The sequence below is a fragment of the Lederbergia sp. NSJ-179 genome (assembly GCF_022867885.1).
Lineage (GTDB): Bacteria > Bacillota > Bacilli > Bacillales > Bacillaceae_C > Lederbergia.
The window spans coordinates 115,343-159,660 of sequence record NZ_JALIFP010000008.1 but is presented as its reverse complement, the minus strand read 5'-3'; the positions used below and the strand labels follow the sequence as shown (position 1 = coordinate 159,660).

The window sequence follows — 44,318 nt, the reverse complement described above, 5'->3', positions numbered from 1 at the left end:
TCCCTAGGCTTTTAAAGCCTTAAGACCCCTGAAAGATGATCAGGTTGATAGGTCCGAGGTAGAAGTGTGGTGACACATGTAGCTGACGGATACTAATCGGTCAAGGACTTAATCAATTAAAAAGCGGAAGTGCCCGTTTAGCGACGTACAGGTATAAAGGATGAACAGCTAAATTCGCGCCGTCCTGGCGCAACGCTGTTCTGACCCACATCCTGTGGGCCTGAGATAAAGGAAACACAGTGAGTCCAATAGGACGAACTGATGTTGACTTATCGTAGGAAGAAACGTAGAAGTTTTCTAGTCGCTGGGCACTGGAGCTGGATTAAAAATTGTTGTTTCTCGTTTGTCTTTTCCTTTATCTGGTTTTGAGAGAACAAAGTTCTCTAAAGAATCTACATCCAGTGCAAATCAATCGTCTGGTGACAATAGCGAAGAGGTCACACCCGTTCCCATCCCGAACACGGTAGTTAAGCTCTTCAGCGCCGATGGTAATAAGGGGCTTCCCCTTGTGAGAGTAGGACGTTGCCAGGCAATCAAGGCATCCTCTATGGAGGGTGTCTTTTTTATATATCTGTGGATGCTCAATTTTTCACTTGAATGGTCAGATGATTTACCGAAAAAACTTGCAGTATTTTCAGAATATGGTATAGTGTAGTAGAAAATAAGATACCGTTTTTATACCACTAGGGGAGTCTTTGAGAGACTGAGACACATACGATTATATGTGGACCCTTGGAACCTGATCTGGTTGATACCAGCGTAGGGAAGTGGGGGCTGCTTTTTTCTGTATCCTTTTATAAAGCAATCCGCTTCCTTATTTAGATTAGGGGGCGGATTTTTCTATTTTTCTACAAGACTTTTAAGAGGAGTGAGAAGGGATGGAAAATTATCAAATCCTTCATCAGGTAAGAGCGGAAACACCATTAGTGCATTGCATCACCAATATTGTTGTCGCCAATTTTCAGGCAAATGGGTTATTAGCTATCGGGGCATCTCCTGTGATGGCCGATGCTGTGGAAGAGGCTGCTGAAATTGCTGCAGTTGCCGATTGTACGGTTTTAAATATTGGTACGTTAAGGAAGGACACGGTCGAAGCGATGATTTTGGCAGGAAGAAGTGCCAATACACATGGTACTCCTATTGTGTTGGATCCGGTTGGGGCAGGTGCGACTCCATTTCGAAGGGGAATTGTTTTTCGCATTTTGAATGAGGTGGATGTCTCGCTTATTCGGTGCAATGCTGGGGAATTGGCGGCGATTGCTGGAGTGGAATGGAGGGCACGGGGAGTGGATGCTGGTGAAGGAGATGTTGACTTGTGTTCGCTAGCTAAGGAAACCGCACAGCGCTTGAATTGTCTCGTAGCTGTGACAGGTGCTGTCGATATTTTGAGCGATGGGGAACAAGTGAGTGAAGTTGTTGGAGGCCATTCCCTTATGTCAAAAATAACGGGTTCTGGTTGCCTATTAAGTGCAGTAGTAGGCGCTTTTTTGGCTGTTCGTCCTAATCAAAGCTTTGATGCGGCCGCTGAAGCCTTAACGTTTTATAAAAGAGCTGGAGAGAAGGCCGCCCAAAATTCTCAAGCACCCGGTCACTTTGCTATGCACTTTTTGGACGAATTGTACTTATTAGGCGAAAAGGAGAAAACACAAATATGACTTATGTAGCGTTGACGATCGCTGGGTCTGATAGTGGTGGTGGGGCTGGGATTCAAGCAGATCTAAAGACTTTTCAAGAATTGGGGGTATTTGGGACCTCTGCCTTGACGGCGGTTACCGCACAAAATACACTCGGTGTTCATGGGGTGTATCCGCTGAGAGCAACCGAGGTGACAGAGCAAGTCCGTGCCGTGATGGATGATTTTCAAGTAGGAGCCGTTAAAACAGGAATGCTCTTCTCGGCAGAAATCATTGGTGAAGTAGCCCAAACATTAAAAGGATACCCATCTATTTCTCTTATTATTGATCCGGTTATGATTGCAAAAGGAGGAGCGCCCCTTTTACAAAGAGAAGCGATCCGTGCATTAAAAGACGAGCTTTTGCCAATGGCTTCGATCATCACCCCAAATCTTCCTGAAGCCGAAATACTTGCTGAAAGGAAAATAGACTCAGAGGCAGACATTGAAAAAGCGGGAGAAGCCATATTAAACATGGGTGTCGATGCTGTCGTGATGAAAGGTGGACATCTTGACAATAAAGATTATGCAGAAGATTTATTTATGTCCGCCAATGGAAAGAAATGTATCCTTCGGTCAAAGCGGATTGATACGAAGGATACACATGGAACAGGTTGCACCTTTTCAGCTGCAATGACAGCTTCTGTTGCAAAAGGGAAGGGAATCGAGGAGGCGGTTATGGATGCGAAGTATTATATTTATGCTGCGATTAAGGATGGTCTGAAACTTGGCAAAGGCCATGGTCCGACCAATCATTGGGCACACCGGCTCCAAGGAGAGGAATCCCGAAAGGAAGTGGTTTTGCTTGATTAGAGATATGTTGCGATTGTACTTCATAATGGGTAGTACCAATACACAAGAAAGAGATCCGTTGGAGGTATTAGAAAAAGCGTTACAAGGTGGTGTGACCTGTTTTCAGTTAAGAGAAAAAGGAACAAAATCACTAAAAAAACATGAAAAATATTTGTTTGCTGAAAAATGTCAAAGGCTTTGTAACAGCTATGATGTCCCCTTTATTGTGAATGATGATGTGGCGCTGGCACTTGCTCTTGACGCAGATGGAGTTCATATCGGACAAGAAGATGAATCTGCAACGATTGTTCGAAAACAAATCGGTCCGCAAAAAATTCTGGGAGTATCGGTACATAATTTGGAAGAAGCCTTTTTGGCAAAGGAGGCAGGCGCAAATTACATCGGGATGGGGCCTGTCTATGCGACATCTTCTAAAAAAGATGCAAAGGCTCCTGCTGGAACAAGGATGATTAAACAAGTCGCTGCCACTTGTCCTGATCTCCCTATTGTGGGGATTGGCGGCATCACCGAAGAAAATGTAGGGCCTGTATTGGAAAGTGGAGCAGCAGGGGTGGCTCTTATATCGGCGATCGCCTCCTCTCAAAATCCCTTTGAACATGCAAAACGTTTGCGAAAAACAATAGAAGAAGCCTTTGAAAAAGAAGAGGACCAATCATGAATATCCGTAAAATGATCGTGATGACGATGTTTGTTGCGATCGCAGTAGTTGGTTCAATCTTTGTCTCGTTTCCCGCAGGAATCGCACGGGCTTATCCGATTCAACATGCGGTCAATGTAATTGCTGCCGTTACACTTGGACCTATACCTGCCGTTGTGATTGCATTTTTGACAGCCCTCATTCGCATTTTGACAGGGACCGGTTCCTTATTGGCATTTCCGGGTGGTATGATTGGGGCCTGTCTAGCCGGACTTTTGTTTAAACAGTTTGGAAAAATATGGCTTGCTGGGATGGGCGAATTAATTGGTACCGGATTGTTCGCTTCCCTTTTCGCCGTTCCATATGCCAAAATATTAATGGGAACCTCGACAACGGCCCTATTTTTCCTACCCTCTTTCTTTGTTTCCAGTGCAAGTGGTATGCTCATTGGAATCATTTTAGCGACCCGTTTGCAAAAAACAGGTGTGTTGAAAAAAATGAATCATTTGTCCTTATAATAACGGAAACCTATTCTATAATTGGGTAAAAGCAGTGAAGAAAGGTAGATTACATCGATGAAAAAGGAATTTGAAGTGATGGAGAATGAAAGTATTGAGGAATGCTTAGAAAGAATGAAACAGGAAGGATATACACCGATTAAAAGGAGTGAGCAACCGATTTTCAGAGAAGAACATCATAACGGAAGTACAAAATACATTCCAATTTCACAAAAAATCGTTTTCCAAGGAATAAAGTACGGTTAGAACACGAACGTTTGGATTTTACTTAATAAAATTGTTCGATTTTTAATTGACTTTCTCTTCTTATATTTGTTAAGATAAAAGTATCAAGAGATAGCCTCATATATAATGGGGATAGGGCCCATAAGTTTCTACCTGATCACCGTAAATGATCGGACTATGAGGAAGTAGGACTTGGGAGCAAGTACATATTTTTTTAACAAAACTCCCGGATAGTCTGCTTTCCTTTAGAGAATGCAGACTATCCGTTTTTTATTTTAAAGAATGGAGGGGTGGATATGGAAGCAAAAGTTGGCATTATTATGGGCAGCACATCAGATTGGGAGACGATGAAGCATACTTGTGATGTGCTGGATGAATTAGAGATTTCTTATGAGAAAAAAGTGGTTTCCGCCCATCGAACACCTGATTATATGTTTGAATATGCAGAAACGGCCGTGAAAAGAGGATTAAAGGTGATCATTGCAGGTGCAGGAGGTGCAGCCCATTTACCGGGAATGGTTGCCGCGAAAACAGTGTTGCCAGTGATTGGGGTCCCTGTTGAATCAAAAGCATTAAAAGGAATGGATTCCCTCCTATCGATTGTGCAAATGCCGGGTGGGGTTCCGGTGGCCACCGTAGCAATCGGGAAAGCAGGAGCCATCAATGCGGGGCTATTGGCGGCGCAAATACTAGGGGCAGAAAATAAAGATATCCAAGAACGCCTGCTTCAAAGGAGAGAGTTTTTAAAAGAAAAAGTATTGGAAAGCAGTGATCAGCTTGTCTAATCATCCATTTATTACACCAGGTCAAACCATTGGCATTATTGGCGGCGGTCAGTTAGGGAAAATGATGGCATTCTCGGCGAAAGAAGCTGGATTTCAGGTGATCGTATTAGAACCAACCCCTCATTCACCTGCTGGGCAGGTTGCGGATGAACAAATTGTAGCTGCCTATGATGACCGAGTTGCTTTAAGCACCCTTGCCAAAAACAGCGATGTGATCACCTATGAGTTTGAAAATATCGATTATCAGGCTTTAGATTGGTTAGCAGAAAAAGCTTATCTTCCACAGGGCTCCCAATTAATTAAGATGACACAGGATCGAATATTAGAAAAGCAAGCCTTAACGGAGGCTGGTGTGCAGGTTGCCCCTTACGCAGTCATTCACGAGAAGGCAGATTTAGCAAAGGGACTACAAATGATTGGATATCCTGCTGTATTAAAAACAGCCTGTGGTGGCTATGATGGCAAAGGGCAGTTCATCATTCGGAAGCAAGAAGATGTAGAGGAAGCGGCACAGTTGCTAGAAAATGGAGCTTGTGTCCTTGAAGCCTGGATTTCGTATGAAAAAGAAATATCGATTGTAATGACCAGGAGCACAAATGGTGATTTTGCTTGCTTCCCAATTGGAGAAAATATTCATATTGATCATATTTTGCATGAAACGATTGCTCCTGCAAGAATTTCTACAGATGTGGAATATGAGGTTCATCAACTCGCAGAAAAGATAGCCCAGCATCTTCAATTGGTCGGAACGCTGGCGGTGGAAATGTTCTTGACGAAGGATAAGCAAATTTTTGTCAATGAACTGGCACCAAGGCCTCATAACTCAGGACATTATACGATTGAAGCCTGCAATATTTCTCAATTTGCTCAGCATATAAGGGCGATTTGTGGCTGGCCATTACGGAAAATTCAATTGTTAAGCCCGGCGATTATGGTCAATATATTAGGACAGCATGTTCACCCAGTCATGGAAGAAATACCTAAAAGACCAAACTGGTCGATCCATCTATATGGAAAAGAAGAAGCGAAACACAATCGGAAAATGGGGCATTTGACCATTTTAACGGAAAATTTGGAGAGAACAATGAATGAACTGGATGGATGCGGTATTTGGTCATAATCAAACATTATCATGTGCAAAGTGAGGAAAAAAGATGATTGAACGATATACAAGGCCAGAAATGGGTGCTATTTGGTCGGAGGAAAATCGCTTTAAAGCCTGGTTGGAAGTGGAAATTCTCGCCTGTGAAGCATGGGCAGAACTGGGGGCCATTCCGCGGGAAGATGTCCAGAAAATTCGCCAAAAAGCAGCTTTTAATGTGAAGCGAATCAAAGAAATTGAGGAAGAAACCCGCCATGATGTCGTGGCTTTTACAAGAGCGGTTTCGGAGACACTTGGTCAGGAGAGAAAATGGATTCACTACGGATTAACCTCAACAGATGTAGTAGATACAGCATTGTCTTATTTGCTAAAACAGGCGAATGAAATCCTGCTTGCGGATTTGCAAAGATTTATCGAGATTTTATGTGTAAAGGCAAGGGAGCATAAACATACCGTGATGATGGGACGGACTCATGGTGTTCACGCCGAGCCGACGACCTTCGGTTTAAAAATTGCTTTATGGTATGAGGAGATGAAACGCAATCTTGAGCGATTCAAACAAGCAGCGGCTGGGGTGGAATTCGGGAAAATTTCTGGTGCAGTCGGAACCTATGCCAATATTGATCCTTTTGTAGAGCAATATGTATGCGAAAAGCTTGGACTATCTCCAGCGCCTGTATCCACACAAACGCTACAGCGTGATCGCCATGCAGCCTATATTTCGACACTGGCCTTGATCGCAACGTCAATAGAAAAGTTTGCCACCGAAATCCGCGGTTTGCAGAAAACGGAAGTACGTGAAGTGGAAGAGTATTTTGCGAAAGGGCAGAAAGGTTCTTCCGCGATGCCGCATAAACGTAATCCCATTGGATCCGAAAACATGACAGGAATGGCACGTGTCATACGAGGACATATGGTGACGGCTTATGAAAATGTTAGCCTCTGGCATGAACGGGATATATCCCATTCTTCGGCGGAACGGATTATTTTACCGGATGCCACGATTGCTTTGGATTATATGTTGAATCGTTTTGCCAATATCGTGAAGAATTTAACGGTATTCCCTGAAAATATGAAAAAAAATATAGATAAAACATATGGTGTTATTTTTTCGCAACGCGTCTTGCTTGCATTAATTGATAAAGGAATGACACGTGAAGAGGCTTATGATCTCGTTCAGCCAAAAGCCATGGAGGCTTGGGAAACGGGCGTCCACTTTCGCCAACTGATTGAAAAAGATGTTCAGATTAAAAACAAATTAACAAGCGATGAACTCGACAATTGTTTTGACTATACCTACCATTTGAAAAATATCGATGCCATCTTTACAAGAATTGGACTGGGGGCTTCCGAATGAAAGCAAACCTATTGTATGAAGGGAAAGGCAAAAAAGTCTTTATGACAGAAAACCGACGAGGTACATTGGTCCTGTCCTATAAAGATGAGGCTACCGCATTCAATGGTAAGAAGAAAGCGAACTTCACGGGAAAAGGAAGATTGAACAATGAAATTTCAGCCCATATCTTTTCTAGGCTGCAAAAGCAGGAAATTGAGACCCATTTTATTAAAAAACTAAATGAAACAGAGCAACTTGTTCACCAAACTGAAATCATTCCTTTGGAAGTCGTGATCCGGAATATGGCGGCTGGAAGTATTACAAAACGCTTGGGGATGCGGGAACAGACTGTTTTTCAGCCACCACTTGTGGAATTCTACTATAAAAACGATCAGCTGGGTGATCCGCTTATAAATGACGATCATGCAAGGTTATTATGTCATATCAGTGATTCCGAAATAGCTGAAATAAAAGAAAAGGCATTGCAAATCAATCAACAACTGATTCACATTTTTGCTGGAATAGATGTCAAGCTAGTGGATTTTAAGCTGGAATTTGGCCGTTTACCAGACGGTTCGATCATTTTAGCGGATGAAATTTCACCGGATACATGCAGACTATGGGATAGGCATACAAATAAAAACTTGGATAAAGATGTATTTCGACAAGGAACAGGAGATTTATTGGAAGTATATCAGGAAATATACCAAAGGCTGGAGGCAAGGTCATGAAAAAGGTTACTGTTTATGTCACGTTAAGGGAAGCTGTATTGGATCCCCAAGGGAAAGCGATCCAAGAGTCGCTTCATTCACTAGGTTATGAGGAGATCCGGGACGTCCGTGTTGGAAAACGGTTGGATATTTTGGTAGAGGATAAAGAGGATCTTGAACAGCGTATCATCGAAATGTGCGAAAAGCTGCTCGCAAATCCAGTTATTGAGGATTATCGCTATGAGGTGGAGGAGGTCGTCCACTCGTGAAATTTGCCGTAATCGTTTTTCCAGGATCCAATTGTGACCATGATATGTATCATGCTGTGAAACATGTTCTCAAGGAAGAAGCAGATCTTGTATGGTATGAAAATAGTAGTCTAGAAAACTATGATGGAATTTTGCTTCCAGGTGGTTTTTCTTATGGCGACTATTTACGCACAGGGGCCATCGCGTCCACCTCTAACATTATGAAACAAATCAAAATGTTGGCGGAAAGAGGAAGGCCGATTCTTGGTGTTTGCAATGGATTTCAAATTTTGTTGGAGGCTGGACTGCTACCAGGAGCCATGCTGCGCAATAAAAACCTGGCATTTAAATGTCAACAAGAACGATTGATTGTTCAGAATAATCAAACGATCTTTAGCTCATCGTTTGAAAAGGGAGAAATTGTCCATTTCCCGATCGCGCATGGGGAAGGAAATTACTTTTGTGATGAAAAGGCATTGGCAGAATTACAGGCTAATCAGCAAATTGTCTTTACCTACCAAGATAACCCAAATGGTTCCGTCGCCAATATTGCAGGCATCATCAATAAAGAGGGGAATGTGCTTGGCATGATGCCTCATCCTGAACGTGCTGTTGAAAAAATCCTTGGCAGTATGGATGGATTGAAATTATTCCAGTCCATCGTCAAAAATTGGAGGGACTCCTATGTTGCAAACGCATGAGATCAGTCCAGAGAAAATCGAACAAGATAAATTGTATCAAGGGATGGGACTGAGCGATCAGGAATATAAGAAAATAAAAGCCATTTTGAATCGTCGACCAAATTTTACAGAAACGGGTATTTTTTCTGTTATGTGGTCAGAACATTGTAGCTATAAATCATCCAAACCATTGCTTAAAAAATTCCCGGTAAAGGGGCCGCAAGTCCTTCAAGGTCCTGGTGAAGGTGCTGGGATCATTGATATTGGCGATGGCCAGGCGGTTGTGTTTAAAATTGAAAGCCATAATCATCCCTCTGCCGTTGAGCCGTATCAAGGTGCGGCAACGGGAGTCGGAGGCATCATTCGTGATGTGTTCTCCATGGGAGCACGCCCAATTGCATTAATGAACTCGCTCCGGTTCGGTGACTTGAATCATGAACGTGTCAAATACCTTTTTCAAGGGATTGTGGATGGAATTGCCGGATACGGTAACTGTGTCGGGGTGCCAACAGTCGGAGGCGAGGTGCAGTTTGATGATTGCTATGAAGATAATCCACTTGTCAATGCGATGTGTGTTGGACTTATTCACCATGATGACATCCAGAAAGGGATTGCGGCTGGTATCGGAAATACCGTTCTATATGCAGGGGCACCTACCGGACGGGATGGGATTCATGGAGCGACATTTGCTTCCGATGATTTAGCAGAGGATGCTTATAAGGACCGTCCAAGTGTGCAGGTTGGTGATCCTTTCATGGAAAAATTATTGATAGAAGCCTGTTTGGAGGCGATCCACTGTGAGGCACTCGTTGGTATGCAGGATATGGGGGCAGCCGGACTCACCTCATCTGCCAGTGAAATGGCAAGTAAGGCAGGAACCGGTATGGAGATGAATCTGGACCTCGTCCCACAACGGGAACAGCATATGAATGCGTACGAGATGATGCTTTCCGAATCCCAGGAACGGATGCTTATGGTGGTGAAAAAGGGGCAGGAACAGGAAATTATTAATATCTTTGAAAAATATGGTCTAGAGGCCGTGGCGGTTGGAACGGTCATCGAGGAAAAGACGTTCCGGATTAAACAACATGGGGCAATCGTTGCAGATATTCCGGTAGATGCTTTAGCAGAACAAGCGCCTGTTTATGAGCTCCCTTCAAAAGAAGCTCAGTATTTCAAGGAATTTCAGAAGATGGCGAATACCATTCCTACGATCGATGATCATGCCGATATGCTCAAAAGACTATTGCGCCAACCGACAATCGCTAGTAAGGAATGGGTCTATAATCAATATGATTCAATGGTTCAGACCAATACAGTGATAGCACCGGGTTCAGATGCAGCCGTTCTTAGAATTAAAGGAACCGATAAGGCATTAGCGATTACAACGGATTGTAATTCTCGCTATCTGTACTTAGATCCTGAAACAGGTGGAAAGATAGCCGTTGCTGAAGCCGCAAGGAATATCATCTGCTCAGGAGCAAAACCGATTGGTCTAACAGATGGTTTGAATTTTGGGAACCCGACAAATCCAGAAGTATTTTGGCAAATGGAAAAAAGTGTGGAAGGGATGAGTGAGGCTTGTCGCATTTTGGAAACGCCAGTGATTAGCGGGAATGTATCACTCTATAACCAGTCTAGAGGAAATTCCATTTTTCCGACGCCGATTGTCGGTATGGTTGGTTTAATCAATTCGTTGGAACATATAACATCAAGCTTCTTTCAAAAGTCAGGCGATCGGATTTATCTGATAGGTGAAACGAAACCAGAGTTCGGTGGAAGTGAGGTCCAAAATATTCTCTTTGGAAAATATGAAGGGCGGGCACCTGCAATTGATTTGGAGATAGAAGCGAAACGTCAACAGCAATTGCTCTCCGCTATTCGTCTTGGGTTCGTGCAATCTGCCCATGATCTAGCTGAAGGAGGATTGGCTGTGGCATTGGCTGAAAGTGCCTTTACTGATAGACAGCTTGGTCTAGAGGTATTTCTGGAAGGAAATCCTACGGTAGAATTATTTAGTGAAACACAATCACGTTTTTTAGTAACGGTAAAAGAACAGCATCAGGAGCAGTTTGAACAACTTTTTGATGATTGCAGGTTTATAGGTACAGTGACAGATACGGGCAAAATGAAGATTGACTTGAATGGTGAGGTTCTAATCGAAGAAAAGATCAGCCAGCTCAGTGAAATCTGGAAGGGAGCTCTTCCATGCTTGCTGAAATCAAAGGCATAAATGAGGAATGTGGAGTGTTTGGTATATGGGGACATCCTAAGGCGGCAGAACTTGCTTATTATGGTCTTCATGCCCTTCAGCACCGGGGGCAAGAAGGAGCGGGAGTGGTCGTAAATGACGGATCAACATTAAAAGTTCATAAAGATTTAGGACTTGTCAACGATGTGTTCAAACAAGCTGAGTTTTCGGAGTTGTCAGGACGGGCTGCGATTGGTCATGTCCGTTACTCAACACAAGGGGATAAAAGTAAGAATAATGTGCAACCTCTATTGTTTCACTCGCAATCAGGAAGTATGGCGCTTGCTCATAATGGAAACATCATGAATGCTTATCAACTTCGCGGTGAGTTGGAGGCACAGGGAAGTATTTTGCAAACATCCTCAGATACCGAAGTACTTGCCCACTTAATCAAACGAAGCGGTAAAATAAAAATGGAAGAATGTATGATTGACTCTCTTCAGAAAGTGATCGGGGCTTATGCCTACTTGGTTCTCACAGAAGAAAAGCTATATGCAGCCCTTGACCCAAGAGGCATCAGACCGTTGTCGATCGGCCGGCTTGGTGAAGCCTATGTTATTGCATCAGAAACATGTGCATTTGATATGATTGGGGCAAGCTTTGAAAGGGAAGTATTACCGGGAGAACTTATTACCATTAGTGACAACGGGATAGCATCAACCCGCTTTAGCGAACAGAAACAACGTAAGTTATGTGCCATGGAATATGTTTATCTTTCAAGGCCTGATAGTGACTTAAATCATACCAATGTCCATGCATCGCGCAAAAAGATGGGGATTGAGCTCGCGAAGGAGGCGCCAGTTGAAGCAGATGTCGTGACGGGAGTACCAGATTCAAGTATCTCTGCAGCGATTGGCTATGCTGAACAGAGCGGATTACCTTATGAAATGGGCGTGATCAAAAATCGGTATGTAGGAAGGACCTTTATCCAACCCTCTCAGGAATTGAGGGAACAAGGGGTGAAAATGAAGCTATCACCCGTCCGAAAAATTCTTGAGGGAAAACGGGTCGTGATGATTGATGATTCCATTGTCCGCGGAACAACAAGCAAAAGAATTGTTAGAATGTTGAAAGAGGCAGGGGCTAAGGAAGTACATGTACGGATTGCTTCTCCAGCTATTACAAACGCATGTTATTACGGGATTGATATGTCCACAAAAGAGGAATTGATTGCGGCTAACTATTCAGTTGAAGAGATATGTGAAGTCATCGGTGCAGATAGTATTGCTTTTCTGTCAGAGGAAGGTTTGGAAAAGGCAATTGTCCAAGCGAAATCGATTCATCAAGGCATTTGTACTGCATGTATGAACGGAAACTACCCTGTTACACAGGAGAACGAAAAGGTCATTTCGTATACGAGATGTTAAGAAAAGGGGATTGTGATATGACGGGGAGTTATCAACAAGCAGGTGTAGATGTAGAAAAAGGGTATGAAGCGGTTAAGCGAATGAAAAAGCATATCGCCAAAACAAACAGGCCGGAAGCGATTGGGGAAATAGGTGGCTTTGGCGGACTCTTTGATTTGACCGCTTTTAAATATGAGGAACCAGTCCTTGTTTCAGGTACAGATGGAGTCGGGACAAAGCTAAAGCTTGCCTTCCAAATGAATATCCATCATTCCGTTGGGATTGATCTAGTCGCCATGTGTGTCAATGATATTGTTGCTCAAGGAGCGAGTCCTTTGTTTTTCCTCGACTATATCGCATGTGGGAAAAACAATCCAGACGTCATTGAGCAAATCGTGAAAGGGGTAGCTGAAGGGTGTGTGCAAGCTGGTGCTGCCCTAATTGGCGGCGAGACGGCTGAAATGCCTGGGATGTATGAAGATCATGAATATGATTTAGCAGGCTTCGCGGTAGGAATTGCCGAAAAGTCAAAGTTAATTACGGGGAAAGCCATCGATGCCAATCATGTTCTGATTGGATTCCCATCTAGCGGCATTCATTCCAATGGGTATTCCCTTGTTCGGAAAATAGTAGATGGTCTTGATCTTCATAAAACATACGATGGATTAACGGAAACTCTTGGCGAAGCACTGCTCGTCCCAACGAAGATCTATACAAAACAAATCCAGTCAATACAACAAAAATACGAGATTAGCGGGATAGCCCATATTACAGGGGGCGGTTTTTATGAAAATTTTCCAAGAATGCTTCCGGCTGGACTGGGGGTCGAACTGGAGCCCTCAAGTTGGCAAGTTCCGGCTATCTTCTCATTTTTACAAAAAGAAGGAAACATTCCTACTGATGAAATGTATGGTGTCTTTAATATGGGAATTGGCATGGCGATCGCCGTTTCGAGAGAAGATGCCAATGGGATTCTCGACATTTTGCATCAACAAGGGGAGTATGCCTCGATTATCGGTAGAGTCGTAGAAGGGGAAGGTGTGCATTTTAAACGATGAAGAAAGTAAAGGCTGCCGTATTTGCTTCAGGTACAGGTACCAATTTTCAAGCAATAATGGAAAAAGACAATCTTTTCTGCGAAATTGTTTTACTAGTCTGTGACAAACCTGGTGCGACGGTCATCGAAAAAGCTAAGGGATATGGCGTTCAAGAGTTTGTTTTTCTGCCAAACTCTTATTCCTCAAAGGTAGAATACGAACGAGAGCTGCTTGAAAAACTACGGGAAAAGGATGTGGAATGGATTTTTCTCGCGGGTTATATGCGAATTGTCGGACAAACTCTGTTAGATGCATTTGAACACCGGATTGTCAATATTCATCCTTCCATGCTTCCAAAATTTCCCGGGAAAGATGCGTTTCTTCAGGCATTTCAGGCTGGGGTGAATAAGACGGGAGTAACGGTTCATTTCGTTGATACGGGGATTGATACTGGACCGATCATTGCCCAACAGGAAATCAATATTTACCCTGATGATACGCTTGAAACATTGGAAGAGCGCATCCACAGGGTAGAGCATCAACTTTATCCACAGGTCATTAATCAGTTGATCGCAAACGAAAAAGAATAATTCTTTTTGAAGATAAAGGAGCTTTTATATGAAAAAAAGAGTACTTATCAGTGTATCCAATAAGGAAAAGATCGGAGAATTTGCCCGCGGTTTGGTTGAACTTGGTTATGAAATTATTTCGACCGGTGGAACTTTGCAGGCCCTACGTCATGAAAATATACCGGCTATGAGTGTGGAAGATGTGACCGGTTTTCCAGAAATCCTTGATGGAAGGGTGAAAACATTGCATCCTTTCATCCATGGTGGACTTTTGGCGAAGCGAAATGATCCGGACCATCAAAAACAATTGGCAGACAATGGGATTGAGCCGATTGATTTGGTTGTCGTGAACTTGTATCCATTTAAGCAAACACTTGAACGAGGAGACGCAACGGAATCAGACAAGATAGAAAACATTGATATCGGTGGACCGACGATGCTGAGAGCGGCAGCGAAAAACTTTGCTGATGTGGCTGTCGTAGTCGATCCGGAAGATTATGCGGATGTCCTACAGGCATTGAAGAAAAACGAGTTAGATGAACAAAAACGTAAGGCGTTGGCGGCGAAGGTTTTCCGCCATACGGCTACTTATGATGCACTGATTGCTGAATACATGACCGAACTTGTGGGGGAGGAACAACCTGAGAGTGTCACATTTACATTTGAATTAAAACAAAGCTTACGATATGGGGAAAATCCGCATCAAAAAGCGGCCTTTTATAAGCAGCCTTTAGGATCAAAATTTTCGATTGCGAATGCCGCTCAATTGCACGGTAAGGAACTATCTTACAATAATATTCGGGATGCCGATGCAGCTTTGCAAATGGTGAAGGAGTTTACGGAGCCCGCCGCCGTTGCTGTGAAGCATATGAATCCTTGTGGAATTGGGATTGGTGCATCGATTTCGGAAGCATTTAAAAAAGCGTATGAAGCAGATACGACTTCGATTTTTGGTGGGATTGTGGCGGTAAACCGGGAAGTGGATCAGGAGACAGCTCGTCAATTGCATGAAATTTTCTTGGAAATTGTGATTGCGCCTTCCTTTTCACAAGCAGCCTTGGACATTTTACAAGCGAAAAAGAATATTCGACTGTTAACGATTCCGTTTGAGGACGCCAATAAGCGTGAAAAATTATTGACCTCTGTAGAAGGTGGACTGCTTGTACAAGATCAGGATACCTTTACCTTTGAAGATGGCAACATCTCGATTCCGACCAAACGAGAGCCTACGGCAGAAGAGCTTGCATCTTTGAAACTCGCTTGGAAAGTAGTCAAACATGTCAAATCGAATGCGATTGTTGTGGTGGGAGATAGGATGACCCTTGGGATTGGCGCGGGCCAAATGAACCGTGTCGGTGCAGCGAAAATTGCGCTCGAACAAGCAGGAGAACGGGCGAAAGGAGCCGTTATCGCCTCAGATGCCTTCTTCCCAATGAGTGATACGGTAGAAGAAGCGGCTAAAGCTGGAATAACGGCTATTATTCAACCAGGTGGATCGATTCGTGATGAAGACTCCATTAAAGAAGCCGACAAACATGGTATTGCGATGGTATTTACCGGAGTTCGCCACTTTAAACACTAAAAGAAAGCGGAAGGCGGCCGCTTAGGGGCGACAAGCAAATGTTCTGAAGCCGCAGAAGGGCGCCATTCCCTTCGAAGGATTCAGGTTATTTGACCTCGAGCCCCTGCCGCCTGGAACTAGACAAGGATAAGGAGTAAGGTCAATATGAACGTATTAGTCGTTGGTGGGGGCGGTAGGGAACATGCCCTTTGTAAAAAGGTGAAAGAAAGCAAACTCGTTTCTCAAGTTTATTGTGCTCCTGGAAATGGGGGGATTAGTGAAGATGCTATACTAGTGCCCATAAAGGAAACTGACTTCTCTAATCTTATTCAATTTGCCAAAGAGAAAAAAATTGATCTTACGATTGTGGGACCGGAAGTCCCGTTGACTGCTGGAATTGTCGATAAATTTGAGGCAGCCGGCTTGAAAATCTTTGGTCCACGGAAAAATGCGGCGATCCTTGAAGGCAGTAAATCTTTTGCCAAAGATCTCATGAAAAAATATAAGATTCCAACGGCTAGCTATGAAACATTTACTTCTTATGAAGAGGCGAAAGCGTATATTCGTGAAAAAGGTGCCCCAATCGTGATCAAGGCAGATGGTCTCGCGGCTGGTAAAGGGGTCGTAGTGGCAATGACGCTGGAGGAAGCAGAGCAAGCTTTAAAAGAAATGTTAGTAGAATCCAAGTTTGGTGAATCCTCTGCTCATGTCGTGATTGAAGAATTTTTAGAGGGAGAAGAATATTCCTTAATGGCCTTTGTCAACGGTGAAGCTGTGTATCCGATGGTCATCGCTCAAGATCATAAGCGTGCTTTTGATGGAGATCAGGGACCGAATACTGGCGGAATGGGCGCTTATACACCTGTTCCACACATCTCTGCAGATGAAGTTGAAAAAGCTGTAGAGGAAATTCTTCTTCCCACTGCCAAAGCGATGGTTCAAGAAAACCGTTCCTTTACCGGAATTTTATATGCTGGATTAATTCAAACGCATGCGGGCGCCAAAGTCATCGAATTCAATGCTCGCTTTGGAGACCCTGAAACACAAGTCGTTTTAGAGCGATTGGAAACAGATCTTGTTCAGCTGTTGCTTGACCTGTTAGATGAGAAAACACCTCATATAGAATGGTCAGATACAGCCGTTGTCGGTGTCGTATTGGCGGCAAATGGTTATCCAGGAAGTTATCAGAAAAGAATTCCTTTACCAGAAATGATCGTAGAAAACCCCAATGTATCCATCTACCATGCGGGAACGATCCGAGAGGAAAGCCCTGGTTCTTATCGATCCAATGGAGGCAGAGTATTACTAATGTCAGCGAAAGCGGAGACCATTGCAGAAGCGAAGGAGCAAGTCTACGCAGAAATGTCTAAAATAAATGAGGATGAATTTTTTTACAGAAAAGATATTGCGGATAAAGCATTAAGAAAAGTGGACGGGTGATTTCACCCGTCCCTTTTTTACGCAGAGTAAAAAGGATCATAAAGGTCTAATCATACCCATAATCATGAAGAATGTTAAAACTGATCATGATTAAGGTAGTCTCGTTACAAGATCATTACCGTTTGATTACAATTCACAAAATGTACGAATGAGGGATAGACCGGAACAGCTTTACAGGGTATAGTATGTTAGAATCAAAATATCAAGACAATAGGCTAATGGGAGGATGAGAGATGGTAGAACAGAGATTCAGGTGGAAAAACAAACAAATTCGAGAACAAATATCTGTTTTAGACGGCAAGAGATCTCCTACAATTTTACTGAAAAACGCCCGCTTTTTGCATTCCGTGTTAAAAAAATGGGTTGTTGCAAATATATGGATTTTACAGGATCGTATTGTTTATGTGGGGAAGGAACTGCCCCGGAAACGAGAAAATTGTGAAGTGGTGGATTGTGCTGGAATGACACTTGTCCCCGGCTATATGGAACCCCATGTTCATCCATTCCAATTGTATAACCCACAGACATTATCTCGTTATGCTGCACAAACGGGAACTACCACTTTGATTAATGACAATATCCTTTTCTTTTTACATTTAAATAAAAAGAAAGCGTTTTCCTTAATGAATCAATTGAATCAATCCCCCCTTACGATGTATTGGTGGAGTCGGTATGATGCCCAAACAGCTATGGATGGTGAAGAACGCATTTTTACCAATCGAGATGTGAAAGAATGGCTTGAACATAAAGATGTTGTGCAAGGAGGAGAATTAACCGGTTGGCCGAAATTACTTGATGGTGATGATTTAATGCTGTATTGGATTCAGGAAACAAAGCGACTGGGAAAAAAGGTGGAAGGTCATTTTCCGGGAGCTTCGGAGAAAACTTTGGCTAAAATGAAGCTTTTTGGTGTGGATAGTGATCATGAAGCCATAACCGGGAAAGAGGTATATAAGCGTCTTTTTCATGGATATACCGTTTCACTTCGGCATTCTTCGATCAGGCCTGATTTGCCTGTTTTACTAAAGGATTTGAAAAGAATCGGGCTAACAGATTATGATTCCATGATGATGACAACAGATGGGGCGACACCCGCTTTTTATAGGCAAGGGATGGCTGATTATCTTATTCGAATCGCATTAGAAAATGATGTTCCGGTCATAGATGCCTATCATATGGCTTCCTATAATATTGCATGCCACTTTAATCTTCTTTCTCATCATGGTCAAATTGCAACAGGCAGGATTGCGAATATCAACTTTCTTTTAAATGAACATGAACCTACACCTGTATCGGTTTTAGCTAAAGGACAATGGATGCGAAAGGAAGGAAAAGAAGAAATCATCGATTGTACAATAGATTGGGAACAATATGGATTAGAACCCCTCCAGTTAGAATGGAATCTTCATGCAGATGATTTACAATTTTCCATGCCGTTTGGGATAGAAATGGTCAATGATGTGATTACCAAACCTTATACGATCAATGTTGATTTAGCCATAGACCCACTACCTGAAAATCAGGATGAAAGTTATCTGATGCTTGTTGATCGCAAAGGGAAATGGCGAATTAATACAATATTGAAGGGCTTTGCGAAATCTGTAGATGGATTTGCATCATCCTTTTCTTCCACAGGGGATATCCTATTACTTGGAAAAAGAAAAAAAGATTTGCTGCTAGCTTTTCAAAGAATGAAAGAAATGGGTGGAGGAATCGTCTTAACTGAAAAGGGGCAAAGCATTTTTGAAATAAAACTTCCCCTTGCCGGATTGATGTCAGATTTACGAATTGAGGATCTAGCGAAGGAAACAGAAAAATTAAAGGCACTTTTAGTTGAAAGAGGGTACCCTTTTACAGATCCGATATACTCTTTGCTCTTCTTTTCAGCGACACATCTACCTTATATTCGGGTGACACAAAAGGGATTATATGATGTAATGAACAAAAGAGTACTCTTTCCGGCATTAATGCGTTAAAATAGTAAGTATCAATTTTCAACAAATTTAGGAGTTGTCGTTTTTGTTTTATAAAAGAACAGTATGTATACTTTTGCTCATGAGTATTTTGACACTGGTTGCCTGCAATAAGAAGGAAGAACAGCCAAAACCTGAAGAGGGTGATTCTCCTTCTAAAACGGAGGAAAAGGAATCTCCATCATCATTTGTTTACCCTCTAACTGGAATGCCTACAGAAAAGGCTTCTAACCAAAGGGCGATAGCAGTTACAGTGAATAATCATATGGCGGCAAGACCTCAAAGCGGACTATCAAAAGCAGATATTGTATATGAATTACTTGCGGAAGGATCGATCACAAGATTTTTAGCCATTTTTCAAAGTGAGGTTCCCGAAAGAATGGGACCCGTTCGCAGTGCCCGTGATTACTATATTGATATTGCGGAAGGATATCATAGCTTATACATTGCTCATGGCTATAGTCCAAGTGCCAAAAAAAGGTTGAACGCTGGTGAAATCGACCAGTTGAATGGGATTAAGTATGACGGCACATTATTCAAACGGTCTTCAGATCGCAAAGCTCCTCATAATTCATATATTTCAAATGAAAATATTGAGAAAGGAGCGAAACAAGAAGGTTATCATTTGGATGAACTTCCATCCTCATTAGATTTTCTAACAGAGGAGGAAGTGGAAAGGCTTCAGGGGGAACAGGCAAGGCAATTACAGGTTGCTTACAGCAAAAATGACCAATTTGTTGCAAACTATCAATATGATCAAGAATCAGAAACATATACGCGTGAATCAAATGGGGAACAAACAATAGACTTAGAAACAGACGCCCCCATTTTATTAGATAATCTTGTTGTCATTGAAGCAGAACATCAAGTGATTGATGAGAAAGGAAGACGTTCGATCGACTTAACCTCTGGAGGAAAGGCTTTATTATTTCAAAAAGGCCTGGTGAAAGAAATAGAGTGGGAGGATAGCGACGGCCGCCCTTTACCGTATGAAGATGGTCTTCCTGCTAAGCTAGTACCTGGCAGAACATGGATCAGTATCGTACCAAGTATGGAAATTGTTTCTTATAAAGAATGATGAAATGTAAAAATGCGTGTTCAAAAAGGAGGATAAAAAGGACCAAGAAGTTCGAGACGGCGCAGCTTTGAGCAGCGGAACGTATGCAGTTAATACGTGAGCAGCGGAAAAGCAAGCCAACGAAGAAATTCGAAGTGTCATTTTTACCGGACTTTTTGAACATCCTCTAAAAGGAGAATATGGGTGTATGCAAATTGAAAAATTAAGAGGAAAAGAATTAGACCAGCTTTTTGATGCGATCCTTACGTTGAAAGATCGAGAGGAGTGCTATCGCTTTTTCGATGATTTATGTACAATCAATGAAATACAATCATTATCACAACGGCTAGAAGTGGCAAGAATGCTAAGGGAAGGCAATACGTATCACAAAATTGAAACAGAGACAGGAGCTAGTACCGCGACCATTTCAAGGGTGAAGCGCTGTTTGAACTTTGGAAACGATACGTATGAAATGGTGCTTGACCGTGTTCAAGAAGAAAAATAAAGGGAGACATTAACCGGTGGGGGGATCTCACCTCCCACTGAAAGCAACGGCTGTGCTCCCTTTTCAAGTTATTGCCAAATTCGGGACCAGCCGGTTCACTGGCTGTGCCCCAATTTCAAGTATTTGTTAAATTTAGTAACAGCGAACTTACTGACGTGCCCCTTTTTCATGTTTTTGTCAAATCCGGGAACAGCGAGATCAATGGCTGTGCCCCTTTTTTGTGTTATCTCATACTGATTATATAAAATTTCCTCAACTACTTTAGTGTCACCATCCCAAAATGCTATAATGATAGAGGCCAAATAGAAATGGAGGACCCTACTGACATGTACGATGTAAGAAAGTGGCGCCATGCCTTTAAACTTGATCCTTATAAAGAGATTTCAGATCAGGATCTTGAAAAAATATGTGAATCAGGGACAGACGCCATTATTGTTGGTGGTACAGATCATGTGACATTGGAAAATGTTCTACATCTTCTGTCCAGAATAAGAAGATACACGGTTCCTTGTGTGTTAGAGGTAAGTAATCTTGAATCGCTTACTCCGGGGTTTGATTTATATTTTATCCCTTCTGTCTTGAATACAAAGGACATCCAATGGTTTACAGGTCTTCATCATAGAGCCATAAAAGAATATGGAGACCTAATGGATTGGGATGAAGTTTTTGTGGAAGGTTACTGTATTTTAAATCCTAACTGCAAAGCAGCAAAGCTGACAAATGCGCTTGCGCTACTTGAAGATGAGGATGTTGTGGCCTATGCCAGAATGGCGGAAAAAATGTTTCACATGCCCATCTTCTATATGGAATACAGTGGTGAATACGGCGATCCGAAACTAGTAGAAAAAGTAGGTAATCATTTATCAAACACAACCCTATTCTATGGCGGTGGCATTAAAACGGCTACTCAAGCAAAGGAAATGAACCAGTTTGCTGACTGTATTATCGTTGGAAATGTGGTGTATGAAGATATAAAAGAAGCGCTGAAAACAGTGAAGGTTCTTCAGTGACTTTTCATTAGAATGAAGGTATAATAGAAACAAATGTTCTTTATTAAGGAGGTATACATTTGCAACTTTCAACTACACGTCTCTTGGGGGGGTTAAATCCTGAACAAAAAGAGGCGGTTAAAACGACAGAAGGGCCTTTACTTATTATGGCGGGAGCAGGTAGTGGAAAGACAAGAGTCCTGACCCATAGGGTGGCCTATTTAATGGTTGAAAAAGAAGTGAGTCCTTACAATATTCTAGCGATTACTTTCACAAATAAGGCTGCTCGCGAAATGAAAGAGCGGATTGGGAACATTATGGGAGGCACGGCAGAAGAAGTATGGATTTCCACATTTCACTCTATGTGTGTAAGAATTTTAAGACGTAATATCGATCGCCTCGGATATAATCGAAATTTTACGATTCTGGATTCCACCGATCAATTATCGGTCGTGAAAAATGTAACCAAAGATTTAAACATCGATTCAAAGAAATTTGATCCAAGAGCTGTTCTTGGTGCGATTAGTAGTTCGAAAAATGAGCTAGTCACAACAAAAGAATACGAAAAAACCGCAGCAGGTTTTTATGCGCAGACAGTCAGCAAAATCTATACCGAGTATCAGCGCAGATTACGTCGTAACAATGCGCTTGACTTTGATGATTTAATCATGGTCACGATTCAACTATTTGAGCGCGTGCCAGAAGTATTGGAATATTACCAACGGAAATTTCAATATATTCATGTTGATGAATATCAAGACACCAATCGCGCCCAATATATGCTTGTCAAAATGCTGGCAGACCGACTTAAAAATATTTGTGTGGTGGGAGATTCAGACCAATCGATTTATCGCTGGCGTGGAGCAGATATTGCGAATATTTTATCATTCGAAAAAGATTATCCGAATGCCAAAGTCATTATGCTGGAACAAAACTATCGTTCTACAAAGTTTATCTTAAAAGCAGCGAATGAAGTAATTCAACATAATTTTAATCGAAAACCGAAAAATTTATGGACCGAAAATAAGGATGGGCAAAAAATTGTCTACTATCGTGCCGATAGTGAACAAATAGAAGCTCAATTTGTTGCAGGCAAAATTAAGGAATTAAGTGCCAATGGGAAAAGAAAGCTATCCGACTTTGTCATTCTTTACCGCACGAATGCACAATCACGTGTGATGGAGGAAATTTTATTAAAATCCAATATCGAATATAAGATTGTGGGCGGTACAAAATTCTATGATCGCAAGGAGATCAAAGATTTACTCGCTTATTTACGCTTAATTGCTAATCCGGATGATGATATTAGTTTACAGCGAATTATTAATGTCCCGAAACGGGGAATTGGTGCCACTTCCATTGACCGAATGGCTGCCTATGCGAGAGAACGGGATCTCTCCCTTTACCAGGCTCTTGCTGAAGTAGATTTTATCGGACTAACGGGAAAAGCCGCTAATGCCGCTGCTGAGTTTTACGTTTTGATTAAAAATTTTACACAAATGCAGGAATATCTTTCCGTCACTGAACTAGTGGAAGAAGTGATTGAAAAAACAGGTTACCGCGATATGTTAAAAGCCGAAAAATCATTGGAAGCGGAAAGTAGACTTGAAAACATTGAAGAGTTTTTATCTGTGACGAAAAGTTTTGAAGAGGGCAGTGATGATAAAAGCCTTATTGCTTTTTTAACCGATTTAGCGCTTGTTGCTGATATTGACCGCTTGGATGAAGAGGGGACACCTGACGAAGGTGTAACATTGATGACCTTACATTCTGCAAAAGGGTTAGAATTTCCAGTTGTCTTTTTAATTGGTATGGAAGAAGGCGTCTTCCCGCATAGTCGTTCCTTGATGGAAGAGGAGGAGATGGAGGAAGAACGGAGAATCGCGTATGTAGGGATCACACGGGCTGAGGAAGAATTATACTTAACCAATGCGCAGATGAGGACTTTGTTTGGACGAACGAATATGAACCCTGTTTCTAGGTTTATTGCAGAAATTCCTGAAGAGCTGCTAGAAAATGCGAATGAGCAAGAAAAGCAAAGAAGGATCTCCTTTGAGAGCAAATCCGCTAGGCAAGAACGGAGAAAGCCTGTTACAAGATCCATGCCGACTTCAAATTCTACCACTGCGGAATGGAAAGTTGGCGACAAGGCGGAGCACAAGAAATGGGGCATAGGAACAGTTGTCAGTGTGAAAGGTGACAGCGATAGTATGGAACTGGATATTGCCTTTCCAAGTCCAATCGGGATTAAGCGTCTGCTCGCTCAATTTGCCCCCATCCAAAAAGTCTAGAGCACATCACGTTGTGGCATAATAGTGTGTAATAGACAATGTAAAGTATCGGATTTTGCTGGAAAGGTTGATGGATGGATGGATCGAGAAAGTATTGAGAAGCAAGTAAAAGAACTGCATCAATTATTAAATCAATATGGGTATGAATACCATGTTTTAGATAATCCCTCTGTTCCTGACTCTGAATATGATCGGCTTTTACGAGAACTGCAGGATTTAGAAGAACAATATCCAGAGTTTATAACCCCTGACTCACCTACACAGCGGGTTGGGGGAGTCGCTTTATCTGAATTTAAAAAGGTACGGCATCAAACACAGATGTTGAGTTTAGCCAATGCCTTCTCTGAGGCAGATCTTCGTGATTTTGATCGAAGAGTTCGCCAAGCAATCGGGGATGATTTTTCCTATGTATGTGAATTGAAAATTGATGGACTTGCCGTTTCATTACGCTATGAAAATGGAATTTTCGTTCAAGGATCAACAAGAGGAGATGGAACGGTCGGGGAGGACATTACGGCCAATTTAAAAACAATCCGCTCGATCCCATTAAGATTAAAGGAACCATACTCGCTTGAAGTCCGTGGTGAGGCCTATATGCCAAAAAAATCATTTTTAGAGCTCAATAAAATAAGAGAAGAGCAAGGAAAGCAATTGTTTGCAAATCCACGGAATGCGGCTGCTGGATCCCTCAGACAGCTTGATCCTCGGATTGCGGCTTCCCGAAATTTAGATATCTTTCTTTACGGAATTGGCGATTTTGGGACAACAGGTGTGACTTCCCATCACAAAGGTCTGGATTTGCTTGAAAAGCTTGGATTGAAAGTGAATAAGGAAAGAAAACAGTGTCACTCAATGGAAGAAGTTCTTGAATATATTGAGAAGTGGACAAATGAACGTTCCCAGTTAAATTATGATATTGACGGGATTGTCGTAAAAGTCGATTCCCTGGAACAACAAAATCAATTAGGCCAAACAGCGAAAACACCTCGCTGGGCGATCGCTTATAAGTTTCCGGCAGAAGAGGTTGTGACAAAACTGACGTCTATTGAACTTAGTGTCGGAAGGACTGGCGTAATTACGCCTACAGCCATTTTAGAGCCTGTACAAGTGGCCGGAACAACGGTACAGCGTGCATCCCTTCATAATGAAGATTTAATTAAAGAAAAAGATATTAGAATTGGCGATTGGGTTGTGATTAAAAAAGCTGGCGATATCATTCCTGAGGTCGTTTATGTTTTAGAAGAGAGAAGGAGCGGGACGGAAATACCGTATCAAATGCCTGAGCACTGCCCAGCGTGTGAAAGTGAGTTAGTTCGTCTAGAAGGGGAAGTCGCGCTGCGCTGTCTAAACCCGAAATGTCCGGCGCAAAGAAGAGAAGGTCTGATTCATTTTGTTTCACGAAATGCGATGAATATTGATGGATTAGGTGAAAAAGTCATTGGGCAGCTTGTTGCCCTTGAGTTGATTAAGGATCCTGCTGATATTTATTATTTGACAAAAGATCAGCTTTTAACAATGGAGCGTATGGGTGATAAATCAAGCACCAACTTGATTGAGGCAATTGAAAAATCAAAATCAAACTCATTAGAAAAGCTATTATTCGGCTTGGGCATTCGCCATGTAGGGGCCAAAGCGGCGGCTACCCTTGCCGAACATTTTGAGACGATGGATAGACTAGCCTCAGCCACAATAGAGGAATTGTTGCAAATAGACGAAGTCGGAGAAAAAATGGCAGATGCGATTGTGACGTACTTTGAGAACCAAGAAGTCGAACAACTATTGACAAAATTAAAACAAGCTCATGTGAATATGACATTTCTTGGTCAAAAAAGAAGTCAAACAGCAGATGAAGATTCCTATTTTTATGATAAAATAGTGGTGCTGACAGGTAAGTTACAGCAGCTATCCAGAAACGAAGCAAAAGAGAAAATCGAATCTTTGGGAGGAAAGGTAACCGGAAGTGTCAGTAAAAACACGGATCTAGTGATTGCCGGTGAGGATGCAGGGTCTAAATTAACGAAAGCGAATGAGCTTGGAATTGAGACCTGGGATGAAGTGCGATTTCTGGAAGAGTTGCCATAATAGTTTTTTCAATGATAGTGAAATAAAAGAGGATGTTCAAAAAGTCCGGTAAAAAGACATAAGCGAATTTCTTCGTTGGCTTGCTTTTCCGCTGCTCACGTATTAGGATAAGGATCTTCCGCTAAAACCGCCCACGTCCTGTGGGCAACACGGAAGTCAGTACATCCTGTACAAGTCCGCTGCTCAAAGCTACGCCGCCTCGAACTTCTTGGTCCTTTTTATCCTCCTTTTTGAACACGCATTAAAAGGTGGAAAAATCCATGAAAAAATGGTTTGCTAGTATATTAATCGTGATGCTGATAAGTGGCTGTGCCCCGCAACTGAATAAGGAAAATGAAAATGAAGTGGTTCAAGGAAAAGATGAGAAGAAAGAAACATCGATTATTCCCAACTACCAAATATCTGATTCATTGTATCGATCGATCTTGCCATTTAAAGCAAGTAAAACAAGAGGGATGGTTGTGGATAATTTGAATTCCTCTTATGATATTAAAGAATTCGAGACAGGCCTTATGCGCGTAGCGAAAGAGAATTTTTCAACCGATACGTATTTGTTTCAAGAAGGCCAAAAATTGGATCAAGATACGGTTCGAAAATGGCTGAATCGTAAATATACTAAGGCTCAATTAAAGGAGTTAAAACTGGATGAAGAAGATAATGTTGGGCTCAACCCGGTAAATGACGAAAAAGGTTCTATAGAGAAACAAAATGAAAAAAGCCCTATTTATCTCGCTCATATCCTAGAACATGATTATTTGGTTAAAGATGGTAAGAAGGCAAGGCTTAGCGGCGTTGTGATTGGTCTTGCCTTAAATTCCATCCATTATTATCAAAAGGAAGAATACGGTGCAACGTTTGAACAACCGATTAAGCATGAAAAATTGGAAGCAGAAGGAAAGAAGATGGCGGAGGAGGTTCTGAAACGATTGCGTGCGATGGAGGGGTTAGGAAATATTCCGATTACGATTGCCTTGTTTGAGCAAAATAGTCGGAGTGCTGTAGTGCCTGGCAACTTTTTTGCGTATGCGCATGCTGCCCAAGGAAGTTCCTCGCTCGGTGATTGGAAAGACATCAATGAAAAGCATTATTTATTCCCCTCAGCAAAAGCAGAGGATGACCATCGTGAAGATGTTGATCGTTTTATGAGATTTAAAGATGAAATAGAAAAGTATTTTCCAAATTATACCGGAATCATTGGCAGGGCCTTTTATAAGGATGATCAAATTGTCAATTTAAAAATTGATATTCCGATTCAAGTGTTTGGAGAAGCTGAGATTATCGGTTTCACCCAATTGGCAGCCTCGTCAGTGATGGATAGTTTAGATTATTTTAATGTGGATGTCAATATTTCTTCTATCAATGGGGCAGAAGCATTAATTTCCAAAAAGTCGGGGGATAAAGAGCCTTTTGTTCATTTCTATAAATAGAGGTTGTTAAAAGGGATCAAGATCACTGATTTAAAAATCAAAAGAATAAGCATCAGGCTTGAATCCCTCTCTTGCTTGTTAGCAAGTGAATTTGATATGATCAATAGTATTGTAAGCCACGATTTTAATCTGGAGGTGTTAAGAATGTCAAAAATTTCCAAAGAACAAGTTCTCCATGTCGCCCATTTAGCTAGATTAGAAATGAGTGAAGAAGAAGCGGAAAACTTTTCAGAGCAGCTAGCCGATATTATTACGATGGCAGAGAAATTAAATGAACTGAATACAGAAAATATTGAGCCGACTTCCCATGTTTTTGCGCAGAAAAATATCATGCGTGATGATAAAAAGGAAGAAGGTTTGCCACTGAAAGATGTCATGAAAAATGTACCAGAACAAGAGGATGGTCAAATCAAAGTACCATCCATTATAGAATAAGGAAGGGGGCAAGAAGATGACATTATTCGACCATTCTATCAAAGAATTACATCAACTTTTACATAAAAAAGAATTAGCTGTTTCTGACCTTGTCGATCATTCTTTTAAAAGAATTCGGGAGGTAGATGATCAGGTAAAGGCATTTTTAACACTAGATGAAGAGAATGCTCGAAAGAAAGCAAAAGAGCTTGATGGACAAACAGGAGAATCAACTCTTTATGGGATTCCGACGGGAATAAAAGATAATATTGTGACGAAGAATTTGAGAACAACCTGTGCGAGTAAAATGCTTGAAAACTTTGATCCTATCTATGATGCCACTGTTATGGAGAAATTGAATCAAGCAAAGGCAATGACCATCGGAAAAGTAAACTTAGACGAATTCGCGATGGGGGCCACGACAGAAACATCCGCCTTTCAAGTAACCAGAAACCCCTGGAATCTTGATTTTGTTCCAGGAGGATCTTCTGGCGGTTCTGCTGCAGCCGTTGCCGCTGGACAAGTTCCTTTTTCACTAGGATCAGATACCGGTGGATCGATTCGCCAGCCAGCAGCCTTCTGCGGGGTTGTTGGAATGAAACCTACATATGGTCGAGTTTCCCGTTATGGGTTGGTTGCTTTTGCCTCTTCCCTTGATCAAATCGGCCCGATTACAAAAAACGTGGAAGATAATGCCTATGTGCTACAAGCTATTGCAGGCTTAGATGCTCATGATTCGACTACAGTTGATCAACCGGTCCCAACATTTACAGAGGGTTTAACAGGGGATATAAAAGGATTAAAAATTGCCGTTCCGAAAGAATATTTAGGTGAGGGAATTGGGGAAGCCTCGCGTGAAGCTGTTTTATCAGCCTTGAAAGTATTGGAAGGCCTTGGTGCCACTTGGGAAGAAGTATCCCTTCCTCATTCCCAATATGGTGTAGCTTCTTATTTCTTGCTCGCCTCTTCAGAAGCATCCGCAAACCTTGCTCGGTTCGATGGAGTACGCTATGGGTATAGAACAGCTAATCCTCAAAATTTGATGGATTTATATAAAAGAAGTCGTTCTGAAGGATTTGGTGATGAGGTAAAACGCCGGATTATGCTTGGAACCTATGCGCTTAGCTCTGGTTTTTATGATGCTTATTATAAAAAGGCCCAACAAGCAAGAACATTGATTAAACAAGATTTCGACAATATTTTTGAAACATATGATGTTGTGATTGGACCGACGACACCAACACCAGCCTATAAAATTGGTGAGATGTTGGATGATTTGGTGACGATGTATGCAAGAGATTTGTTGACGATTCCAGTAAATCTCGCTGGGCTACCAGGAATTTCCGTTCCATGTGGATTTACAGAAGGTTTACCACTCGGTTTACAAATTATTGGGAAGCATTTTGATGAACAAACCGTTTATCGTGTGGCTCATGCCTTTGAACAAGCAACAGACTATCATCAACAAAAACCACAATTGTAAGGGGGGAAAACCATGAATTTCGAAACAGTGATTGGACTTGAGGTCCACGTTGAATTAAAAACAGAATCAAAAATCTTTTCACCTGCTCCAAACCAATTCGGATCGAAACCAAATACGAATACATCCGTAATCGATTTAGGATATCCAGGAGTATTACCAGTATTGAATAAACGAGCCGTTGAGTATGGCATGAAAGCAGCAATGGCCTTGAATTGTGAAATTGCAACAGAAACCAAATTTGATCGAAAAAATTATTTCTATCCAGATAATCCGAAAGCCTATCAGATTTCGCAATTTGATAAACCGATTGGAGAACATGGCTGGATTGAGATTGAAGTCGATGGTGTCAAAAAGAAAATCGGGATTACCCGTGTTCACCTTGAGGAAGATGCAGGGAAATTGACACACGTAGCAGATGGATCACTGGTTGATTTAAACCGTGCAGGTACACCTTTGATTGAAATTGTCTCTGAGCCAGATATTCGTTCTCCACAGGAGGCCTATGCCTATTTAGAGAAACTGCGATCGATTGTACAATTTACCGGAGTATCCGATTGCCGGATGGAAGAAGGATCCCTTCGCTGTGATGCGAACATCTCATTACGCCCAATCGGCCAAGAAGAATTCGGCACAAAAACAGAATTGAAAAACTTGAACTCGTTTAACTTTGTTCGGAAAGGGCTCGAATTTGAAGAAAAACGTCAAGAGAAAATCCTCCTTTCCGGAGGTGAAATTTTACAAGAAACACGCCGTTTCGATGAAGCAACAGGTGAAACAATTCTGATGCGGGTTAAAGAGGGAGCTGACGATTATCGCTATTTCCCTGAACCAGATCTTGTGCAACTTTATGTGGATGAGGAATGGAAAGAACGAGTTCGGGCGGAAATCCCAGAGTTACCAGATGCACGGAAAAAACGCTATGTAGAAGAGCTTGGTTTGCCAGCTTATGATGCGATGGTTTTAACTTTGACAAAGGAAATGTCCGATTTCTTTGAAGAGGTTTTAAAGGCTGGTGCAGATGCGAAGCCCGCATCCAACTGGTTAATGGGGGAGGTCTCTGCTTATCTGAATGCGGAACAAAAGGAATTGCATGATACCGCCTTGACTCCAGAAGGATTAGCAGGGATGATTAAACTGATTGAAGATGGAACCATCTCTTCGAAGATCGCCAAGAAAGTATTCCGTGAACTGATTGAAAAAGGCGGAGACGCTGAAAAGATCGTCAAAGAGAAAGGGCTAGTGCAAATTTCTGATGAAAGTGCACTGCTTCCAATCATTACGGAAATCCTTGATGCAAATGAACAATCAATCGAGGATTTTAAAAATGGAAAAGGCCGGGCACTTGGTTTCTTAGTTGGACAAGTCATGAAAGCGACAAAAGGGCAAGCAAACCCGCCAATGGTCAATAAATTATTGAAACAAGAAATTGAAAAACGATAAACAAGCTAAGGTGTAGGCTATCATTAGATGGCTTACACCTTTATTAATAGGAAAATCATTGCCCAACACTGAAATGGCCTTTACTATCGGATAAATCAGGTTTACTATCGGATAGATTGAATTTACTATCGGATAGACTGGGTTTATTATCGAATACATCGAGTTTACTATCAGATAGACCAAGTTTATTATCGAATACATTAAATCTACTAACGGATAAGTACGATTTACTTTTAAATAGAACTTTTCCAGCGGAATTCCAGACTATGACTAATTAATTGGCTTGTTTTTCCAAAGTCGATATAATATGAATGAATAACTTGAATGAAAGGGGAAAGGATAATTGAATCTTTCACAATGGTTTCAAAAAGGAATTCCTGCAAATGAGTATATTCAATCGATGAAGCACCATCAGGAAAATACAAACTATATTCGAGAGCATTTTACCGTCCCTACAGAAGATACTGAATTTTTCCCTACACTAAAACAAGAAAAATTACGAGTTATTGCCATAACAGAAGACTGGTGCGGGGATGCGATGTTGAATATTCCGATTCTACTTAACTTAGCCGAAAAGGCAGATATGGAAGTAAGAATGCTTCTTCGTGATCAAAACTTAGAGTTAATGGATCAATACTTAACAAATGGGACATCAAGGGCCATTCCAATTTTTATTTTTATTGATCAAGCTGGAAACGAACGGGCCGTCTGGGGACCAAGAGCCGCTTCTATTCAACAATTTGTAGAGGAAGAACGGTCGAAACTTCCGGAAAAAGAGGATCCAAAATTTGAAGAACAACAAAAGGACATGTATGAAAAGATGACGAACAGGTATGTAAATGATCCTTCTGTTTGGGATGCTGTTTATGAAAGTATAAAATTAACATTACAATGATCTGGAAGTAGAAAATGAGGTGTTGAAGCTTGCAACAGGCTGTGGACCAATATTTACGTTATTTGCGATTGGAAAGGGAACGACCAACAATTAACTATTTGCAACGTCTCATTCAACACCAGTTGACTTTAGTACCATATGAAACGTTTAGCAAGTTCTATTATTTTTCACTGGCTCCTGACTATATTCCTCCGCTCCCACTATTTGTTCAAAACTTAAGGGAAAAGGGGTGGGGAGGGACTTGCTTTACATTAAATATGAATTTTGCTCGTTTATTAACCGAGTTAGGGTTCGCTTGTTCGTTTGTCAGAGTAGAGCCAGGCCATTTAGCGATTATGGTCGAAATTGGCCATAAAAAGCTATATGTTGACGTGGGCTACGGTTCTCCGATCATGAAACCTGTGGAATTAGAAGCAAGATTCCAGCATAAAATGCATGGATTTGGTGAGGAAATCATCATCTCTCAAACAGGCGCAGACCTATATGAAATCGACCGTAGATCAAATGGGAAAACATTTGTCAAAAAGCGAATCATTTGGGAGCCGCTTTCAGAACAGGAGATCCTTGAAGACATCCGGTTATCCTATTTAGATCAAGATGAAAATATTACGATGAGAAGAATTACGGCGGTACGTTTTAATGGGCATCAATGTTTTTATTTGCGGAACGAGACCATGAAGGTGATGACCTTCCGAAATATTCAAGAAATTAAACTGAATTCCTTGCAAAAGTGGTTAAAGGTCGTCCATGATGTTTATCAAGTAGAGGAAATCTCCCTAAGAGAATCCATTGATTTTCTAGGGGAAAGGAATATTTTTCTTTTTTTAAATTAAGTCTAGACAGGAGATTCATAGTTAACTATTTTTAAGGGTATAAAAGCCGGGAAGGTGAGGAGAACAAATGGGGAAAAATGGAAGTTTACGTGTGATGACTTATAATCTACGAAATAACAGTGATGTCCCACCAAATTCGTGGGAGGAAAGAAGAGGGCTTATTCAAGCCTTAATTCGGCGGGAAAAGCCGGATATCATTGGAACACAAGAGGGACTTCATCCACAAGTAAAGGATATGGAAGAACTGCTTCCAGAATATGGTTGGATTGGTCTAGGAAGAGATGGCGGAAGTCATGGCGAATATATGACCATTTATTATAAAAAAGAACGCCTTGAAATAATGGAATATGATCATTTTTGGTTATCCGATACACCTGAAAAAATTGGCTCCACTACTTGGGGGAATGCTTGTACTCGGATGGCGACGTGGGTTCGTTTTTTTGATAAAGAAACAAGAAAGGCTTTTTATCACTTAAACACACATTTGGACCATGAATCGGAACTGGCTAGGGTGAATGGGGCAAAAATAATTAATCAAAAAACGGAACAGTTCAAACCTAATGTGCCTATTATCATCACAGGCGATTTTAATACACTAGCAGATTCAGAGACCCATCGTACCTTTCTTGAAGAAGGTCAATACGTCGATACTTGGCTGGATGCAAAGGAACGAGTCAATGAAAATTTAGGAACATTCAATGGTTTTAAAAATCCGTCTGGTGGAAACGGGCGAATTGATTGGATTTTGTATAAGGGAAAAATGAACACATCTAGAGTTCATATCGTGAACGACCAAGTTGATGGGCGCTTTCCAAGTGACCATTTCCCTCTAGTAGCGGATCTTCAATTTAATGAAAATGAGTAGAAAGAAAAACCTGTAGCTAACAAGGCTGCAGGTTTTTTAAAAAGATAGGGAACTTAGGCTGAGTATACAGCTCACTAGTGCGTATTTATTCCGATAATTTTGTCGACAAAAAGAAAAAGTGAAGGGGATAAGGAGAAGGGATGCGTTCGATACTCGCTCACCATTTATCCCTGTATAATAGATAAAGCTAAAACAGGTAACAGCGAACCTAGTTGGCCGTGCCTGAAACTGCGGAAAAGCGTGAAAAAGGTAACAGCGAACCGGATGGCCCGTGCCCGAAACCGGCGGAATGTTAGAAAAGTCGTTTGAAAAATATTATTCCGTAAAGTGTAGGGGAATGCTCGCAGTTTACGTTTTTATACATAGAGGCAGGCCGATAAGGAAGGGGGGAGAGAAGGCTTGGATGAAGTGCTCATTGAAAAAATAAAAAATGGAAATGATCATGCTTTTCGTGTACTTGTCGAGAAGTACCGAAATCGGATTTTCCATACGGTATATGGTGTGCTTCGCAATGAAAAAGATGCGGAAGATGCGACACAGGAAGTGTTTTTAAAAATCTATACTTCTCTCCCCCGATATGAGAAGCAAGGTTTTAAATCATGGATCACAAGAATTGCGGTCAATCATGCGATTGATATAAAACGTAAGAAAGTAAGAAGAAAAGAAGATCAACAGGTTGAGTTTGAAGAAGCAGACCATGCCCCCCAATCGCAAAACATTGAACTATTAGTGATTCAAAATGAAAGAAAACAATACCTAAGGGAGCGGCTGCAAGAGCTGCCTGATAATTATCGTGAGGTTGTCGAAGACTTTTATATTCGAGAAAAAACTTATCAGGAAATGGCTGAAAAGGCGAATGTAAAGACCAAAACAATTGAAGTCAGGTTATATCGGGCAAGACAATGGATGAAAAAACACTGGAAGGAGGATGAATTTTCATGAATCACTATCGCATTGATCATTGGCTGCAATATGTGCGAGATGAATTGGATGATGAGACTCGGATTCAATATGAAAACCATCTGTATGACTGTGACCATTGTTTAGAATTATACCTACAAGCAGTGGACGCGAACGAATTCCAAATGCCTGAGCTGGCTGAACCCAATCATTTTACGGATTCGATCATGAAGCAAGTACAGGAAATAAATACAAAAGAGGATCAGCCAAAGATACGAGCCAAACATTCGTATAAACAAACATTTATTCACTATTCTATTGCGGTTGCTATGACATTTATCCTTATGTCCACTGGTGTTTTTTCTCAGCTATTAAAAATGCCCCATACAATCGAAAACAGCGAATCAAAACAATCAGAGTCTTTTATCCAAAGTTTTCTTAATAAACAAGGATCGATTATCAATAAATTTGAAATGGATGTTCACTTTAAGGAGGGAAAACACAATGAATAAAAATCCGTTTATCGCCTTTTTGCTCGCCTTTTTCCCGGGTGGGGGTTTAATGTATCTTGGAAAGGTGCTAAGAGGCCTTTTTTATATGGCAACGGTGATTGGGATTCCACTTTTCTCGTTCATGATTGCATTTGCGACCTTGAATGATGTTTTTACCATTTTATCACTTGGTGGGGTTCTTCTTTATCTCGTTAACTTCATCGATACGGCTGTCACAGCTTCCAAACTCTATCAACAAGGAAATCAGGTGTCGGAAGGGACCGTTGCAGAAGAGAAGCCACAAGAGTCTGAGCGTTTTTTCACGATTATTCTTTCTTTTGTCCCTGGACTCGGACATTTTCAACTCGGCTTGGTGTATAGAGGCACGACATTATTGGTTGCTTTCTTTGGAGCAGCGATGATGATCTTTTTTGTAACCTTGATGACCGAAAGAAGCGAGTTTCTCATCTTCCTAGCCTCCCTTCCGATCATCTGGTTCTTTGGCTTCTTTGATGCTTTAAAACAACTGGACAAAAAGCAAAAGGGAGAAGAACTGGAGGATAAATCGATTTTAGAAGACCTTGAAAATCGCAATACCGAAGGGAAAAAAAGCAAAGCGATCGCCACTTTATTAGCCATTTTTCCTGGAGCTGGGCATCTTTATCTAGGACTACAAAAACGCGGCATCCAGTTGATGGCAGCCTTTCTATTCTCCATCTATATTTTAGACGTACTTAGACTAGGGATCTTCTTATTTATTGTTCCCATCATCTGGTTCTTCAGCTTTTTTGACGGTTTGCAAAAAGCATCGAGAGCGGGCGAGGAATTAGAAAATGAAGACGTACCGATTGTCTCCGTCTTTGTCAATCATCAAAAATGGGTAGGCATTGGTTTCATTGTTTTAGGGATTTATTATATTGGATTGAATGTAGCCCTACCGATTGCGGAGCCTTTTATCCAAAAATGGTTTTCAATCGATCTTTATTATTGGGTCCGCGAATATGTACAAACAGCGCTTATCTGCCTCTTGCTGATTGGCGGGGGAATCAAATTATTAACAGGAAAAAAAATTAAATCTGATCAAAAAAGAGGTGAAGCAAAATGAGAACATGGCGTGTCGGCTCCTTTTCAATGGGAGGAGCCCTTGTTTTCCTCGGTGTCTTTTTGCTATTGCAGCAGTTTTTTGGCTGGGATCCAGCTCTTGTCTTAATGTCTTGGTGGCCCGTTCTGTTCATCGTCTTAGGAGTTGAGATTCTCCTATACCTTTTTATGGCAAGAACGGAAAATAGCCGGGTCAAATACGATTTTATTAGTATCATTTTCATCGCATTCATTGGTACAACGGGAATCGGAATGGCGGTCCTGCATTCCATTGGATTATTTGATTTTGCACAAAAGGTAGTCTCAGCAGAAGTTCGTGAGATGGATTTACCCAAATATGAGGAAAGTAATTTAACAGGGATTAAACGGCTGCAGGTAGAGACAGGCCCATTCGACCTTTCGATTGAAACAACCGATCAAAAGGAAATTTCAATTTTTGGTACTTATGAGGGAGATGGGTTCGCCAATGAGACAAGGATCAAAGAGGTTTCTGATTATGCGATGGTGGAGAAAAAAGGGGATACCATTTATATTAAAATGAAGGAGATCCCCTATAATCATTTTTATCGGTCAATGGATACAGGGGAAGCCACTCTCTTGATACCACAAAACATTGCCTTAGAGTTGAAAGGCAATTGGCAACCTATCAAAGCTGCTCCTAGAAATCTTCTTAGTGATTGGAATATCGAGGGTGCAGAAACTGTCCATGTGAACGTAGAAAAAACATCTAACCTAACAGTAGCAGTAGATAATGTTGATTATGTAGATGATCAGGATTGGGATGAAATAAAAAAGACAGATGCGGATTCGGTTGAATCTGCATTGCGGAAATATGGAAAAGGGGAACATCGGCTAACGATAAAGGGTGCGAATACTGTTCATGTAAATGAAAAATAATTTGAGAGGGATGACTTTGTCATTTCTCTTTTTTTACAGGTACTCTCGGACGATCATTTGTGATTGGATTTTATTCTATAAAAAAGGTATGATAAATTAGATAGACTTGCAATAATTGCATTGAAAAACAATGCCTATTTTGTATGAATGGGTGATGAGATTTGAAAAGGGTACGAATTATTTATAATCCGACTTCTGGAAGAGAGATTTTTAAACGAAGTCTTGCAGAGGTCCTATTTAAGTTGGAAAATGCAGGCTTTGAGACATCTTGTCATGCAACGACTGGCGAAGGTGATGCGATTCAGGCAGCAAAGATTGCGGTAGAAAGGGAATACGATGTCGTGATCGCGGCCGGTGGAGACGGGACAATTAATGAAGTCGTGAATGGATTGGCTGAACAGAAATACCGTCCTAAATTAGGGGTAATTCCAACAGGAACAACGAATGATTTTGCGAGAGCCCTACATATTCCAAGGGATATTGATGCAGCCATCAATGTGATTATTCAAAATGAGACGATTCCCGTTGATATCGGACGTATGAATGATCATTATTTTATCAATATTGCTGGAGGTGGACGGTTAACAGAGTTGACCTACGAAGTTCCAAGTAAGCTAAAAACTGTGTTGGGCCAGCTTGCCTACTACTTAAAAGGAATAGAAATGCTTCCCTCTATTCGTGCTGCGGAGGCATCGATCGAATACGATGGAAAGCTATTTGAGGGAGAAATTATGCTGTTTTTAGTAGGGTTAACCAATTCCATAGGAGGGTTTGAAAAATTAGCTCCTGATTCATCCATCAACGACGGTTTATTTACACTGATGATTTTAAAAAAGACGAATTTAGCCGAATTTATCAGAATTGCGAGCTTGGCCTTACGTGGCGAACATATTCATGATCCCAATCTTATTTATACAAAAGCAAACCACATTAAAGTGAAATCCCCAGTTAAAATGCAATTAAATATTGATGGGGAATTTGGAGGCTTGCTGCCAGCAGAGTTCTACAATTTATATCGCCATCTTGATGTGTTTGTCCCAATTGATAAAATCAGGCAGCAAGATAAACTACTGTAAAGAATGGATCACATGATTAGACAGAGTAGGGAAATCGCTTTAAAATAGAACTAGCTAGCGGTTACAGAATAGAGATGGATAAAAAGGAGAGAAATGCATGAATATTACCATTTGGAATGAAAATAAGCATGAAAAGTCCAATCCAAAAGTTGCAGAAGTCTATCCAGAGGGCATTCATGGGGCTCTGGCCAAAATTTTTGCAGGAACAGAGCATCAGGTTCAAACAGCTACATTGGAACAACCTGAACATGGCTTGACAGAAGATGTTTTAAATAATACGGATGTGCTTTTTTGGTGGGGACATATGGCTCACCATGAGGTATCGGATGAAATTATCGATCGTGTACATAAAAGGGTACTTGAAGGAATGGGCTTGATTGTCTTACATTCGGGACATTTTTCAAAAATCTTTAAAAAGTTAATGGGGACCTCCTGTGATCTTAAATGGAGAGAAGCGGATGATCGGGAACGCCTTTGGGTTGTAGATCCGACACATCCAATCGCGGAAGGAATCGGGGAATATTTTGAGTTAGAAAAAGAAGAAATGTATGGCGAACATTTTGATATCCCGGCTCCTGATGAGCTTGTCTTCGTTAGCTGGTTTGAAGGTGGAGAAGTGTTCCGCTCAGGTTGCACGTATAAAAGAGGGAATGGAAAGGTCTTCTATTTCCGTCCAGGACATGAAACTTATCCGACATACTATAATAAAGATGTGCAAAAAGTTTTAATCAATGCAGCAAATTGGGTGAAACCAGTTGATCATGCCTATCCAAAGTATGGGAATGCCAAGCCAATAGAGGAAATCTCTCCTAAAAATTAATGAGAAACCCATGGGGAAGCAGCATTCTCCATGGGTTTTTCATTGTTATTTTTTTGACAAAGAAGTGAAATAGCGAAAAAACTGTTGTAAAAAAGTATAAATATGGTATATTACTAATTGAGAATGAATATCATTATCCAGGAGGCTCAGGAAGGTAGTTTTTTTATTGCATGATCTTACATATAACATATACTATAGATGAGGTGTGGAAAATGAAAAAGTTAGGTTTTATGTTTACTGTTTTGCTTTTAGCGATTGGATTAGCTGCTTGTGGTTCAGGCTCTGAGGCAAAAAATGATAATAAGCAAGCGAGTGAAGGAAATGGAAATGATCATGAGCAACAAGAAGAAACATTGACCATTAAACATGAGTTAGGAGAAACATCTGTTCAAAAAAATCCAAAAAAGGTTGTTGTATTTGATTTCGGTGCACTAGATACTTTAGATGCTTTAGGTGTTGAAGAGGTTGTTGGACTTCCACAAATGAATGTTCCTAATTATTTGTCCAAATATGAGGGAGACGAATATGAGAATGTTGGAAGCTTAAAGGAACCTGATTTTGAAAAGATTCATGCTTTGAAACCTGATTTGATTTTGATCTCAGGAAGACAGTCAGATATGTATGATGAATTTACAGAAATTGCTCCAACGATTTTTGTTGGCTTAGATACATCGAGATATATGGAATCTTTTAAAGAAAATGTGAACACATTAGCTAAGATTTTCGGCAAAGAAGATGTAGCGAAAACAGAAGTAGAAAAAATTGATGATAAAATTGCCGCTCTACATGAAAAAGCAAGCAAGGATGATGGAAAATCCCTTGTGGTTTTAGCGAATGAGGGAAAAATGAGTGCATACGGACCAAGCTCTCGTTTCGGGATTATTCATGATGTGTTTGGATTTGCTCCAGCAGATGAAAATATTGAAGTTTCTACTCATGGTCAAAACGTATCGTTCGAATATGTTCTTGAACAAAATCCTGACTACCTCTTTGTCATTGACAGAGGAACGGCCATTGGTGGCGAGTCAAGCTCCAAACAATTAGTTGAAAATGAGCTGATTCAGAAAACGAATGCTTATAAAAATGATAAAATCGTTTATTTAGACCCAGAAAATTGGTACCTATCTGGGGGAGGACTAGAATCCGTTTCTGCCATGGCAGATGAAGTAGAAGTTGTGCTAGACTAAACGGAGTGCTTGGCACGTCTCGAATTTTGTTGAATTGGGATAAAGCTGATTGAAAGGATATTCTTTCAATCAGCTTTATTGTGTTTTAGCGTGGTTTCAATGGTACAATGATGGCATCGATTTAGTTAAATAAAAAGGGAGGTGAGAAGGTTGTTATCCCAATGGTTGAAGGAATCGAATTATACGGTCGTATTAACAGGGGCGGGGATGTCAACGGAAAGTGGGCTTCCTGATTTCCGTTCTTCTGGAAAAGGATTATGGACGAAGAAGGATCCGAGTCAAATTGCTAGTACGGAAGCACTGAATCAAAATGTGGAGGAATTTTTCCAATTTTATCGTCAGCGTGTTTTGGGCTTGAATGAAGCAAAGTATCATCAAGGCCATGCCATTCTAGCCAAATGGGAAAAAGAAGGGTTGGTTCGGAGTATTATTACGCAAAATATTGATGGCTTTCATACAGATGCAGGGAGCGAGAATGTGATCGAATTGCACGGAACGATGAAAAAGGTGCATTGCCAATCATGTGACCGCGAGTATGGAAATGAAAAATATGCCAATGAGCAATTTATCTGTGAATGCGGAGGCAAGCTGCGTCCTTCTGTTGTGTTATTTGGTGAAATGTTACCTGAAGAAGCGCTTGTACAAGCAGCAGAGGAAAGTGAAAAGGCCGATTTATTCCTCGTTCTTGGTTCCTCATTAAGTGTGACACCAGCGAATCAATTTCCATTGATCGCCAAGCAAAATGGGGCTAAATTGGTGATTATTAATATGGAACCTACTGAGCTTGATCTTTACGCTGATCTTGTGATTCATGATCGGAAAATTGGGGAGGTTCTAAAAGAAATCGATAGGTGAAAACATTCATGGCCTCTCGTTTGAAGGATTCCACGTTTCTTCATGCTTCATGAGCTTTTATACAAATGGTGAGGATCCTCTTCTATCCTCTTGTCTAACATTCGTATCACAGAGATAGCAAGTCATTTGAAACATATTTCAAAAGATAAATAAAATCCCTCCGCCTAAGTTGTAAGGCAGAGGGATTTTATTTATCTTTAGCGACATAAGCAGGTTACTAGAAAGAAGCCTATTTTACGCCTTTTGTCCACTCATCCACAAGATCTGGATGGTCCTTCATAAATTGTTGGGCAACGTCTGCAGGATCTTTGTCCTCATCGAAGACTGGTGGCATTAGTTCCTCTACCATATCATAGTCTTCTGTATATTGTTCTAGGACTTTATAAGCTGCTGGAGCATCTTCTTCTAATCCTTTGCGGGCTACGATGTAAATTTGATCACCGTCTCCTCCGTAAATTCCCTTAGGATCTTCCAACATTTTCATATCCATCACACCAAATACCCAGTGTGGTTTCCAAAGTGGAACAACGATTGGCTTTTCTTTCTCATAGGCGGACTTCAATTCAGCAATCATCGCCGCTTCTGAACTCGATACCAGTTTCCAATTGTCCAATCCATATTCTTCTAGGGCCGTCTCTGTATTTGCCATAATACCTGCACCAGCATCAATACCAGTAATCGTCCAATCGACAGACTTACCTAGTTCTTCATTGTCTTTTAAGTCTTCAATCGAATTGACATCTTTCATATAGCTTGGTACAGCAAGTGCCAATGGTGCCTTATCAAGTACTTCATTTACTTTTACCACATCATCTTGATATTGTTCCCAATAACTCGCATGTGTTGTAGGTAACCAAGCAGATGCCATGAAATCAGCAGAACCATCAGCTACACTAGACCACATCGGACCAGCTTCTACTTGTTTAACATCAACATTATACCCTACATCTTCGAGAACAGCGGCTAGCAAATAACTAACAGGGGTTTCCCGTGCCCATGCTACGTAAGGAAGGGTTAAATCTTTTTGCCCTAACTCAACTCCACTACCTTTGTCCGTGTCTGTTCCTGCCGAATCTTTCCCATTAGATCCATCATCCGCATTATTTCCGCACGCTGCCAATAGCATGGACAGCGTAAGAGCAAAAATCAAACCTGAAAGATAAAACTTCTTCTTCATAATGTAAAGGTCCTCCTAAATGATCATTATTTGTAACCCCCAAAAGGGGATACTTACTTTTTGTTTACTCCTTGTGTAATACGATCCAGCACCATGGCAATAATAACAAGTGCCAAACCACCTTCAAATCCTAGCCCAATTTTAATTTGAGTGACTGAACGATAGACAATTTCTCCAAGACCAGGTGCTCCTACAAGCGAGGCGGTGACAACCATTGATAGTGATAACATGATCGTCTGGTTCACGCCTGCCATCATCGTAGGCATGGCAAGTGGAATTTGTACTTTTCCAAGTCTTTGCCCTGTTGTTGAACCAAAGGCATTCGCTGCCTCTATTAATTCTCCGTCTACCTGACGGATACCAAGATTGGTCATTCTAACTGTCGGCGGCATGGAAAAGATGATCGTTGCGATGACTCCTGGGACCATACCAATTCCAAAGAAAACAACAGATGGAATCAAGTAAACGAATGCGGGCATTGTTTGCATGAAGTCAAGAATCGGTGTGATTGTGGACTGGACGGAATCTTTTTGAGACATCCAAATGCCAATCGGTACCCCAATGATAATGGAAAAGATAACCGATATAATGATGAGCGATAATGTATCAAGCGTCTCTGACCAATAACCGAGATTATTAATTAAAGCGAGGCCAATAAGTGAAAACAGTCCTGTTTTCCAACCTGCTACTCGCCAAGCAATAAGTGAGATGATCGCGATAAGGATGTAAGGTGAACCAGGAATATGACCAATGGACAATAGCCATACGAATGCATCCGTCATACTTTTAATCCCGGTAGAGATCCCATCAAAGATGACTCCTAGATGATCCGTTAAAAATTTTACGAAAGCTTCAACCCACTCTTTTAATGGGAGTTTAGGAAAAAGTTGATCTTCCATTATGAGATCACCCCATTTCCATTAATGACCTCATCATTCCCAGCCATTGCGCCCATAATCGCACCTTTCACAACGATGCCTTGCAATCGGCCTTGATCATCGACAACAGCTAAAGGTACATCCGCTGAAGCCATCGATTCAAACAAATCGGTTAAAAATGTGTCCGGACTAACGGTCGGGACATCTTTGGTCATGACATCTTCAATCGACTTCTTTTCTTTAATGGCATCTGATGCTTGACTTGCCGTCACATAACCTAATAGCTTTCTTTTTTTGTCCATCACATACACAGTGGAAATACCTTGGTCACGCATCATTTGTAGGGCCACACGCGGTCCCTTATCAGGGGTTACATTTTCAGCTCTTTTCATTACATGACTAGCTGTCAATACTTTAGAAAGATCGACATCTTCAACAAATCGCTCTACATAATCGTTAGCTGGATTCATTAATATTTCTTCAGCTGTACCTATTTGGACAATGACACCGTCTTTCATTAAAGCGATCCGGTCACCAATACGTAACGCTTCATTTAAGTCATGAGTAATGAAAATAATGGTTTTCCCAACAGATTCATGTAAATCTAGTAACTCATCTTGCATGTCTTTACGAATCAGGGGATCAAGCGCACTGAACGCTTCATCCATCAATAAAATATCAGGATCATTCGCGAGTGCCCGTGCTAATCCCACACGTTGCTGCATTCCACCCGAAAGTTCATTTGGATATTTATCCGTATAGCCACCAAGACCAACTAAATTTAATGCTTCACTGGCCTTTTTGGCCCGTTCTTCTTTGTCAATTCCTTGTATTTCCAAACCATATTCAGCATTTTGTTGGATTGTTTTGTGAGGGAGCAAAGCGAATTTTTGAAACACCATACTCATTTTTTTTCGACGGATTTCACGTAATTGCTCTTTGTTCATCTTCGTAATATCTTCCCCATCAATCCAAACATTACCTGACGTTGGTTCAATCAAACGGTTCAACAATCTAATAAGCGTGGATTTTCCGCTCCCAGAAAGCCCCATGATCACAAACACTTCACCCGAAGCAACCTCGAATGAGGCTTGGTTGACACCAACGGTCATTCCAGTTTCCTTCAGGATCTCATCTTTTGTTTTATTTTCTTTCAACAATTGAACGGCTCGCTTAGGATGTTTACCAAACACTTTTGTCAACTTTTCTACTTTAATCTCAATTGTTTCCTTCCCCATACTGTTCCTCCTTCAGTTACCTATATAATGTTACGGAATGATGACGGGAATGACAAAGAGCATATATCGCTTCATTCAGTTGATTTTGTATGTACAGAATAAACTGTACAAAGCAAACGGAGGGTTTTCTTAAACATCCTCCCATTTCCTGCTGATTTCTCCCACATCTAAATCTTTACTTTCAGTCAGTTCTTATAATAAAGTATACAATAGAGAATAGCTGTTTAAATCAATTGCAGAAACGAAAGAGAACTTTTTCCGTTATTTTATATAGGGAGAGAGAATACGTACAACTCCCATTCGGCACTATTTATCATGATTGAGGATGTGAATTAGGTGGAAGATATCGAGCAACTTGATAAAGCACGTGAGAGAATTATTGAGACCATCGCCCAGAACATCCATTTATACGGTCTGACACCCTCAGCCGGCAGACTATACGGGATGATGTTTTTTCATCGAGAGCCCTTAACATTAGATGAGATGAAGGAAGAATTAGGGATGAGCAAGACGA

42 protein-coding genes, 2 rRNA genes and 2 riboswitches (1 of these 46 cut by a window edge) are annotated in these 44,318 nt (G+C 41.2%); of the genes, 41 read left to right on the top strand and 3 right to left on the bottom strand.

Features of this window, described 5'->3' with window-relative positions; genetic code table 11:
* The 40 genes from MUB24_RS08860 to MUB24_RS08665 all read left to right on the top strand — a co-directional run.
* A 23S ribosomal RNA gene (locus MUB24_RS08860) occupies window positions 1-116 on the top strand; the annotation flags it as partial.
* A 299-nt stretch (window positions 117-415) separates the two neighbouring features.
* A 5S ribosomal RNA gene (gene rrf, locus MUB24_RS08855) occupies window positions 416-531 on the top strand.
* Between the two features lie 144 nt (window positions 532-675).
* A riboswitch (TPP riboswitch) is annotated at window positions 676-783 on the top strand.
* 95 nt (window positions 784-878) lie between these two features.
* The gene (gene thiM / locus MUB24_RS08850; protein WP_244703210.1) at window positions 879-1,655 is read left to right on the top strand and encodes a hydroxyethylthiazole kinase; all 777 of its coding nucleotides are present in this window, start codon (window positions 879-881) and stop codon (window positions 1,653-1,655) included.
* Window positions 1,652-2,485, top strand: coding sequence for a bifunctional hydroxymethylpyrimidine kinase/phosphomethylpyrimidine kinase (gene thiD / locus MUB24_RS08845; protein ID WP_244703209.1), 834 nt, complete (start codon window positions 1,652-1,654; stop codon window positions 2,483-2,485). The genes thiM and thiD overlap by 4 nt, the downstream gene beginning before the upstream one ends.
* Before the next feature lie 4 nt (window positions 2,486-2,489).
* Window positions 2,490-3,143 (top strand): thiamine phosphate synthase, encoded by a 654-nt coding sequence (thiE, locus tag MUB24_RS08840; RefSeq protein ID WP_244703223.1) that lies wholly within the window; start codon window positions 2,490-2,492, stop codon window positions 3,141-3,143.
* Window positions 3,140-3,640: an energy coupling factor transporter S component ThiW gene (gene thiW, locus MUB24_RS08835; protein WP_244703208.1), complete on the top strand. Its 501-nt coding sequence runs from the start codon at window positions 3,140-3,142 to the stop codon at window positions 3,638-3,640. The genes thiE and thiW overlap by 4 nt, the downstream gene beginning before the upstream one ends.
* A 57-nt stretch (window positions 3,641-3,697) precedes the next feature.
* Complete coding sequence (locus MUB24_RS08830) at window positions 3,698-3,886, top strand: NETI motif-containing protein (protein ID WP_244703207.1); 189 nt, start codon at window positions 3,698-3,700, stop codon at window positions 3,884-3,886.
* 76 nt (window positions 3,887-3,962) lie between these two features.
* Window positions 3,963-4,063, top strand: a riboswitch (purine riboswitch).
* A gap of 98 nt (window positions 4,064-4,161) precedes the next feature.
* Window positions 4,162-4,650 carry a 5-(carboxyamino)imidazole ribonucleotide mutase gene (gene purE, locus MUB24_RS08825; RefSeq protein WP_244703206.1) on the top strand — a complete coding sequence of 163 codons (489 nt, stop codon included), beginning with the start codon at window positions 4,162-4,164 and terminating at the stop codon, window positions 4,648-4,650.
* Window positions 4,637-5,770 carry a 5-(carboxyamino)imidazole ribonucleotide synthase gene (gene purK / locus MUB24_RS08820; protein WP_244703221.1) on the top strand — a complete coding sequence of 378 codons (1,134 nt, stop codon included), beginning with the start codon at window positions 4,637-4,639 and terminating at the stop codon, window positions 5,768-5,770. Before purE ends, purK begins: the two co-directional genes overlap by 14 nt.
* A 34-nt stretch (window positions 5,771-5,804) precedes the next feature.
* A complete protein-coding gene (gene purB / locus MUB24_RS08815) occupies window positions 5,805-7,109 on the top strand; it encodes an adenylosuccinate lyase (protein WP_244703205.1) in 1,305 nt (434 codons plus the stop codon).
* Window positions 7,106-7,819 carry a phosphoribosylaminoimidazolesuccinocarboxamide synthase gene (gene purC / locus MUB24_RS08810; protein WP_244703204.1) on the top strand — a complete coding sequence of 238 codons (714 nt, stop codon included), beginning with the start codon at window positions 7,106-7,108 and terminating at the stop codon, window positions 7,817-7,819. Before purB ends, purC begins: the two co-directional genes overlap by 4 nt.
* Window positions 7,816-8,067, top strand: coding sequence for a phosphoribosylformylglycinamidine synthase subunit PurS (purS, locus tag MUB24_RS08805; RefSeq protein ID WP_244703202.1), 252 nt, complete (start codon window positions 7,816-7,818; stop codon window positions 8,065-8,067). Before purC ends, purS begins: the two co-directional genes overlap by 4 nt.
* Window positions 8,064-8,747, top strand: a complete 684-nt coding sequence (gene purQ / locus MUB24_RS08800; RefSeq protein WP_244703200.1) for a phosphoribosylformylglycinamidine synthase subunit PurQ — start codon at window positions 8,064-8,066, stop codon at window positions 8,745-8,747. Before purS ends, purQ begins: the two co-directional genes overlap by 4 nt.
* Entirely contained in the window at window positions 8,731-10,959 is a 2,229-nt protein-coding gene (gene purL, locus MUB24_RS08795) for a phosphoribosylformylglycinamidine synthase subunit PurL (protein WP_244703199.1), read from the top strand. The genes purQ and purL overlap by 17 nt, the downstream gene beginning before the upstream one ends.
* Complete coding sequence (gene purF / locus MUB24_RS08790) at window positions 10,935-12,344, top strand: amidophosphoribosyltransferase (RefSeq protein ID WP_244703198.1); 1,410 nt, start codon at window positions 10,935-10,937, stop codon at window positions 12,342-12,344. Before purL ends, purF begins: the two co-directional genes overlap by 25 nt.
* 17 nt (window positions 12,345-12,361) lie before the next feature.
* On the top strand, window positions 12,362-13,381 hold the full coding sequence (purM, locus tag MUB24_RS08785; RefSeq protein WP_244703197.1) for a phosphoribosylformylglycinamidine cyclo-ligase: 1,020 nt from the start codon (window positions 12,362-12,364) through the stop codon (window positions 13,379-13,381).
* Window positions 13,378-13,950 (top strand): phosphoribosylglycinamide formyltransferase, encoded by a 573-nt coding sequence (gene purN, locus MUB24_RS08780; protein WP_244703196.1) that lies wholly within the window; start codon window positions 13,378-13,380, stop codon window positions 13,948-13,950. Before purM ends, purN begins: the two co-directional genes overlap by 4 nt.
* A 28-nt stretch (window positions 13,951-13,978) precedes the next feature.
* Window positions 13,979-15,511 carry a bifunctional phosphoribosylaminoimidazolecarboxamide formyltransferase/IMP cyclohydrolase gene (gene purH / locus MUB24_RS08775; protein WP_244703195.1) on the top strand — a complete coding sequence of 511 codons (1,533 nt, stop codon included), beginning with the start codon at window positions 13,979-13,981 and terminating at the stop codon, window positions 15,509-15,511.
* A gap of 144 nt (window positions 15,512-15,655) precedes the next feature.
* Complete coding sequence (gene purD / locus MUB24_RS08770) at window positions 15,656-16,930, top strand: phosphoribosylamine--glycine ligase (RefSeq protein ID WP_244703194.1); 1,275 nt, start codon at window positions 15,656-15,658, stop codon at window positions 16,928-16,930.
* A gap of 233 nt (window positions 16,931-17,163) precedes the next feature.
* A complete protein-coding gene (locus tag MUB24_RS08765) occupies window positions 17,164-18,906 on the top strand; it encodes an adenine deaminase C-terminal domain-containing protein (RefSeq protein ID WP_244703193.1) in 1,743 nt (580 codons plus the stop codon).
* 79 nt (window positions 18,907-18,985) lie between these two features.
* Window positions 18,986-19,981 carry a DUF3048 domain-containing protein gene (locus MUB24_RS08760; protein ID WP_483869166.1) on the top strand — a complete coding sequence of 332 codons (996 nt, stop codon included), beginning with the start codon at window positions 18,986-18,988 and terminating at the stop codon, window positions 19,979-19,981.
* Window positions 19,982-20,168: 187 nt separating this feature from the next.
* Window positions 20,169-20,465 (top strand): YerC/YecD family TrpR-related protein, encoded by a 297-nt coding sequence (locus tag MUB24_RS08755; protein WP_244703189.1) that lies wholly within the window; start codon window positions 20,169-20,171, stop codon window positions 20,463-20,465.
* 326 nt (window positions 20,466-20,791) lie between these two features.
* Complete coding sequence (gene pcrB / locus MUB24_RS08750) at window positions 20,792-21,475, top strand: heptaprenylglyceryl phosphate synthase (RefSeq protein WP_244703187.1); 684 nt, start codon at window positions 20,792-20,794, stop codon at window positions 21,473-21,475.
* Window positions 21,476-21,534: 59 nt separating this feature from the next.
* Window positions 21,535-23,745, top strand: coding sequence for a DNA helicase PcrA (pcrA, locus tag MUB24_RS08745; RefSeq protein WP_244703185.1), 2,211 nt, complete (start codon window positions 21,535-21,537; stop codon window positions 23,743-23,745).
* Window positions 23,746-23,823: 78 nt separating this feature from the next.
* Window positions 23,824-25,827, top strand: coding sequence for an NAD-dependent DNA ligase LigA (gene ligA, locus MUB24_RS08740; RefSeq protein WP_244703182.1), 2,004 nt, complete (start codon window positions 23,824-23,826; stop codon window positions 25,825-25,827).
* Between the two features lie 260 nt (window positions 25,828-26,087).
* Window positions 26,088-27,254 carry a CamS family sex pheromone protein gene (locus MUB24_RS08735; protein WP_244703180.1) on the top strand — a complete coding sequence of 389 codons (1,167 nt, stop codon included), beginning with the start codon at window positions 26,088-26,090 and terminating at the stop codon, window positions 27,252-27,254.
* 144 nt (window positions 27,255-27,398) lie between these two features.
* Entirely contained in the window at window positions 27,399-27,689 is a 291-nt protein-coding gene (gene gatC / locus MUB24_RS08730; protein WP_244703178.1) for an Asp-tRNA(Asn)/Glu-tRNA(Gln) amidotransferase subunit GatC, read from the top strand.
* Window positions 27,690-27,705: 16 nt separating this feature from the next.
* Window positions 27,706-29,151, top strand: coding sequence for an Asp-tRNA(Asn)/Glu-tRNA(Gln) amidotransferase subunit GatA (gene gatA, locus MUB24_RS08725; protein ID WP_244703176.1), 1,446 nt, complete (start codon window positions 27,706-27,708; stop codon window positions 29,149-29,151).
* Between the two features lie 12 nt (window positions 29,152-29,163).
* Window positions 29,164-30,591: an Asp-tRNA(Asn)/Glu-tRNA(Gln) amidotransferase subunit GatB gene (gatB, locus tag MUB24_RS08720; protein WP_244703174.1), complete on the top strand. Its 1,428-nt coding sequence runs from the start codon at window positions 29,164-29,166 to the stop codon at window positions 30,589-30,591.
* 343 nt (window positions 30,592-30,934) lie between these two features.
* Window positions 30,935-31,486, top strand: coding sequence for a thioredoxin family protein (locus MUB24_RS08715; protein ID WP_244703172.1), 552 nt, complete (start codon window positions 30,935-30,937; stop codon window positions 31,484-31,486).
* Between the two features lie 29 nt (window positions 31,487-31,515).
* Window positions 31,516-32,319 (top strand): arylamine N-acetyltransferase, encoded by an 804-nt coding sequence (locus tag MUB24_RS08710; protein ID WP_244703170.1) that lies wholly within the window; start codon window positions 31,516-31,518, stop codon window positions 32,317-32,319.
* Between the two features lie 67 nt (window positions 32,320-32,386).
* Window positions 32,387-33,184, top strand: coding sequence for an endonuclease/exonuclease/phosphatase family protein (locus MUB24_RS08705; RefSeq protein WP_244703168.1), 798 nt, complete (start codon window positions 32,387-32,389; stop codon window positions 33,182-33,184).
* A gap of 399 nt (window positions 33,185-33,583) precedes the next feature.
* On the top strand, window positions 33,584-34,126 hold the full coding sequence (locus MUB24_RS08700; protein ID WP_244703166.1) for an RNA polymerase sigma factor: 543 nt from the start codon (window positions 33,584-33,586) through the stop codon (window positions 34,124-34,126).
* Entirely contained in the window at window positions 34,123-34,596 is a 474-nt protein-coding gene (locus MUB24_RS08695) for an anti-sigma factor family protein (protein WP_244703164.1), read from the top strand. Before MUB24_RS08700 ends, MUB24_RS08695 begins: the two co-directional genes overlap by 4 nt.
* Window positions 34,589-35,680, top strand: coding sequence for a hypothetical protein (locus MUB24_RS08690; RefSeq protein WP_244703162.1), 1,092 nt, complete (start codon window positions 34,589-34,591; stop codon window positions 35,678-35,680). Before MUB24_RS08695 ends, MUB24_RS08690 begins: the two co-directional genes overlap by 8 nt.
* Window positions 35,677-36,573 carry a LiaI-LiaF-like domain-containing protein gene (locus MUB24_RS08685; protein ID WP_244703160.1) on the top strand — a complete coding sequence of 299 codons (897 nt, stop codon included), beginning with the start codon at window positions 35,677-35,679 and terminating at the stop codon, window positions 36,571-36,573. Before MUB24_RS08690 ends, MUB24_RS08685 begins: the two co-directional genes overlap by 4 nt.
* 161 nt (window positions 36,574-36,734) lie before the next feature.
* Window positions 36,735-37,649 carry a diacylglycerol kinase gene (locus MUB24_RS08680; RefSeq protein WP_244703157.1) on the top strand — a complete coding sequence of 305 codons (915 nt, stop codon included), beginning with the start codon at window positions 36,735-36,737 and terminating at the stop codon, window positions 37,647-37,649.
* Window positions 37,650-37,746: 97 nt separating this feature from the next.
* On the top strand, window positions 37,747-38,469 hold the full coding sequence (locus MUB24_RS08675) for a ThuA domain-containing protein (RefSeq protein WP_244703155.1): 723 nt from the start codon (window positions 37,747-37,749) through the stop codon (window positions 38,467-38,469).
* A gap of 212 nt (window positions 38,470-38,681) precedes the next feature.
* The gene (locus MUB24_RS08670; RefSeq protein ID WP_244703153.1) at window positions 38,682-39,656 is read left to right on the top strand and encodes a siderophore ABC transporter substrate-binding protein; all 975 of its coding nucleotides are present in this window, start codon (window positions 38,682-38,684) and stop codon (window positions 39,654-39,656) included.
* A gap of 150 nt (window positions 39,657-39,806) precedes the next feature.
* A complete protein-coding gene (locus tag MUB24_RS08665) occupies window positions 39,807-40,511 on the top strand; it encodes an NAD-dependent protein deacylase (RefSeq protein ID WP_244703151.1) in 705 nt (234 codons plus the stop codon).
* Window positions 40,512-40,740: 229 nt separating this feature from the next.
* On the opposite strand, the gene MUB24_RS08660 is transcribed toward MUB24_RS08665, so the two are convergent.
* The 3 genes from MUB24_RS08660 to MUB24_RS08650 are packed head-to-tail and all read right to left on the bottom strand — an operon-like array spanning window position 40,741 to window position 43,804.
* Window positions 40,741-41,688, bottom strand: coding sequence for a glycine betaine ABC transporter substrate-binding protein (locus tag MUB24_RS08660; RefSeq protein WP_244703149.1), 948 nt, complete (start codon window positions 41,686-41,688; stop codon window positions 40,741-40,743).
* Window positions 41,689-41,741: 53 nt separating this feature from the next.
* Window positions 41,742-42,587, bottom strand: coding sequence for an ABC transporter permease (locus MUB24_RS08655; RefSeq protein ID WP_244703147.1), 846 nt, complete (start codon window positions 42,585-42,587; stop codon window positions 41,742-41,744).
* Window positions 42,587-43,804: a quaternary amine ABC transporter ATP-binding protein gene (locus MUB24_RS08650; protein WP_244703145.1), complete on the bottom strand. Its 1,218-nt coding sequence runs from the start codon at window positions 43,802-43,804 to the stop codon at window positions 42,587-42,589. The genes MUB24_RS08655 and MUB24_RS08650 overlap by 1 nt, the downstream gene beginning before the upstream one ends.
* A gap of 336 nt (window positions 43,805-44,140) precedes the next feature.
* Here MUB24_RS08650 and MUB24_RS08645 point away from each other — a divergent pair, with 336 nt between their 5' ends.
* Window positions 44,141-44,318 carry the start of a GbsR/MarR family transcriptional regulator gene (locus MUB24_RS08645; RefSeq protein ID WP_244703143.1) on the top strand. The gene runs 359 nt beyond the window's last position, so only the first 178 of its 537 coding nucleotides appear in the window; its start codon is at window positions 44,141-44,143; its stop codon lies off the right edge, out of view.

Bases quoted from the DNA above. Each gene is read 5' to 3' on its own strand.
- gatA (WP_244703176.1), top strand. From the start codon at position 27,706: ATGACATTATTCGACCATTCTATCAAAGAATTACATCAACTTTTACAT.
- MUB24_RS08690 (WP_244703162.1), top strand. From the start codon at position 34,589: ATGAATAAAAATCCGTTTATCGCCTTTTTGCTCGCCTTTTTCCCGGGT.
- MUB24_RS08685 (WP_244703160.1), top strand. From the start codon at position 35,677: ATGAGAACATGGCGTGTCGGCTCCTTTTCAATGGGAGGAGCCCTTGTT.
- thiE (WP_244703223.1), top strand. From the start codon at position 2,490: ATGTTGCGATTGTACTTCATAATGGGTAGTACCAATACACAAGAAAGA.
- purM (WP_244703197.1), top strand. From the start codon at position 12,362: ATGACGGGGAGTTATCAACAAGCAGGTGTAGATGTAGAAAAAGGGTAT.
- gatC (WP_244703178.1), top strand. From the start codon at position 27,399: ATGTCAAAAATTTCCAAAGAACAAGTTCTCCATGTCGCCCATTTAGCT.
- MUB24_RS08655 (WP_244703147.1), bottom strand. From the start codon at position 42,587: ATGGAAGATCAACTTTTTCCTAAACTCCCATTAAAAGAGTGGGTTGAA.
- MUB24_RS08675 (WP_244703155.1), top strand. From the start codon at position 37,747: ATGAATATTACCATTTGGAATGAAAATAAGCATGAAAAGTCCAATCCA.
- purH (WP_244703195.1), top strand. From the start codon at position 13,979: ATGAAAAAAAGAGTACTTATCAGTGTATCCAATAAGGAAAAGATCGGA.
- thiW (WP_244703208.1), top strand. From the start codon at position 3,140: ATGAATATCCGTAAAATGATCGTGATGACGATGTTTGTTGCGATCGCA.
- MUB24_RS08735 (WP_244703180.1), top strand. From the start codon at position 26,088: ATGAAAAAATGGTTTGCTAGTATATTAATCGTGATGCTGATAAGTGGC.
- MUB24_RS08660 (WP_244703149.1), bottom strand. From the start codon at position 41,688: ATGAAGAAGAAGTTTTATCTTTCAGGTTTGATTTTTGCTCTTACGCTG.
- MUB24_RS08765 (WP_244703193.1), top strand. From the start codon at position 17,164: ATGGTAGAACAGAGATTCAGGTGGAAAAACAAACAAATTCGAGAACAA.
- purS (WP_244703202.1), top strand. From the start codon at position 7,816: ATGAAAAAGGTTACTGTTTATGTCACGTTAAGGGAAGCTGTATTGGAT.
- MUB24_RS08705 (WP_244703168.1), top strand. From the start codon at position 32,387: ATGGGGAAAAATGGAAGTTTACGTGTGATGACTTATAATCTACGAAAT.
- MUB24_RS08755 (WP_244703189.1), top strand. From the start codon at position 20,169: ATGCAAATTGAAAAATTAAGAGGAAAAGAATTAGACCAGCTTTTTGAT.
- thiD (WP_244703209.1), top strand. From the start codon at position 1,652: ATGACTTATGTAGCGTTGACGATCGCTGGGTCTGATAGTGGTGGTGGG.
- purE (WP_244703206.1), top strand. From the start codon at position 4,162: ATGGAAGCAAAAGTTGGCATTATTATGGGCAGCACATCAGATTGGGAG.
- MUB24_RS08670 (WP_244703153.1), top strand. From the start codon at position 38,682: ATGAAAAAGTTAGGTTTTATGTTTACTGTTTTGCTTTTAGCGATTGGA.
- purN (WP_244703196.1), top strand. From the start codon at position 13,378: ATGAAGAAAGTAAAGGCTGCCGTATTTGCTTCAGGTACAGGTACCAAT.
- ligA (WP_244703182.1), top strand. From the start codon at position 23,824: ATGGATCGAGAAAGTATTGAGAAGCAAGTAAAAGAACTGCATCAATTA.
- purC (WP_244703204.1), top strand. From the start codon at position 7,106: ATGAAAGCAAACCTATTGTATGAAGGGAAAGGCAAAAAAGTCTTTATG.
- MUB24_RS08830 (WP_244703207.1), top strand. From the start codon at position 3,698: ATGAAAAAGGAATTTGAAGTGATGGAGAATGAAAGTATTGAGGAATGC.
- gatB (WP_244703174.1), top strand. From the start codon at position 29,164: ATGAATTTCGAAACAGTGATTGGACTTGAGGTCCACGTTGAATTAAAA.
- purL (WP_244703199.1), top strand. From the start codon at position 8,731: ATGTTGCAAACGCATGAGATCAGTCCAGAGAAAATCGAACAAGATAAA.
- thiM (WP_244703210.1), top strand. From the start codon at position 879: ATGGAAAATTATCAAATCCTTCATCAGGTAAGAGCGGAAACACCATTA.
- purD (WP_244703194.1), top strand. From the start codon at position 15,656: ATGAACGTATTAGTCGTTGGTGGGGGCGGTAGGGAACATGCCCTTTGT.
- pcrB (WP_244703187.1), top strand. From the start codon at position 20,792: ATGTACGATGTAAGAAAGTGGCGCCATGCCTTTAAACTTGATCCTTAT.
- MUB24_RS08760 (WP_483869166.1), top strand. From the start codon at position 18,986: ATGAGTATTTTGACACTGGTTGCCTGCAATAAGAAGGAAGAACAGCCA.
- MUB24_RS08650 (WP_244703145.1), bottom strand. From the start codon at position 43,804: ATGGGGAAGGAAACAATTGAGATTAAAGTAGAAAAGTTGACAAAAGTG.
- purB (WP_244703205.1), top strand. From the start codon at position 5,805: ATGATTGAACGATATACAAGGCCAGAAATGGGTGCTATTTGGTCGGAG.
- purF (WP_244703198.1), top strand. From the start codon at position 10,935: ATGCTTGCTGAAATCAAAGGCATAAATGAGGAATGTGGAGTGTTTGGT.
- MUB24_RS08695 (WP_244703164.1), top strand. From the start codon at position 34,123: ATGAATCACTATCGCATTGATCATTGGCTGCAATATGTGCGAGATGAA.